The organism is Roseibium polysiphoniae, from assembly GCF_014842925.1.
Classification (GTDB): Bacteria; Pseudomonadota; Alphaproteobacteria; order Rhizobiales; family Stappiaceae; genus Roseibium; species Roseibium polysiphoniae.
Map to the genome: position 1 here is coordinate 286,979 of NZ_JACYXJ010000003.1, position 57,671 is coordinate 344,649.

A 57,671-nucleotide genomic window follows, 5' to 3' on the forward strand; every position below is an offset into this window, starting at 1 on the left:
AACTTCTCGCGCGGCAAATATGCGGAAGCGATCAGCGCGGCGCGGCGGTTCCTGACGCTCTATCCGGGCAACGAAGATGCGGCCTATGCGCTTTATATCATCGGACAGAGCTATTTCCGTCAGATGCCGGACATCACCCGGGACCAGGAAACCACGGAGAAGGCCAGAGCTGCCTTCAACGAGCTGCTGCAGCGCTATCCCGATTCGGAATATGCCTCAGATGCGGAAGCCAAGCTGCGCATCGTCCAGGATCAGCTGGGCGGCAAGGAAATGCAGGTTGGCCGCTACTACCTGGAAAAGCGCAATTACATTGCCGCCATCAACCGCTTCAAGACAGTGGTCATCCACTATCAGACCACGCGACACGTCGAAGAAGCGCTGTTTCGTCTGACCGAGGGCTATTATGCGCTTGGTGTTGTGAGCGAAGCGCAGACGGCCGCGGCCGTGCTCGGGCACAACTTCCCGGACAGCCAGTGGTACAAGGATGCCTATTCACTGTTGAACAAAGGGGGATATGAGCCCTCAGAAGACAGTGGAAGCTGGATCAGCAAGGCATTCAGGGGTATCAACGTCTTCTGATCTTAGTGCACTGCTGACCTGGATCCGGAGCTTCCTGCCCATGCTCGTGACGCTGGCCATTCGCGACATTGTCCTGATTGACCGTCTCGATCTCGATTTTTCCAACGGAATGTCCGTGCTCACCGGGGAAACCGGCGCGGGTAAATCGATCTTGCTCGACTCCCTGTCTCTGGCGATCGGCGGGCGAGGGGATGCAGATCTCGTGCGCCATGGTGAAAGCCAGGGCCAGGTAACCGCCGTTTTCGATGTTCCGGGCGATCATGCGGTCCGTCAGTTGTTGCGAGACAACGATGTCGAGGACGATGGCGACATCATCCTGCGCCGGGTTCAGACCGCCGACGGGCGCACGCGGGCCTTCGTCAATGACCAGCCGGTCAGCGTCGGCCTGATGAAGCAGGCAGGCGCGCTGCTGGTCGAAATTCATGGTCAGCATGACGACCGGGCCCTGGTCGATCCGGAAAGCCACCGCCAGCTTGTCGATAGCTTTGCAGGCCTCCAGGACGATGTGATGCGGGTCGGTGACGCCTTTTCAGCTTACCGGCAGGCGGAAAAAGCGGTCCACGACCACACGGCAAGGATAGAGACCGCGCGCCAGGAGGCGGATTACCTCAAGGCGGCCGTCGATGAATTGACGCTTCTGGCGCCGCAGGTTGGCGAAGATGAAGAGCTGGCGGCGCGACGAACCACCATGATGCAGGTGGAGAAGATTGCCGGGGATCTCAACGATGCGTTCGAGACCCTCAACGGCGGCGCATCGCCAATCCCCGAGCTGTCCAGCCTTCTGCGCCGCATGGAGCGCAAGGCGGATCAGGTGCCGCATCTGCTCAATGCGCCGGTGAGAGCGCTGGCCTCAGCGCTCGACAGCCTCGAGGATGCGCGCGGCGGGCTGGAAACGGCGCTTCGCGAGACGGATTTCGATCCAAGGGAACTGGAAACCGTCGAGGAGCGCCTCTTTGCTCTGCGGGCTGCAGGACGCAAGTTCTCGGTTCCGGTCGATGAGCTTGCAGCGCTCTGCGCCCGTATGAGTGCCGATCTTGCGGATCTGGATGCCGGTGAAGACAAGCTTGCGGCCTTGGAGGCGACGGCGGTCAAGGCAAAAGAGACTTACGACGCCAGGGCTTTGAAGCTCTCGGACAAGCGCCAGAAAGCGGCCCGTGCCCTGGAGAAGGCCGTGGGCGCAGAACTGCCGGCGCTGAAACTGGAGCGGGCTCGCTTCATCGTTGAGACAACGCGAGATCCGGAAGCGCGTGGAAAGTCTGGCATCGACCAGATGGAGTTTCACGTCCAGACCAACCCGGGAACCCGGCCCGGCCCGATGATGAAAGTGGCGTCTGGCGGGGAACTGTCGCGGTTCCTGCTGGCGCTGAAGGTGTCTCTGGCAGACAAGGGCTCTGCGCCGACGTTGGTGTTCGACGAGATCGACACCGGGGTCGGCGGTGCCGTGGCCGAAGCCATCGGCGTGCGGCTGGCGCGTCTTGCCGCCAATGTTCAGGTTCTCACCGTTACCCATGCGCCGCAGGTGGCGGCACGGGCGGCCGGGCATTTCCTGATTGCCAAGGAAGCTGCGGACAAGGAACGGGTCGCAACCCGTGTCCGCCTGATCGACGAAGATCACCGGCGCGAGGAAATCGCGCGGATGCTTGCCGGCAGCACCATCACCGAGGAAGCCCGGGCGGCGGCCAGCAAGCTGATGGCCGAAGCAGCGCAGTAAACGATCAACCGCGCCGCATACAGGTTTTTCCGGCCCGGCCGTTAGCCATCGGTGCCCGGAATTGGTGTCGTGATTGTCTTCGTGTCCAGGTTCGGCAGGTTCAGTTCGATGCTGACTTCATCGTCCGAGGCGAAATAGCCATTGGTGTAGAGAATCCCACCGATGATGAGGGCCACAGCGAGGCCGCCGGCGATGAACCAGCCTGCGCCGAGAGCTGCGGTTTCCGTCCTGGAGGTGTCGCGGTCCTGATAAGCCATTTCAAGATCTCCTGTGCTCTTGCCGGGAACCGGTTGCTCCGTCCGACTTCTTGAGGGATCAACCCTTGAGACTGGACTTTGGTTCCGTTAAGCGATCAGCTGTTCAGATTGGGACAGCCAGATTCCCAGCGGCCCCGCCCTCGATTGCGTGATGAGATCATGACCGAAACTTCTGCTGCAAAGACCGCTGTTGAGGCCCTCTCGGAAGAGGAGGCAAAGGCCGAACTGGAACGGCTCGCAGACGAAATTGCCGAGAACGACAAGCGCTACCACGGCGAAGATGCCCCGGTCATTTCCGACGCCGAATACGATGCGCTGCGCCGGCGCAACCAAGCGATCGAGGAGCGGTTTCCAGATCTTGTGCGCGAGGACAGTCCCTCGGGCCATGTGGGCGCAGAGCCTTCCGAGGGCTTTGGCAAGATCACCCACAAGGTGCCTATGCTGTCGCTGGACAACGCCTTTGACGATGATGATGTGCGCGACTTCGTTGGCCGGGTGCGGCGGTTCCTGAAATTTGATCCCTTGATGGGCGCGCTCGCGGTTACCGCAGAGCCGAAGATCGATGGCCTGTCCCTGTCGCTGCGCTACGAGAAGGGAAAGCTCGTCAGCGCGGCAACGCGCGGCGATGGCACGGTGGGAGAGAATGTCACCGCCAACGCGCGTACGATCGCCGATATTCCAAAAGAGCTTTCCGGCGACGTTCCGGACGTGGTCGAGATCCGCGGCGAGGTCTATATGGCCCATGCGGATTTCACGGCGCTCAATGCGCGCATGGAAGCCAATGGCGGCAAGACCTTCGCCAACCCTCGCAACGCGGCGGCCGGCTCACTGCGTCAGCTTAATTCCGAGATCACCGCCTCGCGGCCCCTGCGCTTCTTTGCCTATGCCTGGGGCGAGATGAGCGAGATGCCGGCCGACACGCAGATGGGCATGGTTGAAGCCTTCCGGGACTGGGGCTTTGTGATCAATGACCGCATGAAGCGGTGCGAGAGCGTCGACGAACTGGTCGAGGTCTATCACGGCATCGAGGAAGAACGGGCGACGCTTGGATATGACATCGATGGTGTAGTCTACAAGGTGGACCGTCTCGATCTGCAGACGCGGCTCGGCTTTATCTCCCGTTCCCCTCGCTGGGCAATTGCGCACAAGTTTCCCGCCGAACAGGCCTTTACGCTGCTCAACGATATCGAGATCCAGGTCGGCCGGACCGGGGCGCTGACACCTGTTGCCAAACTGGAACCGGTCACTGTTGGGGGGGTGGTGGTCTCCAATGCAACGCTGCACAACGAGGACTACATCAAGGGCATAGGGCCTAATGGCGAGGCGATCCGTGAGGGCAAGGACCTTCGCGTCGGCGACACGGTGAAGATCCAACGCGCTGGCGACGTCATCCCCCAGATCGTGGATGTAGACCTTGCCAAGCGTTCGGAAGGGGCGGAGCCCTTCGAGTTTCCGACGGTTTGTCCTGCGTGTGGGAGTCATGCGGTGCGTGATGAGAACGCCAAGACCGGTCGGCGTGACGCGATCCGGCGCTGCACGGGTGGTCTGATCTGCCCGGCCCAGGCAACGGAGAAGCTGAAGCACTTCGTGTCGCGCAATGCTTTTGACATCGAGGGTTTCGGTGACAAGCAGGTCGATGCTTTCTATGCCGACAGCCTGGTGACCACTCCGGCGGAGATTTTCACCCTGGAGGCTCGCGACCGGCAAGCGCTGACCAAACTGCGCAACCGGGAGGGATGGGGCGCGGTCTCGGCGCGCAATCTGTTCGCGGCCATCAACGAACGCCGCTCCATCGATCTGCATCGTTTCATCTTCGCGCTCGGCATCCGCCATGTGGGCGAGGGCAACGCCAAGCTGCTGGCGAGGGCCTATGGCTCCTGGGAGGCCTTTTCGCAGGCCATGGTGAAGGCTGGAGACCAGACCAGCGACGCCTGGCGCGACCTCAATGACATCGACGGCATCGGCGGTATCGTCGCCGAGGCGCTGACGGAGTTCTTCGCTGAGGAACACAATCTGGAACAGCTGAGAGCGCTTTTGGCGGAAGTTGCGCCGCTGGATGCGGAGATTGTTGATGCCGGTGACAGCCCCGTCGCCGGCAAAACGGTTGTCTTTACCGGGTCCCTGGAGCGGATGACGCGGGATGAAGCCAAAGCCATGGCCGAACGGTTCGGTGCCAAGGTTTCAGGATCGGTTTCAAAGAAAACCGACCTGATTGTGGCTGGGCCGGGTGCAGGCTCCAAGTTGAAGAAAGCTGAAGAACTTGGTTTAGAAGTTATTAGCGAGGATGACTGGTTCAGCCTTGTGGGGGCCTGACCCTGACTACCCCTGATTGGTGGAATGGCCGAATCAAGCCATTTGTCAAAGAAGTTTTTGAAATCACGTGGAAAATCAGCCTGGCGCGAACCCTTGGTTGTATTGACAGGGGTGCGAAATGGGCATTTGCCCACGCTTTTGGGTAATCTCTCATTTTTCAGGGGTTGCCCTTAACTAAATTAATTCAAATGAAATAATTCTCGACAACTCTCCTAGCGGAATAAGTTATTCCCGACTTGGAGGGGCCAAATGTTCGGAAGAATTAAAGTGCAAATAGTAGCACTGGCAATACTACCTATGATCGCTGTGTCTATATTTGCAGGGGTCTCCGTTTATGAGAAGTATGTGGAGCTTAGGCATCATGATTTCATGGTGCCTCTTTCGCGCATTGCCGAGGATGCCGGCAACGTGATCCACGAGGTCCAGAAAGAGCGCGGCAAGACCGCCAGCCTGATCAAGTCGGGCTATGACAGCAAGCTTTCGGCAGAGGTCATGGCGCAACGTTCGAACGTTGATGCGGCCATCAAGACCTTCGACGATCACATTGCAAGTGCCGACTTGCACAATGAGCATGTCGAAAAAGAGCTCGCCTATGTCTCCGATGCCATTCACGAAATAACCGAACTTCGCAAGCAGATCGATGCGAAGTCCCTGAAGGCGGGCAAAGCGGTCGCGGGCTATTCAAAAGAAATCTCGGCCATGATTCACCTGATCGGTGTCGTGGTGGAATCGAGCCCATCCTCTACCATCACCGCCGAGTTGTTGCCCTTCCTGGCTTTGACCGAAGCCATGGAGTCGGGCGGTCTCGAGCGTGCGATCGGGGCCAATTTCCTCGCTGCGTTCAGAGACACCGGTGAGATCGACAATGAGGCGTTTCTGGGCTTTATCTCCCGTTTCGGCGCCGAGCAGGCCTTCCTGAAGGAATTCGAAGCCATTGCTCTGGCTGAACAGAAGGAACTGTTCAAGAAAACGGTTACAGGTCCTGCTGTCGCTGAAGCTGTTGCCATGCGCGAGACCTTGCAGAAACTGCCGCAGACCATGGATGCAGGCGATCTGCAGCCGGCCGTCTGGTTTGCAAAGGCCACAGAGCGTTTGAACCTCATCAAACAGATGTCCGACGAATTGATCCACCGGGCAGAATACGCTGCAGATGCAGACACCGGGAGCCTGCAAACGCAGATCATAATGCTCTCCATTTTTGCCGTTACGGCATTGGTAGGCAGCGGTCTGTTCGTGTTCTGGCAGGTTCGCTCGATTTCCGGCCTGCTGGCCAGTCAGCGTGACACGATTTCCAGTCTTGCTGAAGGTGAGCTTGATGGTGAAATCCGGTTCACGGACCGTCCGGACGAGATCGGCGATATCGCGCGCGCTGCTGAAGTGCTCCGTGACAATTCGATCGCCCGTATCCAGCTGGAAGAAACCGCCCGCAAGGAACAGACCCTTGAGATCGAGCGCAAGCGCCATATGGAAGGTGTCATCGAGATCTTCCGCACGTCGGTTGGCTCGATCCAGGAAGTTCTTGGCAGTGAAACGAGCTCCGTGAGCGAGACAGCGCGTCAGCTTGTGCAGATTGCGGACGATGCAAGTGGTGCGGCTGAAGCTGCTCACTCGGCAACTGGCATAGCCTCGACCAACGTTCAGACCGTGGCCTCGGCCGCGACCGAGCTGTCGGCCTCTATCCAGGAAATCTCGCGTCAATCATCGACGGCGTTGAATATCGCTTCGGAAGCTTCCGATGTTGCCAAGGCGACGGACCGCGATGTTGCGACACTGGCAGAAACGGCAGACAAGATCGGCGAAGTCGTCGGCATGATCCGTGCGATTGCCGAGCAGACCAACCTCCTGGCTCTGAACGCCACCATCGAAGCGGCACGTGCCGGGGAAGCCGGCAAGGGCTTCGCGGTTGTTGCGGCCGAAGTGAAGGAACTGTCTGACCAGACTGCAAAGGCGACGGATGAGATCGCCACGCAGATCACGGACATCCAGTCCTCGACCAAGAATGCGGTCGGTGCGATCCAGGCGATCGTTGAGCGTATCGGTGAAGTTCAGGATGTGACGACCGCAATTGCCGCCTCTGTTGAAGAACAGGATGTGGCAACGCGCGAGATCACCAAGAGCATCAACCTGGCAGCGGAAGGCAGCTCCACGGCCGCCTCCAACGTTGACGGAGTTGCCGGTGCGATCGGTCAGACGAAGAACCAGTCTGCCGACGTGAACCAGTCTGCGGATCGTCTGGGCGCTGTCGCCACCGAGCTTTCCACTGCGGTCGACGCCTTCCTCAGCGAAGTTGCGACCGACGAAGGACCTAGCAGCCAGGCTGCCTGATCTCCTTGATCTTCACTATCTGAAACGGCGGCAGGCCCCTCTGCCGCCGTTTCTGTTTCTTCTTCCGGTCCGGGCCGCCCAGGTCTGCGCATCTTCCCCACCGAAAACTCCGTTTCGCGCCTCGCCCTTGCCGCTTTTGTTGCTATATTGTTCTTGACTGGACACTCTAGAATCGCAGCGCGGTGCATATGGCAGACCCGAACGGGTATCACGACGATATTGGCGACACATTCGTGGATGGCTTTGATGGGGACGGGTTTCCCGGTGACCGCCCGTCCCGGATGGCGTCTGTCGAGCCTGCCCCGCAGCCTGCTGGTGGTGGCATTGCGGCGCGCGCCATGGCAGCGCGGCAGTCTAAGGCGCCCGATTATCTGGAAGGCCTCAATCCGGAGCAGAGGCAGGCGGTCGAGACGCTGAATGGTCCGGTGCTGGTGCTGGCGGGTGCGGGAACCGGTAAGACCCGTGTTCTGACCACACGCATCGCTCATATCCTTGCCACCGGTTCTGCCGGACCGGCCGAGATCCTTGCGGTGACCTTCACCAACAAGGCCGCACGGGAGATGAAAGAGCGGATTGCGCGTTTCATCGGCGGCAATGTGGAAGGCATGGCCTGGCTCGGCACGTTCCACTCCATCTGCGTCAAGATCCTGCGCCGTCACGCCGAGCTGGTCGGGCTCAAGTCCGGCTTTTCGATCCTCGACACGGACGATCAGCTGCGACTGCTCAAGCAGATCATCCAGGCCGAAGGGCTCGACGACAAGCGCTGGACCCCAAAGGCCTTCGCAGCCATGCTTGATGGCTGGAAAAACCGGGCCCTGACGCCAAACGAAGTGCCCGAAGGCGAAGCGCGTGCCTTTGCCAATGGCTGGGGCCGCAAGCTCTATGAGGAGTATCAGGACCGCCTGTCGATCCTCAACGCTTGCGATTTCGGTGACCTGTTGTTGCACGTCATCACGCTGTTCAAGACCAACCCGGATATTCTCGCCGACTATCAGCGCCGGTTCCGCTATATGCTGGTGGACGAGTATCAGGACACCAACATCGCCCAGTACCTGTGGCTGCGGCTCCTGGCGCAGGGCAATCCCAACGTCTGCTGTGTGGGCGACGACGACCAGTCGATCTATGGCTGGCGCGGCGCCGAGGTGGACAACATCCTGCGGTTCGAACACGATTTCCGCGGCGCGGTGGTGATACGGCTGGAGCGCAATTATCGCTCGACCAGCCATATTCTGGCGGCCGCCTCCCATCTGATCTCCCACAATCAGGGTCGGCTGGGCAAAACGCTGTTCACGGATTTTGACGATCCGGAAAATGAACTCGTTTCGGTCGCTTCCTGCTGGGATTCGGAGGAAGAGGCGCGGTCCATCGGTGATGAGATCGAGGCGCTGCAGGCCAATGGCCATGCGCTCAACGACATTGCCATTCTGGTGCGTGCGTCTTTCCAGATGCGCTCGTTTGAAGACCGGTTCGTGACGCTGGGATTGAATTACCGGGTCATCGGCGGACCGCGCTTTTACGAGCGCATGGAGATCCGCGATGCCATGGCCTATTTCCGCTGCGTGGTGCAGCCGGCGGACGATCTTGCCTTTGAGCGCATCGTCAACACGCCCAAGCGCGGGCTTGGTGAGGCGACGCTGAAGCTGGTGCATGAACTGGCGCGGGCCGACCGCATTCCCTTGATGCAGGCTGCCAACCAGCTGTGCCAGACCGAGGAGATCCGTCCCAAGGCGCGCAATGCCCTGAAAGAGGTTCTGGCGAATTTCGAACGCTGGCGCGGGCAGGTGGACAGCCTGTCCCATACGGAGCTTGCCGAGATCATTCTGGATGAAAGCGGCTATACGGAAATGTGGCGGCTGGACCGTTCCGCCGAAGCGCCAGGACGCCTGGACAACCTGAAAGAACTCATCCGCTCCATGGAGGACTTTGAGTCCATGGCCGGGTTCCTGGAGCATGTGTCGCTGGTGATGGACCGGGACAGTGTGGAGGGGAATGACGCGGTGTCGATCATGACGCTGCACTCGGCCAAGGGGCTCGAATTCGACACGGTGTTCCTGCCGGGTTGGGAAGAGGGCCTGTTTCCGCACCAGCGGGCGCTGGACGAAAGCGGCCGGGCCGGGCTCGAAGAAGAGCGGCGTCTCGCCTATGTCGGCGTGACCCGGGCCAAGAAGCGCGCCAAGATCTGGTTTGCCTCCAACCGGCGCATCCACGGCCAATGGCAATCGTCGATCCCCTCGCGGTTCCTGGACGAGTTGCCCGAAGAGCATGTGGAGATCGTCGAGCAGTCCTCCAACTATGGCGGTTATGGCGGCGGTGGTTACGGCCGCAGCGGTGGCGGTGGCTCGCGTTTCGACAATCGCGATCCGTTCCAGAACACCTACTCGACCCCCGGTTGGCAGCGCGCCCAAAAGGCGCGGGCAGCCCAGGATGCTGTCTTCGAGCGCGGCGATTTCCGCTCGTCCCGGAGCAAGAAGCAGGGCCCCTTGACCATCGAGGGCGAGCTGGTGGCCAAATCGGTCAGTGAAGCCCCCTCAGAGTATTCCATGGGCGAGCGGGTGTTCCACATCAAGTTCGGCTATGGCGCGATCATTGCGATCGAGGGCAACAAGCTGACGATCGACTTCGAAAAGGCCGGCCAGAAAAAGGTGCTCGACAGCTTCGTCGAACGGCACTGAAGTTTCCAGGGGGCTGGGTGATACACCGGCCCGCGCGCCGCGTAGAGAGGAAAAGGCAGTCTCCAATAGGGAGAGCTTGCTGCCGTTTCTCTTGTCGGAGCGCTTTTGGTGCCTGTTCGCAATCTCATCCTCATTCTCGGTGACCAGCTGACGCCAACGATCAGCTCCCTGCGCGGAGCCGAGAAAGATCGTGACCGGATCCTGATGGCGGAGGTCGCCGAGGAAGCGACCTATGTGCGTCACCACAAGAAGAAGATCGCCTTTGTCTTTTCCGCCATGCGGCACTTCGCCGAAGAGCTGGCAGAAGCCGGTTGGACCGTCGACTATGTCCAGCTGGGAGATGCGGACAACAGCGGCAGCCTGAAAGGCGAGGTCGAGCGCGCGGTCAAGCGCCTGAAGCCCAGCAGCGTGAGCGTCACTGAGCCGGGCGAATACCGCTTGCTGGCGGATTTCAAAGGCTGGGACGCGGAGCTCGGTGTGCCGGTCGACATTCGCCCTGACGCGCGTTTCCTCTGTTCAAGATCCGAGTTCGAGGGTTGGGCCGATGGCCGCAAGCGGTTCCTGATGGAAGACTTCTGCCGGCACATGCGGGTCAAGACAGGCCTCCTGATGGACGGTGACAAACCGGCCGGCGGCAAGTGGAATTTCGACAAGGACAATCGCAAGCCGGCGGCTCAGGATCTGTTCATGCCGCGTCCGAGGCGGTTCGAACCGGATGAGATCACGCAGAATGTGCTTTCACTGGTCGAGACGCGGTTTTCGGAGCACTTTGGCGCGCTCGATCCGTTCTGGTTTGCAGTCACGCGGGATGAGGCGCGCCAGGCCTTCGATGATTTCCTCGACAGCGGCCTGCCGCGCTTCGGCGATTTCCAGGACGCGATGCTGCGCGGGGAGCCGTTTCTCTATCATGCCGTCGTGTCGCCCTATCTCAATGCCGGGCTGCTGGATCCGATGGAGTTGTGCCAGGCGGTCGATCAGGCGTATCGGGACGGCAAGGTGCCGATCAATTCTGCAGAAGGCTTCATCCGCCAGATCATCGGCTGGCGCGAGTATGTCCGTGGCATCTACTGGCTGAGAATGCCTGACATGGCCGACGAGAACTTCCTGGGCGCGACGCGGGACCTGCCGTCGTTCTACTGGAGCGGGGAGACGGACATGACGTGTCTGAAGGAGGCCATCACGCAAACTCGTGACGAAGCCTATGCCCATCACATCCAGCGGCTGATGATCACCGGCAACTTCGCCATGCTCGCAGGCATCGAGCCGAGGCAGGTGCATGAGTGGTATCTGGCGGTCTATGCGGACGCTTACGAATGGGTCGAGATGCCCAACACGCTGGGCATGAGCCAGTTCGCCGACGGGGGTTTCCTGGCCTCGAAGCCCTACGCTTCTGGCGGGAACTACATCCGGAAGATGTCCGACTACTGCGGATCCTGCCGCTACGACGTTGCGCAGAAGACCGGCGAGGACGCCTGTCCCTTCAACGCGCTTTACTGGGATTTTCTTGATCGCAACGCGGAGCGTCTCAGGGGCAATCGACGGCTTGCAACCGCCTACAGCACTTGGGAGCGCATGGGCGAGGCGAAGCAGGACAGCTACCGCGACAGCGCGCACGTTTTCCTGCAAGGGCTGTCATAACGGCGGGAAGAGCTGCCAGTTTCGAGGTGCCTGGAAGCAGCCAAAAAAGAGCCGGTCACCACGTGGGTGACCGGCTAAGCCTTGCGGGTCATCAGGGGAGATACCGGCAAGGAAGTATCAGGCGAGGTAATCAACCAGCAGGGAGGAAGTTGCGCTGGATGTGCTGTCGCCGGATTCCGAATAACTGCTGGTCGAGGACGTGAGCTCTTCGAGGAGCAATGCAACCAGATCTTCGCTGGAGCTGTCCGAGCCGGAAGCCTCGCCGCCGGGGGGAGGGGGTGGTGGCGGACCCATTTCTCCGCTTTCGAACATGGCGGACAGCTCATCTGCCTGTTCCTGGGTCAAGGTGCCGGCGTCAACCTGGTCGCTCAGCAGACCTTCCATCTTCTCCTGCATTTCTTCCTTGCTCGGAGGAGTGGACGAAGGACCGCCTTCCGGCGCCATATCGTCATGGATGGCTTCCAGAGCCGCCAGCATGGCGTCTGAATCTTCGGACGTGATTTCGCCAGCTTCGACCTGCGCGGTCAGCTGTGATTGCATGGTTTGTTGCGGTGGCGGTGGCGCCGATCCGATCGACATCATGAGTACGGTCCTCGCTCAAAGTAAAAGATGCGAGAGTCACCCTGTTTTCTTTGTGTTAACATTAAATTAACGAAACATTTCAACAAAATTTCTGATTGTTTCTTTGTTCTGTTTAGAAATGTGCAGAAACAAATTGCTACAATTTTAGAGGTGAAAAGCAAAATGAAAGCTGCATATTGGCGGTATGACCCGCGTTGAACACATCCTCGTCGTTGAAGACGATTCCGAGATCGGTGCCCTGATCGACAGGCACCTTTCGTCAAATGGCTGGAAGGTCAGCCTTGCCCGTGATGCCGCCGAAATGGATCGGGTGATCGCAAATGCGCGCATCGATCTGGTGGTTCTCGACCTGATGCTGCCCGGCGAAGACGGCTTGAGCATCTGCCGGCGGTTGCGCGGGCAGGGCAACATGCCGATCATCATTGTTTCGGCCAAGTCGGACGACTTTGACCGCGTGGTCGGTCTTGAGGTCGGGGCAGACGACTACCTGGCAAAACCTTTCAATCCGCGTGAGCTGATCGCACGTATTCGTGCCATGTTCAGGCGCATGGACATGGGCATGGCCAGCGCAGCGGTGTCCGGCAAGGTTCTGGCCTTTGAAGGCTGGCGGCTGGACTGCGCCCAGCGGGACCTGCTCAACCCTGAGCAGGCCGAGGTTTCGCTGACCCCTGCCGAATTCGACCTCCTGCAGGTCATGGCGGAACGGCCGGGACGGGTGTTGAGCCGGGACCAGCTGAGTGATCTTGCACATGGCAGCAACCCGACCGGATCTGGCCGCAACATCGACATTCTGATCAGCCGAGTACGCAGCAAGCTTGAAGCTGGTGGCGCCGCCTACCAGTTCATTCGCACTGTGCGGTCGGGCGGTTATGAATTTGTCGCTGAGGTGAAGGCTCAGTGATGCACCGGATCCGCCGGTTTGGTCCCCAGCGCATTGCGACGCAAATGCTGCTGATCATGCCGATCGGCTGCGCCGCGATGGTGATGTTTATTCTGGCTCTTTTGTGGGTGATGCGTCCTGAACCCACATCTGATACCGGGGCGACGGTGGGGCTAAAACATGCGATCGCGGTCGCCCGCCTGAATGATGCGGATGAAGGCGAGCGTGCTGACCTTCTGGAGCAGATGCTTGCTGCCGATGCGTCGCTTGATCTGACGCTGGTTGACCAGGCGCCCGCAGCGGACCCCAGTCAGGAGCGGCGATCGCCGTTCTGGCCTTTTCAAGAAGGTGTTCTTGCGCCGGGCATCAGCCTCGTGGCGTCGTGGCCGCTTCCGAATGGCGAGGGCGGCAAGCGCATTCCAAATTTGTATTTTCAGCTCGCAGATGGACAGTATGTGCTCGCCAAGATGGCCGCGCGCAAACCGCCGCCCTTTCTTGGCAATCCTTTGGTCTTGCTGTTTATCACGCTTGGCGCGAGCCTTCTGCTGCTGCTCGTTTGGGCCGCGCGCACCCTCGTCCGTCCCTTGTCCAACCTTTCGGCAGACGTGGCAAAATTCGGGAAGGATACAGCACGGCCGGTGCCGGTTGCAGAGGCCGGGCCGCGTGAGGTTCAGCAGGTGGCCCAGGCCATCAACCGGATGCAGGGACGGATCGAGGATCTGGTCGAGCGACGCACGCGCATGCTGACAGCCGTTGGCCATGACCTTCGGACGCCCCTGACCCGATTGCGGCTGCGCATCGAATTGATGAAAGACGAGGACCACAAGCAGCGAAATCTCGCCGATCTGGATCTGATGGAGGTCCAGCTCAACGGCGCCTTGTCATTTCTGAAGGAAGGGCGAACCGGAGAGGCCTGGAAGCGGATCAACTTGCCGAGCCTCCTGCAGGGGCTCGTTGATCAATACGAGGACATGGGCGTCGCGCTGGTCCTGTCGTGTCCTCAAGGCGTGGTTGTCGAAGGGCGCTCCAGCGAACTGACCCGGGCCTGCGCCAACCTGATCGACAATGCCCGTCGCTATGACGATCAATTGTCGCTGCATGTCAGCGTGGCTGGATCCGAAGTGCATCTTGATGTGGTGGACCATGGCCCCGGCATTCCCGCCGGGGATCAGGAGCGGCTGATGGAGCCCTTCGAACGGGGTGATGAGGCGCGCCAGATCGACAATGGCACCAGTTTCGGCTTGGGCCTTGCAACGACGCGGGCCATTGCAGAAGCCCACGGCGGCCGGCTTGAGCTGAGCGACACGCCCGGCGGCGGACTGACCGCGCGCATTGTGTTGAACCTCGGCTAGACTATTTTCGGTTTTGCTTTCGCCGGTCCCGGCACTCGTCTAAGAAATCAGTAGATGTTTCTTGGGGGACGGGGCTGGCATGGATGCTTTTGTAACGGGAATAGCCCTGATCGGACTGACCGGGATCGGCGCGCAATGGCTTGCCTGGCGCTTTCAGCTGCCGGCCATTGTTCTCCTGCTGGTCTTCGGTGTCCTGGCCGGGCCGGTGACAGGCGTCCTGCAGCCGGATCAGATGTTCGGCGATCTCATGCAGCCGCTGGTCGGACTTGCCGTCGCGATCATCCTGTTTGAAGGCGGGCTTACGCTCAATTTTCACGAAATTTCCGGCACGTCCAAGGCGGTGCGCCGTCTTGTCATCGTCGGTGCGACCGTTGCGTTTCTGTTGGGCGCGCTCAACGCCTATTACATCGCAGGCCTGTCGATCTGGTCTGCGGTCATTTTCGCCGGTATCCTCGTCGTGACCGGCCCAACCGTCATCATGCCGCTTCTGCGGCAGGCTTCGCTGGCGCAACGTCCGGCGTCCCTGCTGCGATGGGAAGCGATTCTGGCAGATCCGCTCGGCGCGCTGATCGCGGTGCTGTTCTACGAAATCTTTCTGGTGACCACCGGCGCGCACCATCTTGAGGAACTCGCCATTCGCGGCGTGTTCGCCCTGGTCCTCGGCCTTGGCGGAGGCTGGGCAATTGGCCAGCTGCTCGTGCGCCTGTTCATCGGTGGTCATGTCCCTGAATATCTGAAGGTCCCGGTCATTCTGGTCACGATCCTGGCGGCTTACGCCGTGTCGAACCTCGTGCTGGAAGAAAGTGGGCTTCTCACGGTTACGGTGCTTGGCGTTGCGCTCGGCAACTCCAAGCTGGCGAGCCTGACCGAGGTGAAGCGGTTCAAGGAACTGATGACGATCCTGCTGGTCTCCGGCGTGTTCGTGCTGATGACAGCCTCCCTGGACCTGGCGACGCTCGCGGCAGATCTTGATCTGAGAGCCCTGGCCTTTCTTGTCGTTCTCCTGTTTGTCGTCCGTCCCATCTCGGTTCTGGTGGCGACCATCGGCTGCGATCTGCCGCTCAAGGAACGTTTCTTCATCGGCTGGATCGCACCGCGCGGTATCGTTGCCGTGGCCGTGTCCGGCTATTTTGCAGGACTTCTCATGTCGAGGGGCGTTGAGGATGGCGGCCGGTTGACGGCTCTTGCCTTCGCTGTCGTGGTGGTGACGGTGGTTGCGCACGGGTTTTCCATCGGGCCGCTAGCGCGCGCCCTTGGGCTCAGCGCTGGTGGTGGTACGGGATTGCTGATCGTGGGATCAACACCCTTTTCCGTCGCTCTCGCGGAACGCTTGAAGAGCCTCGAGATTCCCGTGCTCATTGCCGACAGAAACTGGCATCGCCTGCGACGCGCAAGGGCCGCGGGGATCGACACCCACTATGGTGAAGTCCTGTCGGAAGTTGCTGAACACTCCTTGCCGCTCTCATCCTACAGCTACATGCTCGCAGCGTCAGACAATGACGCCTACAACACATTGGTCTGCACCAACTATGGCCCGGAAATCGGCCGCGCGAATGTGCTGCAGATCAGGCGAGATGTCACGGAGCAGGGTGAAACAGAGTTCGCTGTTACGCTCGGCGGCCGCTCCTTCCTGTCCTCCGTCGGCGGTTATGGGGCACTGAATAGCCGTTTGCAGGAGGGGTGGAAATTCAGGGCAACACGTTTGAGCGACGACTATGGCCCGGAGGACTTTGAACGGGATCGTCCCGAAGACACGGCCAATGTCCTCGTACGCACAGCGTCCGGACGATTGCTGGCCGGGCCTTCGTTGAAGGCCCATAGCCTCAAGTCGGGTGATCTGCTCTTGAGTTTTGGCGCGCCAGGGACGAGCAAACAGCCCGAAAGCGAGCCGGCACAGGGCTGAGCGGGCCTGAATTGCGGTTGCCGCCAAAGCGGTCTATACGCCTTGCACCTATCCCCCAGCTTGAGGACATCATGCAGACCGTCAGGGTTCGGATTACCGCAGAAGAACTGGAAGCCAAGCGCATTGCCGATGTGCTGGAGCGCGCGTTCGAGGACGACGGCAATCCGGTGACCATCTATGAGGCGTCTCCGGATGGAAAGATCTGGGCCGCAGAAATCCTGCTTTTCGAGATGGAGCCGGAGGAGGCTGCCGAGACGGTTCGCGACCGGGTCGGTTCGGATGCCTTCGCCGCACCGATTGAGGCAGAGATCCTTCCGGACATCAACTGGGTCGAAAAGAGCCTCGAGGGCCTGAAGCCTGTCAGTGCCGGACGTTTCTTTGTTCACGGATCGCACGATCGCGACAAGGTGCCCGGCGGCGGCATCGGCCTTGAAATCGAGGCTGCTCTTGCTTTTGGCACAGGACATCACGGAACGACCGCAGGATGTCTGGAAGAGATCGACCGTCTCTTTTCGATGCGCGAATATTACCGTGTCCTGGACCTTGGAACGGGAACCGGCGTTCTGGGAATCGCGATTGCCCGCATGAACCGGCAACACGTGCTGGCGACCGACATTGACCCGGTCGCGACCGAAACGGCGGCGAAGAATGCCCGGTTGAATGGCGTCGCGCCGCTGATCAGCACATTTACAGCCAACGGCATGGAAGACCGGCGCTTTGGCGAGTTCGGACCGTTCGACCTTATCGTCGCCAATATTCTGGCAAGGCCGCTGATGAAGATGGCGAAGTCCATCGCGGCGCGCATGACACCGACGGCGACCCTGGTGCTGTCAGGCCTAAGGATCGAGGATGGCCCGCGAATCCTTTTTGCCTATGGCTGTCAGGGGTTTCATCTTGCCCGGCGGCAAGAGAAGGAGGGTTGGCTGACCCTGACGCTCGTGCGCGGCCGCAAGCACGCCTAGTCCCGGTATTTCGTCCGTTTCACCATTGAAGTAGACAAAAAAAGAGCGCGGAGGAGTTTCCATCGCGCTTCTTTTCTCAAGATTTTCGGCGGTGATCTTCTTAGAAGATCATGCCTGCAGTACCTTCGCGTTCCAGTTCGCTGCGCTCAAAGCCGTGTGCGGCAAGAGTGGCATCGTCCAGGGACAGAAGGTAGCCGTTGACGTAACGACGGGCCTGCTTTTCGCGGGCTTCAACCATACGGCCGAATGCGCGACGTACGAAGCTGTCGGAAGAGCGGTTGGTGCCGCCGATGGTGGTGGTTGCAGTTGCCATGGTCTTAAAACTCCAAGCAAGGGGTTGATGGGGGCGCGTCCTCGAGAGCTGCTGCCTCTTTATTTGTCACGATCAATATGAGGTCATTCGCATTTTTTGAGTAGAGACGATCTTGCATGACAGGCCTGCGTTTCTCGCATGTGCGAAATAGATGGTGCGTCGCAAAATTGTAAAACTCATCCTGTCTATTGGCGGTCTGCGGAATAGTTTTCCGTCTTGAACGATTCGCCTGATCAACCTAGCTTCGGGCCATGTTTCAGACCTTCGATGATCTCAGTGATCCTTCCTGCGGGGCGCCGCATGCAGCGCTGCTCAGGGCCGAACTCAAGCAGCTGTCCCTGGATGGGTTCCTTGTGCCGCGTGCAGACGCTCACCAGGGTGAATATGTTCCGCCCCATGACTGCCGGCTTCAGTGGCTGACAGGCTTTTCCGGTTCCGCCGGGACCGCTGCCGTGCTGATGGACGACGCTGCGATTTTCGTCGATGGCCGCTACACGATCCAGGTTCGCGAACAGGTGAATATGGATGTCTTTCCAGCTCAACACCTGATCAATGAACCGGTCACGGACTGGTTGGCTGCGCGGCTCAAACCGGGCCAGCGTATCGGCTATGACGCGATGCTTCACCCGGTTCGCGAGGTGCGCCGTCTCCAGAGTGTCTGCGACAAGGCGGGAGCTGAACTGGTCGCGCTTGATCAGAATCCGATCGATGCGGTCTGGAAAGACCGCCCGGAAGCGCCGGTTGGCGCTGTGGCACTGCACAGCGAAAAGCTTGCGGGACGTTCGGCCAGCGACAAGATTTCTGAAATTCAGACCGCCATCGCTGCGAAGGATGCTGGTGCCTGCGTGCTGACGCAGCCTGATTCCATTGCCTGGCTGTTCAATATTCGCGGGTCCGACGTGACGCATAATCCGGTCCCGCTTTCCTTCGCCGTCGTTCCGGCGAGTGGCAAGCCGAGCCTTTTCATCGATGGCCGAAAGCTGTCGAATTCGGTTCGAGAAACTCTTCATGCGCTCGTTGATGTCGAGGGGCCGCAGGGCTTCAAGGCGAAACTCGCCGATCTGGGGAAGGATGGCGCGTCCGTCATGATCGACCCGTCGCTTGCAGGGCAGGGGATTGCCGACGCGATCGTCAACGCCGGCGGCAAACTGGTCGAAGCGGCCGATCCGGTGCTGTTGCCGAAAGCGATCAAGAATGATGCGGAAATCGAGGGTGCCCGCGCAGCGCATCTGCGTGACGCGGTCGCCTATGCGAAATTCCTGTGCTGGTTCGATGATATTGCCCCGTCCGGTGAGCTGGACGAGATTGGTGCGGCGGAAAAGCTGGAACAGTTTCGCCGCGAAACCGGGGTTCTGAAGGATATTTCCTTCGACACGATTTCAGGTGCCGGTCCCAATGGCGCCATTTGTCATTATCGTGTGAGCCGCAAGAGCAATCTCATGATTCCGGTCGGGCGGCCCTTCCTGATCGACAGCGGCGCCCAATATGAAGACGGCACCACGGACATCACGCGTACCTTGGCGGTGGGGGAGCAGAGCGCCGAGATGAAACGGCACTTCACCCTGGTGCTGAAGGGGCATATCGCCATCTCATCCGCGCGCTTTCCGCTTGGAACGTCAGGTGCTCAGCTCGATACCCTGGCGCGCATCGACCTCTGGAAGGCCGGTCTCGACTTTGATCACGGCACGGGCCATGGCGTCGGCGCCTACCTGTCGGTTCACGAAGGCCCGCAGCGGATTGCCAAAACCGGCACGGTTCCCTTGAAGCCCGGTATGATCCTGTCGAATGAGCCGGGATATTATCCGGCAGGTGAATATGGCATCCGTCTGGAAAACCTCGAACTCGTGACAGAGCCTTCGGGGATCGAAGGCGGCGAGCGGCCAATGCTCGGGTTCGAGACCCTGACGCTTGCGCCCTTCGACCTTCGACTTGTGGACAGGGACCTCCTGAGCGATGCTGAGCGCGATTGGCTCAATGCCTATCATGATAAGGTTCTTTCCCAGCTTTCGCCTCTGCTGGATGACAAGACATTGACCTGGCTGGAAGAGGCTACGGCCGCTATTTGATTGGGGCCTGTTGCGACAGGTCCATTGTTTCAAGGCAGTTTTTATGCGCGCGATTGATATTTTGAAGACACCTTTCTGGGCGGCGGAATTGGCCAGTGGCGCCAAATCCTTTGCCGACAATCCGATCATCGGCAGCCGCCGGTTGAACGAGAAGGGCCTTCATGTTGCGCGTATGCGCCTTGCGGAGCGCATGAGCGACTGGCGCCGGGAACGGCTCGCCAAACTGGTGAGCGAGGAGGACCGCCGGCAATATGCAGAGCAGGGCTATATTTGCCGTAAGGATGTGCTCGGCCCCGAAGAGCTGGCAGGTTTGCGGCAAGAAGTGGAAGCCAACACTTTTGACGCCTATGACATGCGGCAGGGCAATGCGATCACGCGTTTCGTGCCGCTGCCGCCGGAAGTCCTGAAGGACAAGCCCTGCTTAAAGCGGTTTGTGAACGGCTCCTTGTTTCAGAACACGTTGCGCTACGTGGGGTCTGTCAACGCGGATTCGATTGTCTATCTGCACATCGTCATGACCGAGCCGACAAAGGGCAAGGTGGATCCTCAGACGAGCTTCCATTCAGATACATTTCAGCCGACTGCGAAGTCCTGGTTCTTTCTATATGACGTGGCTTTGGAAGACGGGCCGTTCAACTATATCGCCGGGTCGCATCGGCTGACGCCAGAGCGGGCTGCCTGGGAGCAGGAGCAGAGTGTTCAAGCTGCGGACGCCCGAAACAAGCTTCATGCCCGTGGATCCTTCCGTCTTACAGCCGAAGAGGCGAAGCAGATGGGGTTCTCTGATCCGGTTGCTTTCAATGTTCCGGGCAACTCCCTGGTCGTCGCAGATACGCATGGGTTTCATGCCCGCGGCAAGAGTGAGCGTCCTTCGGTGCGTGTGGGCATCTATGGTTCCCTGCGCCGCAACCCCTTCCTGCCGGTAACGGGTCTCGATCCGTTCTCGCTGCCCGGTATCAAGGGCCGCCAGGCTCAGATCCACATGAAGGAACTGCAGTTGAAGGCAAGATGGCGCGGCATTAAAGGCTCGCACAGATATGCCGGCAAGATTTCGATCACGGAGCCGTCGCCGTTCTGAGCCTGCACTCTCAGACCTCAACGGTGGGCTTCTTCGCTTTCCTTGATCAGCGCCGAGTTGAAGTAGCGCAGGGCGCGGACATGGCGGGCGATGCCGACAATCCTGGTGGCATCACCGCTCTCGACCACCGGCAAGCTGATCTTGCCGCTTTCGTCAAAGGTCTTCAGGGCGTTTTCAAGTGAATTGCCGGCATGCAGGTAGGCACCGTCGGTGCCGGGGTTGAAGGTTCTTTCTTCTTCATTCTCCGGCGGAGCGTCCATGAAGTCGCGGACTTTCACGCTTTCACCCAGATAGGTGTGGCTGCCCTCGTGCAGGCAGACACCGCGCATGCCCAATTGCCAGTGGAAATAGGACTTGCCGTGAATGGCCTGGGTCAGGCCTGCGGAGATGGAGACCACGATCAGAAGGGCGATGGACAGGCCATAGCCGCCCGTCAATTCGAAAACGATCATGGTGGTGGACACCGGAGCGCCAAGAACGGCGGCGGCAACGCCTCCCATGCCCAGGATCGCGTAAAGGCCATGGCTGGAGGCCATCTCCGGGAAGGCAGACGCAGCGATCAGGCCGAAGGCGCCGCCGGTCATGGCGCCCAGATAGAGCGACGGCGAGAAGATCCCGCCGCCGAAGCGTGAGGCCAGTGTGATCGCGGTCGCTGCGGTTTTTGCGACCAGAAGCGCCAGCAGCATGGTGATCGGCAGCTGATGCTTCAACGCCATATCCGTGGCTTCATAGCCAACGCCGAGCACCTGGGGGAAGGCGATCGCGATGGCTCCGACCGCAAGGCCACCGGCGACGGGACGCAACCAGAGAGGCATGGTGATGTTGCGTGCTGTCCAGTCGCTTCCGATCAGAGCAAACTGGAACAGGATCGCAACAGCGGCACAGGTCAGACCAAGCAGCGCAAAGGCGGGGATCTCGAGATACGAGGTGATGTCGTAGGTCGGAATGATGAAGGAGGCCGATTCCCCGAACCACAGACGGGAAAGGACGGCTCCGACGGCCGAGGCCAGCACAATCGGAACAAAGGCGGACACGGCATAGTGGCCGAGCACTACCTCATGAGCGAATAGAACGCCGGCAATCGGCGCGTTGAAGGATGCCGAGACGGCGCTGGCGACACCGCAGGCCAGCAACATGCGCCTGGCCGAATCAGGCAGTGAAAACGCCCGGCAGACAGCTGTGCCCAGAGTGGCGCCCAGGTGGACAACAGGCCCTTCGCGGCCCGCGCTTGCCCCGAACCCGAGTGAAATTACCGTGATCAGCGCCGACGTCAGGCCAGCGCGAAGGGGCAGGCCGCGGCCGCCCAGGGCCCGCGCCTCGATCACATCGGCAACCCCGCCCGCGCGTTGCTTTGGTTGATAGGTCTGAAGCAGCCAGCCCACGATCAGGCCGCCAAGCGCGGGTGTTAGCAGGATGACCCACCACGGCTGGCTGGCGGCGGCATCGATGATCCGCTCGGAGGTTGTGCCGAGCCATGGCCATTGCAACAGGCCGATGGCCGAGCGGAAGGCAATGGCTGCTGCGGCAACGAGTGCGCCGATGCCGAGAGCGAGCAACCAAACGATCGGAAGCCGGCTGGTTTTAAACAGGCGAAGATTGGGCGTGATCCAGCTGGAAAGGATCTCGGGGAGATGACGGACAGTGTCGAATATGACGCGCATCGGTCGATACCGCTGGAAACTGCTCAAATGAACGAGACGGCGGACCGTCCCGGATCGGGCTGTTCTGGCAAGTGGCTGCCTGATTCAGCCGTGTGACTGAACTCAATATGCCAGAAAAAACATGATCTTTGCCGACAATCTTGGAGTTTTTTCCATTTTCCGCGATCGATCTGCCGTGGGGCTTGCGATCAAATGGCGCGACAAGGTCGATTGCCTTTGACCTTTACAAAACTGCCTAACATATTTGGACCTTCAAGAGATTGCCCAACACAGAAGAAGAACAGGATCTGGACCATGTCCCTGAGTGCCCTCCAGGCGCCCGTCGCGCGCGACGAAGAGAAGTCCTCGCTCGTCGTCGATATTTTGACCCAGCGCTTTGGCGAGCGATGCTCTCGCTCTCAAGCGGTGCGGGAGCAACACGGGCATACGACGACCTGGCTGCCGAATCAGGCGCCGGACGCTGTTGTCTTTGTCGAGAGCACTGAAGAAACGGCGGAAGTTGTCCGCATCTGTGCCGAACACAAGGTGCCGGTGATCCCATTCGGCACAGGCTCGTCGCTGGAAGGTCATCTCAACGCGCCCGGTGGGGGGATCTCGCTGGACCTGTCCCGCATGGATGCCATTCTCCAGGTCAATGCGGATGACCTTGATTGCCGGGTCCAGGCAGGCGTGACCCGCAAGCAGCTCAACAGCTATCTGCGCGACACCGGTCTGTTCTTCCCGATTGATCCGGGGGCGGACGCCAGCCTTGGCGGCATGGCGGCAACCCGTGCATCGGGCACCAATGCCGTGCGCTATGGCACCATGAAGGATGCCGTTCTGGGGCTCACCGTCGTCACGCCGACCGGTGAGATCATTCACACGGGTGGCAGGGCGCGCAAGTCAGCGGCCGGCTATGATCTGACCCGGCTTTATGTCGGCTCCGAAGGAACACTTGGCGTGATCACCGAACTGACCGTTCGGCTCTATGGCCAGCCGGAGGCGATTTCGGGCGGGGTTTGCCCGTTTCCGGATATCGATTCTGCCTGCAAGGCGGTGATTGCCACGATCCAGTGCGGAATCCCCGTGGCGCGTATCGAGTTTCTGGACACGCTTCAGGTCAAGGCCTGTAACGCCTATTCGAAGCTCGAGCTGGACGAACAGCCAACCTTGTTCCTCGAATTCCACGGATCGGACGCGGGCGTGCGCGAACAGGCAGAGCTTTTTGGTGCGATCGCCGAGGATCTGGGCGGTGGCGATTTCAAATGGGCGACCCAGGCCGAGGAACGGACGAAGCTCTGGTCGGCCCGCCACGATGCCTATTGGGCGTCCTTCGTCCTCAGACCGGGGGCGAAAGGCGTCGCGACTGATGTGTGTGTCCCGATCTCACGGTTGGCAGAGTGCGTGACCGAAACGTCCAAAGATCTTGAAGACGCAGGGTTGCTTGCGCCCATCGTCGGTCACGTCGGTGACGGCAATTTCCACGTTCTGGTGTTGGTCGACGAGGACAATCCGGAGGAAATCGCCAAGACCGAAGCTTTTGTTGAACGTTTGAATTGGCGTGCGATTGAGCTGGAAGGCACCTGCACCGGAGAACATGGTGTGGGCCAGGGCAAGATGAAATATCTTGAACGCGAGCATGGTGGCGGACTGGATGTCATGCGGTCGATCAAACAGGCACTGGACCCGGACAACATCATGAACCCGGGCAAGATTGTTACCATGTCCTGAATTTTGCCGTGAGACTTTTGGGGCGGACCTGTTGTATCGGTAACGGGTCCGATTTTCCTCGTGTCATGATATCGTTTCGAATCGTGACAATACCCACATGAAGGTTGGTCCGGTGGCAGTATGTCGATCGGACGCATTTGGAGAGTTGATCTGAATTCGGTCTACATCACAGTTGGGGTTGCGGTTATTCTGGTGCTGATCACGGCACTGGTCGGGCCCTTCTTTGTCGACTGGACTGTCTATCGCTCGACCTTCGAGACCTACGCGGAACGTGCTCTTGGCCACAAGGTCACGGTGCTGGGCGAAGCCGACATGAGGCTGCTGCCCTCGCCAACGCTGACCTTTTCCGATGTGCGGGTGGGCGAGGCCGAAGATCCGCTGCTGGTGGTCTCCAGGTTTCAGATGCGGGTCGAGTTGCCGCCCTTGCTCAAGGGTGAAGTCCGGGTGCTCGAGATGGAGCTCGAACGGCCGCATCTCAGCCTGTCTCTGGACGAGGATGGGCGCCTTGATTGGCTGACCGGCATGAGGGGCGGCGGCGCCCTTGCAGAACTCTCCGATGACAACATTGCCTTTGACAGCATCACGGTCGTTGATGGCGCCGTGTCCCTGGTCGATGCCCGTTCTGGCGAGACCCATATGGTCGACCACGGCAACCTTCAGGTTAGCGCCAGAACACTTGCCGGTCCGTTCAAGGTGGACGGCAGCCTCGACTATGGCGGGGAGGCTTATTCGCTTCGCGTGGCCACGGGCAAGCAACAGGAAGATGGTGCGATCCGTCTTAAGGGATCAATCACGCCGACGATGGTTCCGGTCGAGCTGTCAGTCGACGGCACGCTGAACCACGTCGAAGAGTCGCCGGTTTACGACGGCAATTTCGATCTTGTCTCGATTGTTCCCGAGGAGGAGGCTGATCGAGGCTGGCGGGCGACCGGTGAATTCAATGCCGCGGCGAGCGGGGTGGACATTCCTGCCTTTCAGTATCGCTTCGGCCCTGAAGACCGACTGCTTGGCCTCGATGGCCAAGGTAATGTGGTCATAAATGGCGAGCGCAGGTTCGAAGTGCGCGCCAGGGCCAAACAGCTGGATCTCGATCGGCTCTACGGCGGTGGGCCTCAGGCTCCCGTTGGCCTGACGGAGGCGGGCAACGCGTTGATCGGGGCCCTGAGGTCTTTGCCCGTGCCGGATATGGACGGCGTGATTGCGCTTGATGTGCCGGCGGTGGTTGTTGGCGGTGGTCTGGCGCAGGACGTGCGCCTCGATCTTGAGACCATGACCGGCGGTTGGCGTATTGCGCGCTTGTCAGGGCGTGCACCCGGCCGCACCACCATAACGACCCAGGGCGATCTGGTTGTCTCCGATACGCCGACCTATCGCGGCAATCTTGCGATCAGCTCGGATCAGCCTGGCGCTTTTGCAGCCTGGTGGCAGCAGAACGACAGCGGCAGCAGCTCGATCCAGCCAATGACGATCGAGGGGCATCTGAATGTGGTGCCAAGTGGCGCCGCGCTCGACAATTTGCGGCTGACGCTCGCCGGATCTGAAGCGACGGGCGGGTTGTCCTATCGCAAGCCGCGCCAGGGCAACGCCATCTTTTCGCTCAGCCTCGATGCGGACACCCTTGACCTTGATGAGCTTGAGAAACTGGCTGGGCTGTTCGACCGGCCAGAGGCAGGTCTGTCGGATCTCGACGTGACGCTCCGTATGCGCGCCAAACAGGTCAGTGTGCGCGATGTCGCGGGCAAGGGACTATCGCTGGAAGCAGAATATTCCGGCTCAGGACTGCGGGTCGACCGGCTGTATGCCGAAGACCTTGCCGGTGCCGAGATCGATGTTTCCGGCCGGATTGACGATCTTCTTACTGCCCCTGTCGGTGGTCTTTCAGGAACGCTGGATGCGCGCGACCTGACCGGAGTGGTTGCGCTGCTGCGCGGTGTTCTTCCGGGCAACCCGGTTGTCGAACGCTTGGAAGAGGCTTCCGATTATCTTGTACCCGCCAGATTTCAGGCAGACCTGAAAGCCGCCGCTGCCGGTGATGCCAGCGATCTGACGTTTGTTCTGGACGGGATCGCGGGCGGCGTGGATGCCCGGCTAAGCAGCCGTTTCAAGGGCCGTGTGGACAATTGGCGCAGTGCAGATGTTGATCTTGGTCTTGAACTGGCAGGCCCGGACGGCGGCCAGATCCTCCGGCAACTGGGCTTCGAGATCCTGCCGGTAGATGACCTCGGGCTTGGCTACATCGAGCTTTCGGCCAAGGGCCGTCCTGAGGATGGTCTGGAGGTCGGCGTCGAAGCGAAAGCGGGCGCTGCGGCTCTGACAGCGGACGGGGAGTTGCGTCTGGAAGCTGATGAGAAGCCGAATTATCGTCTGGATGTGGCGACAAGCGTGCCTGATCTTGCTCCATTCGCCTTGCTTGGCGGCCGGATCATGCCGATTATGGCAGGGGATATCGAGGTCGATCTTCGCTTCAATCTGTCCGGCACCGGCACTGAAATCACGGTTTCCGATCTTGGTGGGACCGTTGCTGGTGTGCCGATCGACGGCACGCTCCAGGGAGACCTGATGCCGACGACGGGTGAAACCAATCGGCGTCTGAAAGGCTCGCTCTATGTGGGCAGTCTCGATCTCAGATTCCTGTCCGAAGCTGTCCTTGGTCCCGACCAGTGGTTTTCAGCTGGCGACGGGTCCAGCATCTGGCCAACCGCGTCCTTTGGCAGCCCGATGTTCACCGAAACGGATCTGACGCTCGATCTGCGCACGGATGCGCTTGCGGTCGGTGGTGAGCAGGTGATTGAGGGCGCGCGCAGCGAATTGCGCGTGACGCCCACGATGTTGCGCCTGGATGGGCTGTCCGGCAGCTATGGCGGCGGGTCTCTTTCGGGCGCTTTGGCGTTTCGCAGGTCAGGGGCCGAAGGGTCGGTGTCCGGACGTCTCAAACTCGACGAAGCAGTGCTGCAGTCACTTGTCTGGGAGCGAGAGGGCCGCGCGGTTGCGACCGGCAGTCTGGATCTCGTTCTGGACTTCGAAGGCGCAGGCCGATCCATCGCTGCGATGGTTTCTGGCCTGACAGGCGGCGGCACGTTTTCGGTCGCCCAGGGAGAGCTGCGCGGGATCAATCCCCAGGCGTTTGGCCTTGTGATCCGCGCCGCGGATGCAGGCCTTGATCTACGCGACGAGAAAATCCGCGAGGTCTTCGTCAGTCATATGGCTGCCGGCAACCTCGATTTTGACGAGATGGAGGGCGCGATCACGCTCATCGGCGGGCGGGCGACAGCACGCAATGTTGTGGTCGACAGCGCGACGGCGGAGGTCTTCGGGTCTGCGGAAGTTGATTTCAACACCTGGGAACTCGACAGCGATTTTTCCCTGACCGTGGATGCGGGAGAGAACGCAGTGACCGGGGCTGAACCTCAGGTTGGTATGCTTTTCTCTGGGCCGCTGGAAGCGCCGGAGCGCAGCGTCGACATAACGCCTTTCACCGCCTATCTCACGCTTCGGGCCTTCGAGCAGGAGGTCGAGCGGGTCGAAAAACTGCAGGCTGAAATTCTGGAGCGCGACCGGCTTTTGCGCGAGTTGAAGCGCCAGAAGGAGCAGGCTGCGCGGCGTCAGCGAGAAGCCGAGGAAGCGGCAGCTCGTGCTGCTGCAGAAGCGGAAGAAGCGGCCCTGCGCGAGGCAGAGCGCCTGAAACAGGAAGCAGAGGCGGCGGCTGAAGCCTCTCGCGTGGAGACGGCGCCCGTACCTGCTGCGCCCGGGCCAGCTACCAATGACAATTCAGCTGCAGATGCTCCCGCCAACGACAATGCGGCGGCAACGCCCGAGGGTGACCGGAGCTCTGTTGCGCCCTTGAATCCTGCCGACTTTGCCAACCAGATACGCTCTGTCATCAACGCGCCTGGTTCTGATATCGGTGTGTCTCAGGATCCGAGTTCGGAGAGCACCGGCTCCCTGCCACCTCTTGAGGCGCCGCAGTCGGTTGAAGATCTTCTGGCCCGGGAAATCGGACTGCCGCCAAGCGCGCTCGAAGATGGGCCTCTGGAGCTTGCGCCAGAACCGGCACCACCGTCGACAAGCCGGGTTCAGCCGCAGCGACAGCAACCCGCAGCACCGGCGCAGCCACGCTATCGCACATTGCCGAACGGGCTGGTGGTCGAAATCCCGTCGAACTGAGGGCTTTCTGGCGGCTTTCTGACGGCTCTAGTGGTTTTGAACGTAGGCGAGGGCGTAGATGCGAACGGATGACGAGAGCGCATCGTCCGGATCCCGGTTGTCATCAATCTCTGCAATGAGGGACGCGAGGGAAAGTTCTCGATCTCGGGCGGCCTGATCAATCACGGCCCAGAATTCGGGCTCAAGAGCGAGGCTTGTGCGGTGGCCATGAAGAGCGAGTGAGCGCTTGGTCAGGGCCATGCTCAGTCGCCGTCTTCCGGATCTTTGGTGCTGCCCGGACGCGTCTCGCCGCTGCGTTGATGTCCGTCAAGCCGGGCAGAGGTCAAGGTTTCGGTCTTTTGGGAAAGCTGCTTTTCCGCCTTCGAACGACCAAAGGTCGTCCGGTTCTCGGCAGCTTGTTTTTCCCGATCAGATCTGGCTTTTTTCTTGCGCGCCTGCCGCAGATTGACGATGTCGGCGCTCATGACCGGCGTCCCTGATTGGTCTTCAGGTCTTCTTGCGGAAGGCGTCGAGGGAAACAACGTCTCCGCCGCCGTCTGCTGCAGGGGTCTTGTCGCCGCTGTCTTGCTTGTCCGCAGAGGCTGCTTCGGCGCCATCTTGCACGGGCGATACGCCCTCCGAAGTCACATCTTCGGCAAGCTTTTCAGCCTTCGCGAGTTCCTCGACTGCCTCGAGAAGCTCTTCCGGCAGTTCTTCAGCGGTCTTGCCCGGATCGAACTCGAGCGCGAACTGGACGGACGGATCAAAGAAACCCTTGATGGCGCTGTAGGGCACCAGCAGTTTTTCTGCGACACCGCCGAAGGATAGGCCGACCTCAAAGGCATGTTCGCCGATCGCCAGGTCCCAGAACTGGTGCTGCATGACGATGGTCATTTCCTGCGGATAGCGCTCTTTGAGGCGGCTGGAAATGCGCACACCAGGTGCTGTCGTGTCGAAGGCGATGTAGAAATGATGCTCTCCGGGAAGACCCGTGCGGCCGACTTCGGCGAGGATCTTCTTGACCGCGCCACGCAGCGCGTCCTGGATGAGGATATCGTATCGGAGGAGGTCTTCGGCCATCTTCTCTTCGTCAAAACTTGTCGGAATCGCGGATTTGCTGCCAAGCACCTTGACGGCTGGAGCGGCAAAAGGAAAGTACCCAAATGGCCGAGCCGGAAAGATTTCCCGAGTTTGTCCTTGTATGGACAACAGAAATCCGGTGCTGAACTGACGTCTGTGAGCGGTTCCTGTACCTGGGCAAGTGGGGGAATGAAGTGGAGGCTTCTGTTGCCAGGTGCCTCCGAACCCCGCCTTACGGTGCTAACCACAAGGACTTAAATGGACTACCGGTACTGCGTTACGCAGCAACAGCCATGTCCGAAGCAGTGTTGTCATTTGCAACTACTGATATGGTCCGATATCGGTGGTACCATGCCGAGCAAAAGCGCAGTCTTTACACCCTCGTCGATCCTATTTCGCCCCCGCCGAAACGCACCAAGTGACTGACTTGCCGCGGTGCGCTTGGGTGGAGGCGCCGGGTACCGCCCCCGGGTCCGATAGGCTTATTGCACTGTCCATTTATCGCCATAGCCGGAAAACCAGCATCCTTGATATAGTCCTATGTGGCCGTAATTAAAAGGGGTATGGCCCTAAAAGCCGGGTATTGCGGCGTTTGCCCAGGTGCCTGAAGCGTGCTTCAGACGCTTGGAAGAGCAGGGGACAGAGACGCTGAAACCGGGCCATGGGCCTTGCAAATCGTTGTGCTTGACTGCGACATAGACCCAAGATCAAAAGGCTGCAGACGTGCGGCAAGAAAACCTCGGGACGGACGACGTGGACCAATATCTCACCCTCATGCGGACCATTTTGGAGACCGGCGTTGATCGGGGAGATCGCACGGGAACCGGGACACGTTCGATCTTTGGCCACCAGATGCGGTTTGACCTGTCCGAAGGGTTCCCATTGGTCACGACCAAGAAGCTGCATCTGCGGTCGATCATTCACGAGCTGCTCTGGTTTCTCGCCGGCGACACCAACATCGGCTATCTGAAGGACAATGGCGTCAAGATCTGGGACGATTGGGCCGACGAGAATGGCGAACTTGGACCGGTCTACGGCTACCAGTGGCGCTCATGGCCTGCGCCGGACGGCCAGTCGATCGACCAGATCAGCAACCTGCTTCGGATGATCCGGGAAACGCCGGAAAGCCGCCGTCTGATCGTGTCGGCCTGGAACCCGGCTCTGGTGGACGAGATGGCGCTGCCGCCCTGTCATGCGCTGTTTCAGTTCTATGTGGCCGACGGGAAACTTTCCTGTCAGCTCTATCAGCGCTCGGCGGATGTCTTTCTGGGCGTGCCCTTCAACATCGCGTCCTACGCGCTTCTGACCATGATGGTAGCACAAGTGACGGGGCTGAAACCGGGCGACTTCGTGCATACGCTTGGAGATGCGCATCTTTACGCCAATCACTTCGATCAAGCCCGCGAACAGCTGACGCGCACGCCACGGGCCCTGCCGGTCATGACGTTGAACCCGGATGTGAGCGATCTCTTCGCGTTCAAATATGACGACTTCACGCTCTCGGATTACGACCCGCATCCGCATATTGCCGCGCCGATTGCTGTTTGACGCCGGTGTCTGATCCTTCGACGGGACATTCGGTGAGCCTTCCCGACACCATCCACACCGACCGGCGCGGGAACCTGCTCGGCAGCCTGTGGATGGTTGGCGCGATGGCGGCGTTCGCGCTGGAGGATGCCTTTCTGAAGGGCGCTGCCGCCGAGCTGCCAGTCGCCGAAATCCTGCTCCTGATGGGAGGCTGCGGAGCCTTTGTCTTCGCTGTGCTTGCGCGCCTGAGGGGCGAGAGACTGGCCAATCGCGACGTCACATCGCCGCCAATGCTGATCCGCTTCGTGTTCGAGTTCATCGGCCGGCTTTTCTATGTTGTCGCGCTGGCTCTGACGCCCCTGTCTTCGGCCACGGCCATCCTGCAGGCAACGCCGATCGTGGTCATCCTGGGTGCTGCCCTGATATTCGGTGAGACCGTGGGCTGGCGCCGCTGGACAGCCATCATCGTCGGCCTGATCGGTGTGATGATTGTCTTGCGTCCGGGCGCCGAGGCGTTCTCTGCCTTGTCGATCCTGGCAGTTGTCGGAATGCTGGGCTTTGCCGGACGCGACCTTTCCAGCCGGGCTGCGCCTGCGTCCATCAGTACAAATGTGCTGGGATTCTATGGCTTCGTGACCATTGCGGTGGCGGGAGGTGTTTTCCATCTGTGGGAGGGGCGGGCGCTTGTGATGCCGAGCCCTGCGGCCAGTCTGTCGCTGCTGGCGGTCGTGACGGCTGGTGTTCTGGCGTACAGTGCCCTGATGAAAGCGATGCGCACCGGACAGGTTTCTGCCGTCACGCCCTTCCGCTATTTCCGGCTTCTGTTCGGCGTCGGACTGGGTGTTTTCGTCTTTGACGAAAGGCTTGATGCCTGGATGGTGGCGGGCTGCGTCCTGATCGTTGCATCGGGATTGTTTATTCTTTGGCGCGGCACCCGCAAGGCGGCGTAACTTGGACAAGACTGGAGGCCGAATGCCTGACATCATGATGATCGCGGCCGTGGCGCGCAACGGGATCATCGGGGCAGACAATGACATGCCCTGGAAGATCTCTTCGGACCTCAAGCACTTCAAGGCGCTGACGCTTGGCAAGCCGATGATCATGGGCAGGCGGACGTTCCAGTCCCTGCCGGGCTTGCTGCCGGGCCGTCCGCACATCGTAATCACGCGGGATGAGGGCTTTGAAGCGGAGGGCGTCGAGGTCGTGTCATCGCTGGACGCTGCCGTTGAATTGGCCGAGACGAAGGCGCTTGAACTGGGCGTCGATCAGGTCGCCATCATCGGCGGCGGTCAGATCTACAAGCTGGCGATGGATCTGGCCGAGCAGCTCGAAATCACAGAGGTGCAGGCTGAACCCGATGGCGACACGCATTTCCCGCCAATCGATCCCTCAGTTTGGGAAGAGGTGTCACGGGTCCCGGGCGAGAGAACCGAACGGGACAGCGCCGATTTCGATTTCGTCTCTTACCGTCGCAAGACTTCCTAGGAATTGGTCCCTCGGGGCAGGCTCGTGTGCGTCGTTGCTTGAGGCGGTTTGAGATAGAACAAGCGTCGGCTTTTCCCACGATGCTAGGGTCTGCGTCCTGGCATATCCGTGCCAGCTGCTGGCATTTTTTGTTGAACGGGAGTCTCACATGTCCTTCAAAACGATATTGGCCGTTGCCGAGTTCACCGAGGACGTGAAAAGCCGGCTCAAAAGCGCTGTCGACCTGGCAAGGACGCAAGACGCGCATCTTGCCGTGCTGCTCGTTGGCGAAGTGCCGAGCCTTCCCTTCTATGGTTATGGCGGCGCGGGCTACACCAAGGTCTGGATGGAAGAAGGCGAGGAGTGGGCTGCAGCGTTGAAGGCGGTGCAGGAAGACGTTGAGGCGGCATTGGCGAAGGAAGGGATTTCCTTCGACGTTCGGGCCCATCAGGCCATCGTTGCGCGTGAAGACAATCTGGTCGCGCGCCACACGATCTATTCGGATCTGGCAGTGATCCTCCGCTCGGGCGAGGGCGAACTGAACACGGTGGAGCGCCAGGCCATTGATGGCGCCCTGTTCGACAGCGGCCGTCCCCTGCTTTTCCTGCCGAAACCTGACGTTCCGCAAACGGTCGGGCAGAACATTCTTGTGGCCTGGAACTCGAGGGCGGAAGCCGCTGAAGCGTTGTCGGATGCCATGCCGTTTCTGGTCGGCGCGGGCAAGGTAACGCTTTTGCTTGTGGATCCGGTGTCAGGGCCGGATGATCACGGTGAAAGCCCGGGCGCGGACATGGCGCTTGTTCTCGCCCGTCATGATGTCGAGGTCGAAGTCCGGCAGGTCTCTTCCAATGGCAGTACGATCGCCGAGGTTCTGAACCGGGAAGCAAAGACGCTGGGCGCCGATCTGATCGTCATGGGGGCCTATGGTCATTCGCGAATGCGCCAGACGATACTTGGCGGTACAACACGGGAAATGCTTGAAGAGACCGCGTGCCCGCTGTTTCTTGCCCATTGACGAGCATACACTTGAAACACGCTGATCCAGGATCTTGAATGACCATCACAAACGCTGCTGCAAACGCCCCGGCGAACCTCGAAGGGGACTGGCTTCTATTTGATGACCTGAGCGGCCGTGACGTGCATGACCTTCTGAAGTTGCGTCAGGATGTCTTCGTGGTCGAGCAGGACTGCGCCTTTCCGGAAATCGACGGTCAGGATCCAGATGCCCTGCATTATGTTCTGAGGGATCAGGCAACTGGAGCCCTGGCCGGTGCGCTACGGGTGTTTCTGGCGGACGCCGACAGCGCTGGCGGCAATCAGGCAAGCCGGATCGGCCGCGTCGTGATCGCGCCCTCTCACAGGGGGCTGGGTCTTGGGCGAAGCCTGATGCAGGTGGCCCTTGATAAGTGCCGCTCCGCTGTGCCCTCCGCCCCGGTGAACCTGTCGGCTCAGGCGCATCTGGAGGAGTTTTACGCCAGCTTTGGTTTTGCACGCATTTCGGAGAATTACCTCGAGGACGGCATCTGGCATCTGGATATGAGGTGTGCAGCTGGCTCGCAGAGCGAAACAGCTGTGTAAATGCGCCACATCAGCCCTTGAAAGCTTGGTTGGCCCGTCCCACCTGCCATGTGAGAAAATCTGCAGTTTTTCGGGAGGTTGATTGCAGGCTCGGCGTTGAAAGCCTTCGGTAACCTCCCTATAACCTGCGGTGAGTCAGAACAGGCAAACTGTAACCCCGGCGGATTCTGGGCAGCGATCACTCGTCTGCGGAAAAGAGCCGGGACCTTGGAAAAAGGAAGTCTTGATGCCTTGGAGCAATCAGTCAGGCGGCGGCGGTCCCTGGAAGGGCGGCGGCAATAACGGCGGCCCATGGGGCGGCGGTGGCGGCGGAAACAACGGCGGTCCGTGGGGCGGTGGTCCCAACAGGAGTGGTGGCAATCAGCCGCCGGACCTGGAAGAGCTGCTGAAGCGTACGCAGGACCGCATGAAAAACGTCCTGCCGGGCGGTGGCGGCGGCGGCCTTGGTATCCTTGGCGTCATGCTGGTGATTGCCGTGGTTGTCGTTGTCTGGATGTTCACCGGTCTTTACCGGGTGGATCAGGGCGAAGTCGGCGTCGAGCTTGTGCTCGGCAAGGTCACCGATCAGACCGCTCCTGGCCTGAACTACAACTGGCCTTATCCGATCGGCGAAGTTTACAAGCCGCAGGTCGAGCGCCAGCGCGAGCTTACAGTTGGCGTGGAAGAAATCGTCCGCGGCAGCTCGGTTTCGACGCGTGATGTGCCTCAGGAAAGTCTGATGCTGACCGGTGATGAAAACATCGTCGATGTTGGCTTCAAGGTTCAGTGGCGTATCAAGAACACCCGAGAAGGCATCGCAAACTATCTGTTCAACATCCAGAACCCTGAGGGGACGGTGAAAGCCGTTGCCGAGAGCGCCATGCGCGAGGTTGTCGGGGAATCGAACATCGATGCGATTCTGACCGAAAACCGGGTGTCGATCCAGAACAGCGTTGATGAGCTGATGCAGACGACCCTCGACATGTATTTGGCAGGTATTGAGATCACCGAAGTGCAGATGCAGAAGGTGGATCCGCCGCAGCAGGTCATCGACTCGTTCCGCGACGTTCAGGCGGCCCGTGCCGACCAGGAGCGTATTCAGAACGAGGCCCAGTCCTACGCCAACCGGGTTGTCCCGGAAGCTCGTGGTGAAGCTGCCCGGGTCACGGAAGCAGCCAACGCCTACCGTGATCAGACAGTTGCCGAGGCAACCGGTCAGTCGCAGCGCTTCACGCAGGTCTATGAGCAGTACAAGAATGCTCCTGATGTGACTCGCGAACGCCTTTATCTGGAAACTCTGGAAAAGGTTCTCGGGGCGAACAACAAGATCATCATCGACAGCAAGGCTGCGGGTGATGGCGTTGTGCCATACCTGCCGCTGAATGAGCTGACGTCACGTGGTGCCGCACAGTCCGGCCGTACCGGAGGGACCCAGTAATGCGTAGTGGTATTCTTGCCGTATTCCTCGCCATCGTGGCCATCGGCCTCTATGCGTGCGTGTTCATCGTCAATCCGACCCAGCAGGCTCTCGTCCTGACATTCGGTAAGATCGACAAGGTCGTGACCGAACCGGGCCTGAACTTCAAGCTGCCGGCTCCGTTCCAGAATGTGGTCTATCTCGACAAGCGCATTCTTGATTTGAACATGCCGCCTGTGGAAGCAATTGCTTCCGACAAGAAGCGCCTCGTGGTCGATGCATTTGCACGTTACAAGATCTCTGATCCGGTGCTGTTCTTCCAGCGTGTGAACAACATTCGTGAAGCCAATCAGCGTCTGTCGACGTTCCTGCAGTCTTCGCTTCGGTCGGAGCTTGCAAAGGCGTCCTTCACGGCTGTCGTGCGCGACAATCGTTCGGGCCTGATGGAAAACATCCGCCGCGATGTCAGCAACAGCGCATCTGAGCTGGGCATTGAAGTGGTCGACGTCAAAATTCGCCGTGCGGATTTGCCGGAAGCCAACTCTCAGGCGATTTACGCCCGGATGCAGACCGAACGTCAGCGTGAAGCGACTGAGCTGCGTGCGCAGGGTGAAGAACAGGCCCGCCGCATTCGCTCACGTGCTGATCGCAACGCGACGGTTCTGGTTGCTGAAGCCAAGCGTGATGCTGAAATCATGCGCGGTGTCGGTGACGCGGAGCGGAACAAGATCTTCGCTGACGCCTATGGCGTTGATCCGGATTTCTTCGCTTTCTATCGGTCCATGCAGGCCTATGAAGCTGGTCTTCGTCAGGGAGACACCAGCCTGGTTCTGTCGCCGGATTCCAGCTTCTTCCGGTACTTCAACGACCCGATGGGTGCCGATGGAAATGCAGAAGGTAGCTCTGGTGCGCGTTTGCAGGCTCCTGCCGCGCAATGAACGACCTGATCGTGGCCCTTGGCCTGGTGCTGGCGATGGAGGGAACCCTCTATGCGCTGGCACCGGGCGGAATGAAGTCCATGATGCGGTCTGCCCTGCAGACATCTGACCAGACCCTCCGGATTGCCGGCCTCGTAGCGCTGGCACTTGGTGTGGTTCTGGTGTGGGTCGTGCGGGGATAAGCTCTGCGGATAACGCAAATGTGGCGCAGAGGGGCCTTCCAGGGCTCGTCTGCGCCATTAAAATGTATAAGCTCAGGTTTGAGATTAAGGGCGGCGTCCGCTGCCCACACCGATCCGTCAGGGATGGAGGATATAGGCCAATGGCTTTCCAGTTCTTTCGCCGCAATGTGAGATCCATGGCCGTTGCGGCCATGCTCGGCAGTGCCGTTTCCTTGCAACCGGCTGCGGTTGCAAATGCACAAGGTCCGGTTTCCGTCGCCGATCTGGCGGAGAGCCTTGGCGATGCCGTGGTGAACATTTCCACCTCGCAGACCGTGCAGGCGCAGCGCTCCGTGCCGATGCCGCAGGTTCCGGACGGCTCGCCTTTCCAGGAATTCTTCGAAGAGTTCTTCAACAAGCAGAACAAGGGTGAAGACCGCGCCCGGCGCGTTCAGTCGCTCGGCTCCGGCTTTGTGATCGACGGTACGGCCGGCATCATCATCACCAACAACCATGTCATTGAAGGTGCGGACGAGATCACCGCCAACTTCAATGACGGCACGAAGCTCAAGGCCGAGCTGATCGGCACCGACGAAAAGACCGACATTGCGGTTCTCAAGGTCACGCCGGAAACGCCTCTGAAGGATGTCAGCTTCGGCGACAGCGACGCCATTCGCGTTGGCGACTGGGTTATGGCCATCGGCAATCCCTTCGGCCTTGGCGGCACCGTGACCGTCGGGATCGTGTCGGCGCAGAACCGGGACATCAACTCCGGCCCTTACGACAATTTCATCCAGACGGATGCCTCCATCAACCGGGGCAACTCGGGTGGTCCGCTGTTCGACATGGACGGCAATGTGATCGGCATCAACACGGCGATCATTTCTCCTTCGGGCGGGTCCATCGGTATCGGCTTTGCCATTCCGGCGAAGACCGCAACTCGCGTGATCGCGCAGCTGCGCGAGTTCGGCGAGACGCGCCGCGGGTGGCTGGGCGTGCGTATTCAGGAAGTCACCGACGAGATTGCCGAAAGCCTTGGCATGGATGAAGCCTATGGCGCGCTGGTGGCAGGCGTGTCCGACGATGGCCCGGCCGCTGCTGCGGAAATCGAGCCGGGTGACGTGATCCTCGAGTTCGACGGACAGGAAGTCGAAACCATGCGCGAGTTACCGCGTATGGTCGCTGAAACGGCAATCGGCAAGGCCGTTGATGTGCTGGTTCTGCGCAAGGGAGAGGAAGTCACGCTGCAGGTCACCCTTGGACGTCTGGAAGAGGTCGCTGCTGCCGAAACCGACGAGGAAGAGGGCGAAGCTGGCGAGACGGATGCGCCTGAACAGAAAGAAGTGCTGGGGATGATCCTGGCCGAAATCGATGACGCGGCGCGCGAAGAATTCGGCATCGAGGAAGATGTTACCGGGGTTGTCGTCAAGCAGGTCGCGCCGGGCAGTTCCGCTGAAGAAAAGCGTGTTCAGGCTGGCGATGTGATCAAGGAAGTGGCGCAGGAGCCGGTGGCAACGCCGGAGGACGTCATTGAGCAGGTCGAGAAGCTGAAGGAAGACGGACGCCGCTCCGCTCTGCTGCTGCTGTCCAACCAGACAGGCGAACTTCGCTTCGTACCGGTGCGCATCGAAGAGTGATCTTCGCGCACGCTTGAACAAACAGAAAAGGGCGGTCCGATCGGGCCGCCCTTTTTCGTTTAAATGAAGTGCTTGGTTCAGCTCAGCGAGAAATCGGCCTGGGCATAGCCTTGCAAGTAGAGCAGGGCGGTCAGGTCGCCATGGTCGACGCGGGCGTCGGCAGCGGCTGCAACGGCTGGCTTGGCGCGATAGGCAATGCCAAGGCCGGCCTTTTCGATCATCGCCAGGTCGTTGGCCCCATCACCGACCGCTAGCGTCTGGCTGAAGTCCAGGTTCTTCTCGGCCACGAGTTCCTCGAGCCGCTGGCGCTTGGCATCGCGGCCCAGGATCGGCTCCTGCACCCGTCCGCTCAGCAGGCCGTTTTCTTCAAGAAGCAGATTGGCCTGGTTTTCGTCAAAGCCGATCAGCGCGGCGATGGCACGGGTGAAATGAGTGAAGCCGCCGGAAACAAGCGCGCAATAGGCGCCGTTGGCTTTCATGGTCTGGATCAGTGTGCGCCCGCCGGGCATCAGCTGGATCCGTTCGCGCAGGACCTTTTCGATGGCATCGACCGGCAGCCCCTTGAGCAGGGCGACCCGTTCACGCAAGGCCGGCTCGAATTCGATCTCGCCGCGCATGGCCCGTTCCGTGATCTCGGAGATCTTGTCCTTCAGACCAAGTTCGGCAGCCAGTTCGTCGATGCATTCCTGGCGGATCATGGTGGAATCCATGTCCGCGATCAGGAGATGCTTGCGCCTGCCTTCGATGGGTTGCACAAAGACGTCGACGGGAGCCTCGCCGAGGGCCTGGCGCAAGCTGGTCTCGGCTGCGACGGGATCAGGCCCGGCAAAGGTGACCTCGGCGGCAACGCCGGCGCTGAGCGTTGACGGGTTGCCGGCGCCTTCGAGACAGGAGCCGACGCGCGCCATCAGGGCGTCGTCGACAGCCGGGCGCGTCGGATTGGAAACGAATGTGGCGACAAAGGACATGAGCGCGACCTTGAGTGAGAAGGATGTGTCGCCCGCAAACGGGCACCGCGCGGTTCTGATAGCCGGAGCGACCGCCAGCGGCAAGTCGGCTTTGGCCATTGAATTGGCTCGCCGATGGAATGGTGTCGTGATCAACGCCGATTCCATGCAGCTTTATCGCGAGCTGTCGATCATCACGGCCCGCCCGCCGGCCGAAGATCTCGCCCTTGCTCCGCACCGGCTTTACGGGGTTCTTGGCGCCGAAATCGCCTTTTCGACGGGCGAATGGCTGCGCATGATGGCCGTGGAACTGGATGCAGTGCGCGCCGTAGGCAAATTGCCCATTCTCGTTGGCGGCACCGGGCTTTATTTCAAGGCGTTGACCGAGGGCTTTGCGGAAATTCCCGAGATTGATCCGGAGATTCGCAGCAGCTGTCGACAGCTGGCGGACGACGGCGGCGTCGAAGCTGTGGTTGCTGCGCTGACACCACTCGATCCAGTTGGCGCCGAGACACTCCAGGATCTGCAAAGGCTGACAAGGGCGCTGGAGGTTGTGCGTTCGACCGGCAAGAGCGTTTCGGATTGGCAGGCAGAGGCGCAAAGCGCGCCCCTGATCCGGCCGGATGAGGCTCTTCGCATTGTTCTGGCACCGCCCCGCTCCTGGCTTCATGCGCGGATTGAAAAGCGGGCAGGGATGATGTTGTCGGACGCGGGCATCGCAGAAGTTCGAGCGCTGTTGGAGCTTGGCCTGCCGAACAGCGTGCCTGCCATGCGGGCCATTGGCGTCAAGGAGGTGGCGGAGTTTTTGTCTGGCGCGTGTGACCTGGAAGAGGCGGCGCAGCGCCTGACCATCGCGACCCGCCAGTATGCCAAGCGGCAGGAAACCTGGTTCCGCAATCAGATGGCAGACTGGAGGCGACTGGATCCGGCCGCTTCAAATACCGGGGATCTGGCGAGCCAACTACAACATACCTGACAGGACTACCTATGATGCAGTGCCAATCAGGGATTGTGCATCGCACTGTGGATTTCCCGCGCTAAATGTCCGTATAAGCACGGATTTTCCAAGTTCAGGCGTGAAATTAGACCTTGTTGCCTTGGTCCCTTCACAATCTTGAGTTAGGGCTTCCCGTAATTGATCTGGAACGGATCAGCGCTTCAGGGAGGCTCATTTGCAGCATATCGTCATTGATACGGAAGGGGTCAGGCTCACGCCTTTGTCCGCCACCGATCTGTCGTTGCTGGCGGATCTCCATGCGGACCCCGCGGTTCACCGCTATCTTTCCTCTGTCCATGGTGCCTGGTCGCTCGACAAGGTGTCGACCTTTCTTGACGACACTTTGGCAGACCAGGAACGCCACGGTCTCAGTGCGTTCAAGGTAACGGATGAAAACAACACGTTCCTGGGCTGGGCCGGCTTTTCGCCCCTCGAGGAAACCTCGGAAATCGCCATGCGCTGGTGTTTTTCCAAGGACGCTTGCGCCAAGCACGGCGATCTGACGCTGAAGGTGAGCCGGGAGCTGATCGACTGGTTCTTCGAGAACACCTATTTCTCCCATATCGTCGTGCCTGTTCGCACGGACGACCGCAATGCCCGCAGCACGGTTCAGGATCTCGGTTTCGTCTACCGCGAAAGCCGACGGATCGAGGACATGCCCTGCGACGTCTTCCAGCTTCTCAGCCCGTCCCTGCGCTCCTATCTGGTGAGCGCCTGAGGGCCAAGCCAGTTTTCGGGCGTTCCGTCTCACGATTGCGGGCACCGGAAGCTGTGTACGCTGAAAAACCCGTATAGGCTTATGTCGATGAAGGCGAACTTTGTTTCAGGTTCGGAACCCTGGCGACGGACGGCCATGAGCGAGACCGATTCTTCACCGCCGATTACGGGCCGTTGTTATTGCGGAGCCTCGACAATCTCTGCCAATGCGCAGCCCAGTGCGATTGCCTATTGCCATTGCACGGACTGCCGCCGTGTGACGGGGGCACCTGTCTCGGCGTTTGCGGCCTTTGATGCCAGTGCAGTGACGATTTCATCCGATGTCCTGCAAAAGGTCACGGCGAACCCTGGCGTGACAAGGACATTTTGCGGAAGCTGCGGATCTCCCATAGCAGGCAGCTATGATTACCTGCCGGGCCAGACCTACATCTCACTTGGTTTGCTGGATCAGATCGATGCGTTGTCGCCGCAGATGCATGCCCACGATGAGGCGCGGCCGGATTGGCTTTGTATCAAGGACGACCTGCCCAGGTTCTCGAGCAGTTCACGTGACAAGCTCAAGCAAAGCTCCTAGGCGATGCAGAAAAGACTGCTGGTCCCGACCCGCAGTGCACGGCCTTAGAGGTCTTGGAGGGCCGTGGTGGCCGCATAGGCCACCGCGGATTTAGCTCAGCTCGCCTTCAGTGCGCCCGGGTTTCCGGTCTGCTGGCGCATGGCGAGCTTGTTCATGGCAGAGACATAGGCTCTGGCGGAAGCGACCAGCGTATCCGTGTCGGCACCCTTGCCGGTTGCGATCCGGCCGTCGGCTTCCAGACGAACGGAGACTTCCGCCTGGGCGTCGGTGCCTTCGGTGACGGCATGCACCTGATAGAGCTGCAGGGTCGCCTCATGGGGCACGATCGCCTTGATGGCGTTGAAGGTGGCATCGACCGGGCCGTCGCCCGTGGCTTCGCGGGTCTCGTGCCTGCCGTCGATATCCATGGTCAGGATCGCCTTCTGCGGACCACCTGTCCCGGCAATGACGGTCAGGGCGATGACCTTGGTGTTCTCGCCGGCGATGGAGATCTCGTCCTCGACCAAGGCCTCAATGTCCTCGTCATAAACGTGCTTCTTGCGGTCGGCGAGATCCTTGAAGCGCCGGAACGCATCCTGCAAGGCGTTGTCGCCCAACTCGTAACCCAATTCCTTCAGCTTGTCCTTGAACGCATGGCGGCCGGAGTGCTTGCCCATGACCAGAGACGTGGCCTTCACGCCAACATCTTCGGGACGCATGATCTCATAGGTCTCGGCGTTCTTCAGCATGCCGTCCTGGTGAATGCCGCTCTCATGGGCGAAGGCATTCTTGCCGACGATGGCCTTGTTGTGCTGAACGGCAAAGCCTGACGCCCCGGCGACCAGTTTGGACGCGCGGGTCAGGAATTTCGGATCCACATTGGAGGCATAGGGCAAGGCGTCTGAACGGGTGCGGATGGCCATGACAATGGCTTCCAGCGCTGCGTTGCCAGCCCGCTCTCCCAGGCCGTTGATGGTGCATTCGATCTGGCGCGCGCCGCCGGCCACACCGGCCAGGGAGTTGGCGACTGCCAGGCCGAGGTCATCGTGGCAATGGACCGAGAAGATTGCCTTGTCGGAATTCGGCACCCGCTCGATGATGTCGGCGAACATCTTCTTGTATTCGTCGGGGGTCGCATAGCCGACCGTGTCCGGCAGGTTGATGGTGGTCGCACCGCATTTGATCGCCGCTTCCACACAGCGGCAGAGGTAGTCGATCGGTGTGCGGGTTGCGTCCATCGCCGACCATTCCACATCGCCGATCAGGTTGCGCGCGCGGGTCACCGTGTCGGTGATGATGTCGAGCACCTGTTCCTCGGTCTTGTTCATCTGGAACTGCAGATGGATCGGCGAGGTGGAGACAAAGGTGTGAATGCGGCCCTTTTCGGCGTGTTTCACAGCTTCGGCGCAGCGGTCGATGTCGGCGTGAATGGCACGTGCGAGACCTGCGATCACAGAGGTCTTGGCCTGTTTGGCGATTTCGCTGACGGCCTCAAAGTCACCATTTGAGGCAATCGGGAAGCCCGCCTCGATGATGTCAACGCCCATTTCGTCGAGGATATCGGCGATCTGGAGCTTTTCGTCCAGGGTCATGGAGGCGCCGGGCGACTGCTCGCCGTCGCGCAAGGTGGTGTCGAAAATGAAGACCTGGTCTTTGTCTGCGGTCTGAGAGGCGGTCATCGGTCTGGTCCTTCCTTGAAGATCCGCTGCCGGTGAGGGGCTTGTTCAGCTCTGTCCTCGGGCACGGCGCGCGATCATGAGTTCTTGATCTGGTAAATGCGCTTCATCCCCCAAGTGTCCGTTCCGTCAAATACGGATCAGCCGACGCTCAGGGGCATCTAAGTAGAAGGAGGTCGCCAATTAGGATAAGGCCGCCGCGCGGGGAGTGCGCGTCGCTGGAGATGCCGGTCATGTCGCACGATGCGATCATCGGGGGTCTCTGGCCTTGTCTGTTGCCACAGTGTCTTTGGCGCTAACTGGTCAATTCAGAATCGTGCCGCAGAAATGTGACTTGAGCGTTAATGACGAGGTTTTAGGGGATCGGGCAAAAGGATGCAAGAGGATTGACGCAAGGTTGATTCCGCCCGCCTTCATCGCTGGTCTGGATGTGTCGAGACCAGTTGAGCGCACGGATGCGGGCGTGATGGGAGAGGTCGTTATGCAAGGAGGCCTGGTTCTCCATCCTGACCTGCACAGAAAAGCGACCCAGCACCAATCTCGCCGCAGGATGTCTCCCCGGCGTTTTGGCTGTTTGGTTCTCCCGTTCAACGGGATGGCAGGCGCTCCGGACTTGCCGGGCGTTGGTTGGGAAGTTGGGATATGACAAGGCCGTTACGCCTGCCCAGATTTCGTGTCCCAAATGACTGAACTTGCGTCTTTCTCTTTTCTGCGCGCCGGAAGTAGAGCGTCCTCCGGTTTGCCAGACACGAAACGCGCCTGAGATCTACCGCGTCACTCCCCGCTGCAGGTCCAAGCTGCCAGTCACCGGATAGGGGCTGGTCCGTTCCACCAGACCTCATCCTCGAAACCCGGTCCCCACCACCGCGAACGCACGGTCTGCACTCGGCCCCGTGATGGCAGGAACGGGAGCGATGATACGACAGGTCCGGCCAGGGAGGATAAGTTTCGGCTATTCATAGGCTGTGGGTGTTTTTTCAATGCCTTGCGAGGGGTCTATCCCTGCCCGAATGGGGGATAAGCTCGGTTTCCCGCTCTCTTTGCCTTCCCTGCGCAGGCAGGGATCCTGTGTGTTGGAAGTGTGTTTTGAAGCGGGCGGGGGCTGGGCCAGTAAGCGGTCTTAAAGACCAGGATCCCTACAGCCTCCCGCCCGCAAGCATCTAAACACACTTCCAACACACAGGATCCCGGATCTCCGCGTTGCTGCGTCCGGGAAGGCGAGGAGCGGGAGGCAAGGCCTTGCCACATCCACCGGCGTCATCCTCGGGCTTGTCCCGAGGATCCACCCTTCCTGTATCTTCTGAGAGGTCCTTTGGATTGCCGGGACAAGCCCGACAATGACGAACGAGAGGTGTGTCTTCAGCGGTATGGGTGATTGTCTTTCGCAACACCTCTGCCGTCATCCCCGCCTTGTGCGGGGATCTATTGGTTCCCGAAGTCTCAAGATCCACGCAGAGTACGCGGCAGTTTCTCGCCCTCTCACAAACGCCCGGCTGGCAGCAATGTGAATTGGATCCCCGCACAAGGCGGGGATGACCGTCGGTGGTCAAATAGAGAGGTGGCGCTTTCAGGCCGATCCCGGTGAGGGGCCGCCACGTAGCCAATGGTGCACAAAATCAAGCTTTCGGCGGGATGGCTCCGCGAGCACGAAGGGATAAAGATCCTGCAACCCCATGGACCTGTTCACGTGGTTGATGCCAACGGCAATCGTTGCGGCCACGCTCGTCGTTTTCGACGGATCGGGCTCCTGGTAGGGGTCCCAAGTGGGCCCTGGTAGATCCGGCCCGGACAGTCCGGCTGCCAGGAAACTGTCGGTGAGGTCGACCAGGTGTAGCAAATGCGCCGTGGTCTCAGCCCAGTCCTCGTGCGGATGAGCGGAGGCATAGGGTGTCAGGTAGTGATCCTGCCAGTCGCCCGGTGGTCCATCGTTGTAGTGCCTTGCCAGTGCATCGGCGTAGTCAGAGCGTTCGTCGCCGAACAGGGCGCGAAAGGCCTCGAGAAAGTCGGGCAGGATACTGAGCCGCCACCACAACATGTGCGCGATTTCGTGGCGCATGTGACCGATCATCGTTCGGTAGCGTTCGTCCAGTGCTTCGCGTCTTTGGGTGCGGAGCACATGATCTGTCTCCTCAATGCTTATGGTGACGACGCCCTGTGCATGGCCCATGACGACCGGTCTCGCGCCCTCGGCAAGCATGTGGAACACAGGGCGCGGGCCGGTGTCATCGGGGCAGAACCAGTTCCATTGCCGCAGATTGGTCAGCACCCACCGCTTGGCGGCCTCTGCGCCTGCCCAGTTCTCAAACACGCCTGGCATGGATGGGTCCGGCGAAAGCGTGGTCATGGCGCAGGCGGTGCAAATTGCCCCAGGCGCTGACGAGACCCAATTGCAGCCGATAAGATCCCGGTTGGCGCAGAAGGGAGTATCGCAGACAAACGACTGTGTGCCCGGATCGTAGGCGACAGCTGCGCCTTCGGGCGATGTCAGATTGTCAAAGAAGAGTGTGCCGTTGCCGGCGGGGTTCGGAAACAGGCGCATGGGGCATCCTACTGCCGAAACGGTCGAGGGTCGAGCGGGCAGCCCGCTTTGGCGTGAGATTCCATCTGCTGCATATTCGTGTCTGGACTATGTGCGTGGCCAACGCTCAAGCAATGTCCTGAATGCCGCCTATGCGCAGGCAGGACGCCATTGGTCGCAGGCGCTTCGGTATGAGCCATGAGATTCCGGCGTACTGGATCCCGGATCTTCGCGGCGCTTTTTCGGGAAGGCGAGGGGCTAGGTTCGGGCCCGTCGCACCCACTGGCGTCATCCTCGGGCGTGTCCCGAGGATCCATTGCTCCATGCTTCGTGGCCAGTTTTCTTGGATTGCCGGGACAAGCCCGACAATGACGACGGAGAGTGTGTTTTCAGCAGCATGGGCGAGGCCCCGCAACATCCTCTGCCGTCATCCCCGCCTTGTGCGGGGATCCCCAGACTTCGTACGTCTCCCCGCTCAGGAAAACGTCAGCACTGCGAGGGCGATGGTTGTGAGGCCGGTGAGGGAGGCGGCGAGGGCGAGTTTTGGCATGTGGGGCGCAAGCGGGGCAGGCTTGCCAGCCTTGATCTTGCGGATGGTCAAGCGGCTGGCAATGACAATGAGCGTCAAAAGCACGGCGCCGAGCATCTTGGCGTGAAACAGCGGGCTGAGGTGCGCGCCGCCATTATAGGCCAGCCAGAGTAGAAGCGGTCCGGTGACCCACAGCAGACCAAGGGAATGGACGCTGAGCATACCGATGCGCGGGGTGATGCCGCGCAGGGCCTTTGCAGCTTCCGGATCTGCGGAGCCAGCGGCGCGGATAACCACCAGATTGGCCAGGCCTCCTCCAATTCCCGCGGTGAAGGCAAAGACATGCAGGATTTTCAAAAGCTCGATCATGATGGGGTCCGCGTTGGCTCTTGGCTGTGGCTACGGGTTTTTACGTGGCGCGACTGTATGGGCGGGGATGCTGCGGCGCAATCCGGGCTTTTGATAATCTGCAGATTCGTCAAGGAAAACCGGTGGAGGTGACGCTCATCGGCCGATCCATAGGGAACGACTGAATACTGCTTTGGAAAATGCACCCGAAATTAGGTCTGAAAGCGGCTTGCATCACGACGGAAGGAACAATCGATGCGCCTTCCGCCGTATGCTGTGCTCAATTCCCCAGAGCGATGCCTTCGCGGCGTGGATCGGCACCGCCTTCAAGGCCGTCTGAGGTGATGGCGATGGCGTGGAGGCCGGAGGTGAGGGCGCGGGGATTGACCTTGTAGCCAAGAGCTTCGAGCGGTGCGGCAAGCTCCGTTGCTGCGGTGTTTTCCTCGACATCAAAGGTGCCGAAACGGTTGACCAGGTGCGGGTAGGCGAGGGCCGCCTGGATATTCATGTCCCAGTCGAGATGGGCGATGATGGCACTTGCCACGTAACCGATGATGCGGCTGCCGCCAGGGCTGCCGACCACAAGTTCGGGCTTGCCGTCCTTCATGACGATGGTGGGTGCCATCGACGAGCGGGGACGTTTGCCAGGCTCCAGCCGGTTGGCGATGGGCAGGCCGTCTTTCTGGGTGCGGAAGGAGAAGTCGGTCAGCTCGTTGTTGAGCAGGAAGCCACGGACGAAAAGCCGCGCGCCGAAGCCGTTCTCGATAGTGGTGGTCATGGACAGCGCGTTGCCATCGGCGTCGACGATGGAGATGTGCGAGGTGGAGGGCAGTTCAATGCTCTCATCGTCTGCCATCAGGCGTGCGTGGTCCCAGGGCGGCGTGCCGGGTGCAACTTCGGGCAGAGCGTCGTCGCCTTTCAGAAGGTCGGACCGGGTCTTTAGGTAGGCCGGGTCAACCAGCCCCTTGGTGGGCATGGGGACGAAATCGCTGTCGGCCATGTAGCGGCCGCGATCGGCAAAGGCGAGACGGGACGCATCGCCGATCAGGCGCCAGGCTTCGGCGCTCTTGGGGCCCAGCTTGGCGAGATCGTAGGCGTCCAGGGTTCCCAAGATCTGCCCGACCGTGAGGGCGCCGGACGAGGGCGGGCCCATGCCGCAGACCTTGCGGTCACGATAGTCCGCGCAGACGGCCTTGCGCTCCTTGATGTCGTAGATCTTCAAGTCAGTGGCGGACAGAAGGCCCGGATTGCCGGGCGCGCCGCGGACGGTGTCGACGATGTCCGTTGCGATCAAGCCGTCATAGAAGTCCTTGGTGCCATTGTCGGCGATGGAGTTGAGGGTTGCAGCATAGTCCTGGTTCTTCAGGGTGTCGCCTGCCTTGATGGGCTCGCCGCCGGGGAAGAAATAGGCCTTGGTGGCGTCGAAGCGGCCGAGCCGGTCCGCGTCACCTGCAACCAGGGAGGCAAGGCGCGGCGAAACGGTAAAGCCACCTTCGGCGAGTGCGATCGCGTCCTTGAAGAGCGGTGCCCATTCGAGCTTGCCCCAGCGTTGGTGGGCAGCTTCCATGAGTTTCGGCGTGCCCGGCGTGCCGACGGACCGGCCGCCGACGACAGCATCCCAGAATTTCAGAGGCTCGCCTGCCTCGTCCTGGAAATAGGTCGGGTCGGCTTCCAGTGGCGCGGTCTCACGGCCGTCGAGGGTGGTCAGCTCGCCGGTCTGCGCATCATACCAGACCAGAAATGCACCGCCGCCGAGACCCGAGGATTGGGGCTCCACGAGACCGAGGACGGTCTGAACGGCGACCATGGCGTCTGCGGCGCTGCCGCCCGCCTTGAGGATTTTCGCGCCGGCTTCGACGGCAAGTGGATTGGCCGCGGCAATCATCCAGTCCTTTGCCTTGACCGGTTCGCCTGCTGTCTTGGCGGCGAGCGCGGCTGCGGCTTCGGGCGAGAGGTTTTTGAAGGCGGCGGGCATCGCACTGGCGCTTTCCGGGGAGACCGTATCGGCCGCCTGTTGCGCCATCGCGGAAGACGCCATGAGACCTGCCAGGAGCGCGCCGGCGACGCGCACGGGAAGGCGGCGCGACATGGTGAGGCTGAAAACCGATGATCTGGACATGGTGATGACTTTCCCCTGGGACCGGCTGCCTGGAGAGGCGAGCTCTTGGTAAAATCTGCGGTTAGGTGGGAGCGTAACGTGCTTCGGTGGCGTGAGAAAGCAGCTTTGCAGGCGCCTGGATCAACTATTTCTGATATGTTTCTGTCATTCTTGCAAACTAAGGTGGTGGTTATTTGCAGGCTTGATCAGGGGAGGCGGGATCATGCGGATTGCAGCATTCAACGTGGAAAACCTTTTTGACCGGGCACGGGTGTTCAACGGCCCGGAGAAAGACGCGCACAAGGATGTGCTCGATGCACATGCCGAGCTGAACAAGCTTTTCGAGCATGAGGTCTACACGGACGCGGACAAGGCGCGCATGCTGGAGCTGATCGATCAGCTCGGCATGCTCAAGCGTGACGAGGGACGCTACACCCGCATCCGCAAAATCCGCGGCTTGCTGATTTCCCGGCCGCGCGCGCCGAAAGTTCCCTACATCAAGGCGAAGGGGCGTTCCGACTGGGTGGGCTGGTGTGAGCTTCGGACCGAGGCGGTCGATGAAGTCGCCATCGCCAATACGGCGCGCATGATCCGTGACCTCAAGGCCGATATCCTCGCAGTGGTCGAGGCGGAAAGCCGGCCTGTGCTGCTGTCGTTTCAGGATCTGATGGTGGACCGGCTGGGGCTCGATGAAGCCTATCGGCATGTCATGCTGATTGACGGCAATGACGGCCGCGGCATCGACGTTGGCCTTGCGACCCGCAACGGCTATCCGATTGGAAATATGCGTAGCCACGTGGATGATCTCAAGCCGGACGGTCATCGGATCTTCAGCCGTGATTGTCCCGAATTCGAGGTGACAACGCCGGGTGGTGAAACGATTGTGGTTCTGCCCAATCACTTCAAAAGCAAATACGGTGGCAATGATCCGGTGAGCAAAGCCAAGCGCCTGGCGCAGGCAAATGCTGTCGCGAGCTACTACAATCGCCTGATCGCAGACGGTTTCGAGAATGTTGTTGTGCTGGGCGATTTGAACGATACGCCAGACAGCCCGGAACTTGCACCTCTCCTGGCGGATACGGACCTGAAGGATGTCTGCGAGCATCCGAATTTTACCGAGTTCGAGTTCAACGTCGACAACGGCAACCGGGGGATCGGCACCCATGGGCTGGGCAATGACGACGACAAGATCGACTATCTGCTCCTGTCACCGGCGCTGTTCGACAAGGTGACCCTCGGCGGGCTGGAGCGCAGGGGCGTTTGGCCCGGGTCGCGGCCGCCGCGCTGGGAAATCTACCCTGAGCTCGAGGAAAAGCATCACGCGGCTTCGGATCACCACGCGATCTGGGCCGAGATTGATATTTAAGCCTGCGTCCGGCGGGCGGGTGCTTGTCCCGCCCGCCGGCGATGCTGAATTGCCTTAAAGGTTCTGACCGCCGGAGACTTCGATGCGCTGGGCGGTCATCCAGCCCAGGTCTCCTGCGAGCAGGCTGGAAATGGCGCCGCCGATGTCGTCGGGAAGTCCGACACGGCCCATTGCGGTGGTGCTGGCGATCATCTTGTTCATGTCCGGATTGTCTCGCACCGCACCGCCGTTGAAATCCGTCTCGATGGCGCCCGGCGCAACGACGTTGACGGCAATCTGGCGGCTGCCGAGCTCTTTCGCCATATACCGCGACATCACCTCGACCGCGCCTTTCATGGTGGCATAGGCGGAGGAGCCAGGCAGGGTGAAGCGCGCAAGGCCAGAGGAAATGTTGACGATCCGCCCGCCGTCGGCGATGAGCGGCAGCAGGCGCTGGGTCAGAAAGTAGACGCCCTTCACGTGGACATTCATCAGCTGGTCGAACTCTTCCTCGCTCGTCTCGGCAAAGGGTTTGGCAAGGCCGGTTCCTGCATTGTTGACGAGAAAGTCGAATGTGTGGCGATCCCAATGGCCCTTCAAGACGGCCTGCAGATCGTGAACAAAGTCGCCAAACTCGGATGTGTCGGAGGTGTCCAGCTTCATCGCGACGGCGGTGCCGCCAATGGCTTCGATTTCGGCAACGACCTTGTCAGCTTCCGCTTCGCCGGATCGATAGGTCACGATGCTGTCGATGCCCTTTTGCGCAAGCTGAAGGGCGGTGTTGCAGCCAAGGCCCCGGCTGGCGCCGGTGACAAGGGCGATTTTGCGTTGAGTGGTCATTACAGGTCTCCTGATTGGCTGTGACAGGAACCTAATGCGCGGGGGAGCTCCGCACTTGCTTCATTCTCGCTGGTACTTGCCTGATTCTCCAGATCTTCCGCGGGTGGGGATTGCGGAAGATATGTATGCGGCGTAGGGATGAGGTCTCAGGGAGCTGAACTCATGCCGATTGAAGATCTTGTCCGCGATGTTCAAGACTATGGCGATCGACGGTGCATAGGCGAAGATCCTCTAGCAACCGAAGTCGCGGGTTTGAGCGTCGCCATGCGGCGCCGGGCGACCGATATCTATCCTGTGCTCTATCAGCCGATCTTTTGCCTTGTTCTCCAGGGTGTCAAGCAAACCTGGCTTGGTGATCAGGCCGTGGACTTTGGACCACAGCAGTCCCTGGTGGTCGGTCTGGACCTGCCGACCCATGCAAGAGTTCTGAAAGCCGACGCGTCGCGGCCTTATATTGCCCTGGCGCTTGAGGTGGATATGGCGCTGGTTCACGAGCTGCTGACGGAGATCGAGCCGCATGGACGCGCGGGTCAACCCAGTGGGGCCATCGGGGTGGCTGAGGCGGATGCGGAAGTGGTCGATGCCATGGGCCGGCTGTTCCGCCTGACCGGCAAACCGGATGCGGCGCCGGTGCTGTCGCCCTTGATCCGCAAGGAGATTCATTTCTGGCTGCTGAAGGCCCGTCATGGCCAGATCCTGCGGCAACTGGCGGAGCGCGACAGTCATGCGTCGCGGATTGCGCTGGCGGCGAGGCTGATCCGTCGCAGCTATGCGTCGTCCCTGAGTATTGAAGACCTGGCCGGTGAGGCAGGGATGAGCGTGTCCGCATTTCATGCCCACTTCAAGGCTGTGACGGGATCGACGCCGCTCAACTATCAAAAGCAGTTGCGGTTGATGGAGGCCCGGCGGTTGATCGCCGCCGAGCGTCTTTCGGTGGCCAGCGCTGCGTTCCAGGTCGGATACGAGAGCGCTAGCCAGTTCAGCCGCGAGTATTCCAGATATTTCGGCCACTCGCCCCGGCAAGACATGGGGGCAGGCGTGTTGTCCGTGGCCGGTTGAGGCGAAGGGCGTCGGTCAGCCGTCCTTGTAGTAGTAGCTGTAGCCGTTGAGCGCCGGTGCGCCACCAAGGTGGGCATAAAGGATCTTGGATCCTTCAGGGAAGAAGCCTTTCTTGATGAGATCAACCATGCCCTGCATGGATTTCCCCTCATAGACAGGGTCGGTCATCATGGCTTCGGTGCGCGCGGCAAGGCGAATGGCGTCGTTGGTCTCATCGCTGGGAACGCCATAGGCGGGGTAGGCGTAATCCGGGTTGATGACGATCTCGTCGTCACTGACCTTGCGACCAAGTTTTACCAGCTCGGCGGTGTTGTCGACGATGCGGCGAACCTGTGCCCTGGTCTGGTCTGGCGTGCCGGAGGCATCGATGCCGATGACCTTGTCGGCGCGGCCGTCCTTTGCAAAGCCGACGATCATGCCGCCCTGGGTCGAACCGGTGACGACGCAAACAACGATATAGTCGAATTTGAAACCAAGCTCGGCTTCCTGCTCGCGCACTTCTTCGGCGAATGCGACATAGCCGAGGCCGCCGAACTTGTGCTCCGAGGCGCCTGCGGGAATGCCGTAGGGCTTGCCGCCTTCGTCCCGAACGGACTGCATGGCGTCTTCCCAGCTGCTGCGAATGCCGATGTCAAAGCCGTCCTCGACAAGCCGGCTGTCGGCACCCATCAGGCGTGTCAGAAGGATGTTGCCGACCCGGTCGTAAACCGCATCATAGTGAGGTACCCACTTCTCCTGCACGAGACGGCACTTCATGCCGATCTTGGCGGCGGTGGCCGCGACCATGCGGGTGTGGTTGGACTGAACGCCGCCAATGGAAACGAGCGTGTCCGCGCCTGAGGCGATGGCGTCGGGCACGATGTATTCCAGCTTGCGCAGCTTGTTGCCGCCAAAGGCAAGGCCGGAGTTGCAGTCCTCTCTCTTGGCGTAGATTTCAACTGAACCGCCAAGTTCCGCGGTCAGGCGGGGCAGGTGTTCGATCGGGGTCGGGCCAAAGGTGAGGGGGTAGCGGTCAAAGTCGTCTAGCATGCGTTTCTCCGGTGTCTGATCTGTCGAAATGCTAGCAAGACGTGCGCCGAAGGTGCTTTCAAAGATGGATGAAATTTCGCGTTACTTGATGTAAATAGCGTTTAAAAGATTTTATTACTCTCGGAATGGATCTGAAAAATGGAAGAATCTTTCACAGCGGAACTCGATCGCACGGACCGCAAGATCCTGCGTCTGCTGCAAGATGATGGCCGGTTGACCAACGCGGAATTGGCGACGCGGGTGAATGTCAGCGCTGCGACTTGCCACCGACGCACCCAGCGTCTGTTTCAGGAGGGCTTCATCAAGTCGGTGCGGGCGCAGGTCGAGCCGCAAAGCGTTGGTCTTGGCGCGCTGGTGATGGTGGGCGTGGTTCTCGACCGGTCCACGCCCGAGAGCTTTGCGGCGTTTGAAGCAGCCGTTGTGAAGATGCCGTCGCTGCTCGACTGCAATCTGGTTGCCGGTGACTTCGATTATCTTTTGAAAATCCGCGTGAAAGACATGCCGGATTTCAATCGTCTTCACGCCCGGGAGCTGATCACGCTGCCTGGCGTGCGCCAGACACGCACCTTCTTCGTCATGAAGGAAGTGACGGACAATGCGCCGCTGGTCTTTTGACCGCGCGGCGCATTGAGATCATGGGTCTGGATCAGATGAACAGTTCGCCGCGGGCGACGATGGTTGCCTGACCGCCAACGCGAACTGCGTGGAGCTGCTTGTCCTCGACGTCGATCTCCAGGTCGATCAGAGACGGACGGCCCATGACGAAGCCCTGCTCGATGCGAAAGACGTGGCTGCCACCGGGTAGGCGGTCGAAGTAATGAATGGCGCCGGCGAAGGCCGAGGCCGCAGATCCTGTTGCCGGGTCTTCCGGAATGCCCATCTCGGGCGCGAACAGCCTTGCCTGAAAGGCGCTGTCGTGGGAGCGGGTTTCGCGGCAATAAACGTAAGCGTCGTTGTGCTCGTCCTGGTCGAAGGCCGCGCTCCAGCGCTGGAGATTGGGCTTTGCGCGGGCGAGCGCATCAAGGTCCCGGACCGGGATGAAGTTGAAGGCAGGGCCGACCTTGAAGCGGGACGGCTTGTGGTTTTCAAAGCCGATGTCGGTCGGGTCGAGGCCGAGGGCTTCCGCGATCAGCTCGTTGTCCTGGGTCGGGCCGGCATGCTCGGGAAGCTTGGGAACGTCGAATTCGGCGAAACCGGCTGCGTTTTCGCGCAGGATCACCGCGCAGCGCACGGCGCCGATCTTTTCCTTCAGGACAACCACGGCATCCTGTTCGCCTGAAATCTCGCCGAAGCGCTCGGTCGCCAGCAAGATGGCAGTGCCGACGGTCGGGTGACCGGCAAAGGGAAGCTCGGTGCCCGGTGTAAAGATCCGGAGCGTTGCGGAATGGCCGGGGTTTTCCGGCTGCAGGACAAAGACGGTTTCCGACAGGTTGAATTCACCTGCGATCGACTGCATCTGCGCGTCGCTCAGGCCTTCGCTATCGAGCACGACCGCAAGGGGATTTCCGGAAAGTGCAGTGTTGGTGAAGACGTCGAGGATGGCGTAGCGGCGTCCCATATTGGCAGTCTCCTGAGAGGTGTCAGTGGTCAGTGCAAGAACGGTCGGCGGACTGTTGCACGGAAAGCCGGTGGTCCGCCAGTCCGGAAGCGGTGTGCATGGTTAAGGAAGTGTAAGCGACGGTTTGTCCAGTCAAATTGGCAACAGGTGCCGGGCCAGGGTCCGGGCATAGGAAACAAGGTCGGGACTGCAGAGATCGCCTTGGTTTCTCAGGATCCGCATGTCCGCCAGTTCCTGTTCCTCACTGACAAGAGAGAATGCGACAACGTCGCGGGCCAGATCTTCAGCGGGTTTGTCCACATCGAGGACCTGGGCAATTGAAATGCGTGGGCCATCGAAAACAGCGAACCGTTCGCCGGGGGACACATCGGACCGGCTGAGGCCTGTTTCTTCTTCCAGCTCGCGGAAGATGGCACCATCCACGTCAACTGTGCCGTCGGCAAGGAAATCGGACGGATCCAGGTTTCCGCCCGGTGGATAGACCTTGCCCGCGTTGGCGGTCTTGTCCGACATGACGCCATAAAGAAGCGCGCCGTCGCTGGACCTGAGGATCGCCGAGCCGAAGAGGTTGAAGGCGGTCAAGTCGGGGGCGCCCCAGTCCCTCCAGGTGAGAAAGGCGGCGAATGAGCATTCGAGGCACGAGCCCTCAAAGACGCCGTCCTTGAAGGAGTGCCCGGAGAGCTTGAGCGTCCGGCCGTTCCAAAGGTGCGGATTGTGGCGCAGGGCGTCCTGCCAGTGGCTTTCAATGGCCGCGTGATTTTCGGTTTCAAAGCACCAGGATGTGCCGCGATCCAGTTTCAGCTTGATGTCCTGGAGGGGCACGATGCCGGTGGGAATGGCTTTTTCCAGTACCGGAATTTTTCCGGTTGGGGCCATTTTGCTGGGGCGGGTGCCGACGGGTTGAAAACCGTTTTGTTCGTAAAAACCGACAGCGAAATGGTCGCTCTCCAGCCGCAGCAGGGTTGCGCCTCCCGCGCGGGCCAGATCGCTCAAGCGCGTGAGCAAGAGCTGGCCGAGACCCTGTTTCATGCCCTCGGGTGCGATGAAGAGATAGATAATCTGGTAGACTTGGGGCTCCTCGGCAGAACCCAGTCGGCCGCCGGCAAAGCCAACCGGTTTGCCGTTCCGTTCGGCAATCAGCATGTCGCAGGCGGAAATATCAGGCTGGCAGATGCGGAAGGCACTTCGGAACCCGCTCATCTTGTCATCGTCATAGCCCCAGGAGGCCTTGCTGCGATGCATTATGTCGGTCAGTGACGTCGTGTCGCCCGGATGGGCCTGGCGAATCTTGATTGTCATGAGCCCTCGGGAAATGGCAGGCGAGGCTCAACGGTTAGCTTGGTTGTTTGACGAGGGCAAGTCCGGCCGGACGCCCGTTCTGTTAGACGCTCCGAGCCAGTCGCCGGCTCGGAGCGTTGCGTGTCAGGTCGTCAGCGGATGAATGTGCCGGCGCGCAATTCGCTGATGGCCTGCCGCAATTCGTCCTTGGTGTTCATGACGATCGGGCCATGCCAGGCAACCGGCTCCTTGATCGGCGCGCCGGAGACAAGCAGGAAGCGGATGCCCTGATCGCCCGCCTGCACCACGATTTCGTCGCCGGTGCCGAAGATCACCAGCGTCCGGTCTCCGGTCTGGTCGCGGAACTTCAGTTCCTCGCCGCCGAATTCCTTTTCGGTCAGAACGCCGAAGGGATCGGATGCACCCTCGAAGGAGCCGGAGCCTTCGAAGATATAGGCAAAGGCCTGCTTGTAGGTGTCGACCTTGAAGCGTTTCTGCCGTCCCGGCGGAACCGAGATGTCGAGATACTGCGGTTCGGCTGCAATGCCGTCGACCGGGCCGGACTTGCCCCAGAAATTGCCGCAGATGATCCGCGCAGCGGTGCCGTCGTCATCGACCACGACGGGAATGTCGTTGGAGGTGACGTCCTGATAGCGCGGCTCCGTCATCTTTTCCGAGGCCGGCAGGTTGGCCCAGAGCTGAAAGCCGTGCATCCGGCCGTTGGCGTCTCCCTTCGGCATTTCCTGGTGCATGATGCCGCGGCCTGCGGTCATCCATTGCACATCGCCGGCGCCAAGGTTGCCGGTGTTGCCGAGGCTGTCGCCGTGTTCGACCGTCCCGGCCAGAACATAGGTGATCGTCTCGATGCCGCGATGGGGGTGCCATGGGAACCCTGCCAGATAGTCCTCCGGTCGTTCATTGCGGAAATCATCGAGCAGCAGAAACGGGTCCAGCATTTCCGGATCCTGGAAGCCGAAAACGCGGTCAAGCTTTACCCCGGCGCCTTCGAGCGTCGGCTGGGTTGCTCCAATATGGGTGACTGGGCGAATGGACATGGGAAATCTCCACGAGTGGCCTTTGTTGCCTTTAAAGATAGCAACCTTGCCCAGAATACCCATATGGATCGGCGCGACGCACTGTTCAGTCTGCGGAAACAACCGTTCAGGCCGTCGAAGGTGTCAGGAGAGGGGCTCTGCCCTCTTTTCAAGCAATGTCTGCTCTGTCAGTGTGCGGACAACTTTCGGTGCGTTGGCGCGTTGCCCTCGTCCAGATGCAGTGTTTTCAGTGCATCGCTTCCCTTTTCTGTTCTCAATTGTGGGATCCCATGGCTCCGATCATTTCCGTTCGTGACCTTCAAAAGACCTATTCTGGAGGTTTTGAGGCACTGAAGTCCGTGTCGCTGGAGATCGAGGAGGGCGAGGTGTTTGCTCTTCTTGGTCCCAATGGTGCGGGCAAGACAACACTGATCAGCACGATCTGCGGACTGATCATTCCGACATCCGGTTCCATCTCCATCGGCGGCTTCGACACCCAGGCAGACTTCCGGGCCGCGCGCCGTCTCGTTGGGCTGGTGCCCCAGGAAATGCCGACGGCGCCGTTCGAGGTCGTCAAGGATCAGTTGAAGTTCAGCCGGGGTCTCTTTGGCTTGCCGCGCAACGATGCTCTCGTGGAACAGATCCTCAAGGACCTGACCCTGTGGGACAAGAAGGACAGTCCGATCATGGCGCTGTCTGGCGGCATGAAAAGGCGGCTTCTGGTGGCCAAGGCGCTCGCCCATGAGCCGAAGGTCCTGTTCCTCGACGAGCCGACGGCAGGCGTTGACGTGGAGCTGCGGCACGACATGTGGCGGGTCGTCGAGGGGTTGAAGGAGAAGGGCGTCACCATCATCCTCACGACGCACTATATCGAGGAAGCCGAGGAGATGGCCGACCGGGTCGGCGTGATCAACAAGGGCGAGATCATCCTGGTCGAGAACAAGGACGCCCTGATGCGGCAGCTTGGCCGCAAGCAGCTGACGCTAGACCTTGCCGAGCCTTTGAACGAAATTCCCGAGCCGCTTCTCACACACGGTCTGTCGCTGGAGGACGAGGGTCGGCGACTGGTCTATATCTATGACACCCAGGGCGAGCGGACCGGTATCGCCTCCCTGATCAGCGCTCTTTCGGACGCAGGCATCCGCTTCCAGGACCTGCACACGACCCAAAGCTCGCTCGAAGACATCTTTGTTGATCTGGTGAAAGTGAAATCATGAAT

The 57,671-nt window shown here is 60.3% G+C and carries 49 protein-coding genes and 1 other RNA gene (2 of these 50 running past the window's edge); 32 read left to right on the top strand and 18 right to left on the bottom strand.

The genetic code is table 11. From position 1 onward, the window contains the following. Together IG617_RS08295 and recN are read left to right on the top strand one after the other, a co-directional pair. On the top strand, positions 1-579 hold the 3' portion of the coding sequence (locus IG617_RS08295; RefSeq protein WP_192109133.1) for an outer membrane protein assembly factor BamD. It extends 294 nt beyond the left edge of the window; the window shows 579 of its 873 coding nt (coding positions 295-873); the start codon falls outside the window, past its left edge; its stop codon occupies positions 577-579. A gap of 40 nt (positions 580-619) precedes the next feature. Then, positions 620-2,290, top strand: a complete 1,671-nt coding sequence (gene recN / locus IG617_RS08300; RefSeq protein ID WP_192108760.1) for a DNA repair protein RecN — start codon at positions 620-622, stop codon at positions 2,288-2,290. A gap of 41 nt (positions 2,291-2,331) precedes the next feature. Here the strand turns inward: recN and IG617_RS08305 are convergent, their stop codons facing one another. Then, positions 2,332-2,547, bottom strand: coding sequence for a hypothetical protein (locus tag IG617_RS08305; RefSeq protein ID WP_192108761.1), 216 nt, complete (start codon positions 2,545-2,547; stop codon positions 2,332-2,334). 159 nt (positions 2,548-2,706) lie between these two features. Between IG617_RS08305 and ligA the strand changes: the two genes are divergently transcribed. The 4 genes from ligA to IG617_RS08325 all read left to right on the top strand — a co-directional run bounded on the left by ligA (position 2,707) and on the right by IG617_RS08325 (position 11,495). After that, complete coding sequence (ligA, locus tag IG617_RS08310) at positions 2,707-4,860, top strand: NAD-dependent DNA ligase LigA (RefSeq protein ID WP_192108762.1); 2,154 nt, start codon at positions 2,707-2,709, stop codon at positions 4,858-4,860. A gap of 297 nt (positions 4,861-5,157) precedes the next feature. Further along, positions 5,158-7,185, top strand: a complete 2,028-nt coding sequence (locus tag IG617_RS08315) for a methyl-accepting chemotaxis protein (RefSeq protein WP_209008359.1) — start codon at positions 5,158-5,160, stop codon at positions 7,183-7,185. A 188-nt stretch (positions 7,186-7,373) separates the two neighbouring features. Further along, on the top strand, positions 7,374-9,857 hold the full coding sequence (locus IG617_RS08320; protein WP_476705546.1) for an ATP-dependent helicase: 2,484 nt from the start codon (positions 7,374-7,376) through the stop codon (positions 9,855-9,857). Between the two features lie 108 nt (positions 9,858-9,965). Continuing rightward, positions 9,966-11,495, top strand: coding sequence for a cryptochrome/photolyase family protein (locus tag IG617_RS08325; protein WP_192108764.1), 1,530 nt, complete (start codon positions 9,966-9,968; stop codon positions 11,493-11,495). Positions 11,496-11,612: 117 nt separating this feature from the next. On the opposite strand, the gene IG617_RS08330 is transcribed toward IG617_RS08325, so the two are convergent. Then, positions 11,613-12,077, bottom strand: a complete 465-nt coding sequence (locus IG617_RS08330) for a hypothetical protein (protein ID WP_192108765.1) — start codon at positions 12,075-12,077, stop codon at positions 11,613-11,615. 184 nt (positions 12,078-12,261) lie between these two features. Between IG617_RS08330 and IG617_RS08335 the strand changes: the two genes are divergently transcribed. The 4 genes from IG617_RS08335 to IG617_RS08350 all read left to right on the top strand — a co-directional run bounded on the left by IG617_RS08335 (position 12,262) and on the right by IG617_RS08350 (position 17,174). Continuing rightward, positions 12,262-12,978 carry a response regulator gene (locus IG617_RS08335; RefSeq protein ID WP_192108766.1) on the top strand — a complete coding sequence of 239 codons (717 nt, stop codon included), beginning with the start codon at positions 12,262-12,264 and terminating at the stop codon, positions 12,976-12,978. Next, entirely contained in the window at positions 12,978-14,309 is a 1,332-nt protein-coding gene (locus IG617_RS08340; RefSeq protein ID WP_254170499.1) for a sensor histidine kinase, read from the top strand. Before IG617_RS08335 ends, IG617_RS08340 begins: the two co-directional genes overlap by 1 nt. Before the next feature lie 79 nt (positions 14,310-14,388). Next, positions 14,389-16,212, top strand: a complete 1,824-nt coding sequence (locus IG617_RS08345) for a cation:proton antiporter (protein WP_192108768.1) — start codon at positions 14,389-14,391, stop codon at positions 16,210-16,212. Between the two features lie 71 nt (positions 16,213-16,283). Further along, complete coding sequence (locus IG617_RS08350; RefSeq protein ID WP_192108769.1) at positions 16,284-17,174, top strand: 50S ribosomal protein L11 methyltransferase; 891 nt, start codon at positions 16,284-16,286, stop codon at positions 17,172-17,174. Between the two features lie 100 nt (positions 17,175-17,274). Here the strand turns inward: IG617_RS08350 and IG617_RS08355 are convergent, their stop codons facing one another. Beyond that, on the bottom strand, positions 17,275-17,487 hold the full coding sequence (locus IG617_RS08355) for a hypothetical protein (protein WP_192108770.1): 213 nt from the start codon (positions 17,485-17,487) through the stop codon (positions 17,275-17,277). A gap of 251 nt (positions 17,488-17,738) precedes the next feature. On the opposite strand from IG617_RS08355, the gene IG617_RS08360 reads away from it, so the two are divergent. Further along, positions 17,739-19,553 carry an aminopeptidase P family protein gene (locus IG617_RS08360; RefSeq protein ID WP_192108771.1) on the top strand — a complete coding sequence of 605 codons (1,815 nt, stop codon included), beginning with the start codon at positions 17,739-17,741 and terminating at the stop codon, positions 19,551-19,553. Between the two features lie 43 nt (positions 19,554-19,596). After that, positions 19,597-20,631, top strand: coding sequence for a phytanoyl-CoA dioxygenase family protein (locus tag IG617_RS08365; protein WP_192108772.1), 1,035 nt, complete (start codon positions 19,597-19,599; stop codon positions 20,629-20,631). A gap of 17 nt (positions 20,632-20,648) precedes the next feature. On the opposite strand, the gene IG617_RS08370 is transcribed toward IG617_RS08365, so the two are convergent. Further along, positions 20,649-22,292, bottom strand: coding sequence for a chloride channel protein (locus IG617_RS08370; RefSeq protein WP_192108773.1), 1,644 nt, complete (start codon positions 22,290-22,292; stop codon positions 20,649-20,651). Between the two features lie 294 nt (positions 22,293-22,586). Between IG617_RS08370 and IG617_RS08375 the strand changes: the two genes are divergently transcribed. Both IG617_RS08375 and IG617_RS08380 read left to right on the top strand, forming a co-directional pair. Beyond that, the gene (locus IG617_RS08375; protein WP_192108774.1) at positions 22,587-24,002 is read left to right on the top strand and encodes an FAD-binding oxidoreductase; all 1,416 of its coding nucleotides are present in this window, start codon (positions 22,587-22,589) and stop codon (positions 24,000-24,002) included. A gap of 120 nt (positions 24,003-24,122) precedes the next feature. Beyond that, positions 24,123-28,166 (top strand): AsmA family protein, encoded by a 4,044-nt coding sequence (locus IG617_RS08380; protein WP_192108775.1) that lies wholly within the window; start codon positions 24,123-24,125, stop codon positions 28,164-28,166. A gap of 27 nt (positions 28,167-28,193) precedes the next feature. On the opposite strand, the gene IG617_RS08385 is transcribed toward IG617_RS08380, so the two are convergent. The 4 genes from IG617_RS08385 to ssrA form a co-directional block, all read right to left on the bottom strand. Next, the gene (locus IG617_RS08385; RefSeq protein ID WP_192108776.1) at positions 28,194-28,406 is read right to left on the bottom strand and encodes a ribbon-helix-helix domain-containing protein; all 213 of its coding nucleotides are present in this window, start codon (positions 28,404-28,406) and stop codon (positions 28,194-28,196) included. 2 nt (positions 28,407-28,408) lie between these two features. Next, positions 28,409-28,630 (bottom strand): DUF4169 family protein, encoded by a 222-nt coding sequence (locus tag IG617_RS08390; protein WP_192108777.1) that lies wholly within the window; start codon positions 28,628-28,630, stop codon positions 28,409-28,411. A gap of 22 nt (positions 28,631-28,652) precedes the next feature. Beyond that, entirely contained in the window at positions 28,653-29,225 is a 573-nt protein-coding gene (locus IG617_RS08395) for an SspB family protein (protein WP_192108778.1), read from the bottom strand. A 193-nt stretch (positions 29,226-29,418) separates the two neighbouring features. After that, positions 29,419-29,787: a transfer-messenger RNA gene (ssrA, locus tag IG617_RS08400) on the bottom strand. 191 nt (positions 29,788-29,978) lie between these two features. On the opposite strand from ssrA, the gene IG617_RS08405 reads away from it, so the two are divergent. From IG617_RS08405 to IG617_RS08445, 9 genes are all read left to right on the top strand, one after another. After that, complete coding sequence (locus IG617_RS08405) at positions 29,979-30,773, top strand: thymidylate synthase (RefSeq protein ID WP_192109135.1); 795 nt, start codon at positions 29,979-29,981, stop codon at positions 30,771-30,773. A gap of 32 nt (positions 30,774-30,805) precedes the next feature. Next, positions 30,806-31,702, top strand: a complete 897-nt coding sequence (locus tag IG617_RS08410) for a DMT family transporter (protein ID WP_338109957.1) — start codon at positions 30,806-30,808, stop codon at positions 31,700-31,702. Between the two features lie 22 nt (positions 31,703-31,724). After that, positions 31,725-32,237, top strand: a complete 513-nt coding sequence (locus tag IG617_RS08415) for a dihydrofolate reductase (protein ID WP_192108779.1) — start codon at positions 31,725-31,727, stop codon at positions 32,235-32,237. 148 nt (positions 32,238-32,385) lie between these two features. Then, the gene (locus IG617_RS08420) at positions 32,386-33,231 is read left to right on the top strand and encodes a universal stress protein (protein WP_192108780.1); all 846 of its coding nucleotides are present in this window, start codon (positions 32,386-32,388) and stop codon (positions 33,229-33,231) included. 38 nt (positions 33,232-33,269) lie between these two features. Continuing rightward, positions 33,270-33,794, top strand: coding sequence for a GNAT family N-acetyltransferase (locus IG617_RS08425; RefSeq protein ID WP_192108781.1), 525 nt, complete (start codon positions 33,270-33,272; stop codon positions 33,792-33,794). Positions 33,795-34,020: 226 nt separating this feature from the next. After that, on the top strand, positions 34,021-35,211 hold the full coding sequence (hflK, locus tag IG617_RS08430; protein WP_192108782.1) for an FtsH protease activity modulator HflK: 1,191 nt from the start codon (positions 34,021-34,023) through the stop codon (positions 35,209-35,211). After that, positions 35,211-36,128: a protease modulator HflC gene (hflC, locus tag IG617_RS08435; RefSeq protein ID WP_192108783.1), complete on the top strand. Its 918-nt coding sequence runs from the start codon at positions 35,211-35,213 to the stop codon at positions 36,126-36,128. Before hflK ends, hflC begins: the two co-directional genes overlap by 1 nt. After that, complete coding sequence (locus IG617_RS08440) at positions 36,125-36,310, top strand: DUF2065 domain-containing protein (RefSeq protein WP_192108784.1); 186 nt, start codon at positions 36,125-36,127, stop codon at positions 36,308-36,310. Before hflC ends, IG617_RS08440 begins: the two co-directional genes overlap by 4 nt. A gap of 140 nt (positions 36,311-36,450) precedes the next feature. Further along, positions 36,451-37,926 (top strand): Do family serine endopeptidase, encoded by a 1,476-nt coding sequence (locus IG617_RS08445; protein WP_192108785.1) that lies wholly within the window; start codon positions 36,451-36,453, stop codon positions 37,924-37,926. 77 nt (positions 37,927-38,003) lie between these two features. Here the strand turns inward: IG617_RS08445 and serB are convergent, their stop codons facing one another. Further along, positions 38,004-38,894 carry a phosphoserine phosphatase SerB gene (serB, locus tag IG617_RS08450; protein WP_192108786.1) on the bottom strand — a complete coding sequence of 297 codons (891 nt, stop codon included), beginning with the start codon at positions 38,892-38,894 and terminating at the stop codon, positions 38,004-38,006. On the opposite strand from serB, the gene miaA reads away from it, so the two are divergent. The 3 genes from miaA to IG617_RS08465 all read left to right on the top strand — a co-directional run bounded on the left by miaA (position 38,878) and on the right by IG617_RS08465 (position 41,161). Continuing rightward, positions 38,878-39,849, top strand: coding sequence for a tRNA (adenosine(37)-N6)-dimethylallyltransferase MiaA (gene miaA, locus IG617_RS08455; protein ID WP_338109958.1), 972 nt, complete (start codon positions 38,878-38,880; stop codon positions 39,847-39,849). The genes serB and miaA overlap by 17 nt on opposite strands. A 196-nt stretch (positions 39,850-40,045) precedes the next feature. Then, positions 40,046-40,588 carry a GNAT family N-acetyltransferase gene (locus tag IG617_RS08460; RefSeq protein ID WP_192108787.1) on the top strand — a complete coding sequence of 181 codons (543 nt, stop codon included), beginning with the start codon at positions 40,046-40,048 and terminating at the stop codon, positions 40,586-40,588. Between the two features lie 135 nt (positions 40,589-40,723). Continuing rightward, positions 40,724-41,161 (top strand): GFA family protein, encoded by a 438-nt coding sequence (locus tag IG617_RS08465; protein ID WP_192108788.1) that lies wholly within the window; start codon positions 40,724-40,726, stop codon positions 41,159-41,161. 95 nt (positions 41,162-41,256) lie between these two features. Here the strand turns inward: IG617_RS08465 and IG617_RS08470 are convergent, their stop codons facing one another. Both IG617_RS08470 and IG617_RS08475 read right to left on the bottom strand, forming a co-directional pair. Continuing rightward, the gene (locus IG617_RS08470; RefSeq protein WP_192108789.1) at positions 41,257-42,819 is read right to left on the bottom strand and encodes a 2-isopropylmalate synthase; all 1,563 of its coding nucleotides are present in this window, start codon (positions 42,817-42,819) and stop codon (positions 41,257-41,259) included. Positions 42,820-44,383: 1,564 nt separating this feature from the next. Continuing rightward, on the bottom strand, positions 44,384-45,355 hold the full coding sequence (locus IG617_RS08475) for a zinc-binding metallopeptidase family protein (RefSeq protein ID WP_192108790.1): 972 nt from the start codon (positions 45,353-45,355) through the stop codon (positions 44,384-44,386). On the opposite strand from IG617_RS08475, the gene IG617_RS08480 reads away from it, so the two are divergent. Continuing rightward, positions 45,354-45,536: a hypothetical protein gene (locus tag IG617_RS08480; protein ID WP_192108791.1), complete on the top strand. Its 183-nt coding sequence runs from the start codon at positions 45,354-45,356 to the stop codon at positions 45,534-45,536. The genes IG617_RS08475 and IG617_RS08480 overlap by 2 nt on opposite strands. A 273-nt stretch (positions 45,537-45,809) precedes the next feature. Here IG617_RS08480 and IG617_RS08485 read toward each other — a convergent pair whose 3' ends face one another. Next, positions 45,810-46,232, bottom strand: a complete 423-nt coding sequence (locus tag IG617_RS08485; RefSeq protein ID WP_192108792.1) for a hypothetical protein — start codon at positions 46,230-46,232, stop codon at positions 45,810-45,812. Between the two features lie 259 nt (positions 46,233-46,491). Continuing rightward, positions 46,492-48,300: a gamma-glutamyltransferase gene (gene ggt / locus IG617_RS08490; RefSeq protein ID WP_192109138.1), complete on the bottom strand. Its 1,809-nt coding sequence runs from the start codon at positions 48,298-48,300 to the stop codon at positions 46,492-46,494. Between the two features lie 232 nt (positions 48,301-48,532). On the opposite strand from ggt, the gene IG617_RS08495 reads away from it, so the two are divergent. Then, entirely contained in the window at positions 48,533-49,675 is a 1,143-nt protein-coding gene (locus tag IG617_RS08495) for an endonuclease/exonuclease/phosphatase family protein (RefSeq protein ID WP_192108793.1), read from the top strand. A gap of 54 nt (positions 49,676-49,729) precedes the next feature. On the opposite strand, the gene IG617_RS08500 is transcribed toward IG617_RS08495, so the two are convergent. Then, positions 49,730-50,494 (bottom strand): SDR family NAD(P)-dependent oxidoreductase, encoded by a 765-nt coding sequence (locus tag IG617_RS08500; protein WP_192108794.1) that lies wholly within the window; start codon positions 50,492-50,494, stop codon positions 49,730-49,732. 162 nt (positions 50,495-50,656) lie between these two features. On the opposite strand from IG617_RS08500, the gene IG617_RS08505 reads away from it, so the two are divergent. Continuing rightward, complete coding sequence (locus IG617_RS08505; protein ID WP_192108795.1) at positions 50,657-51,553, top strand: AraC family transcriptional regulator; 897 nt, start codon at positions 50,657-50,659, stop codon at positions 51,551-51,553. Positions 51,554-51,568: 15 nt separating this feature from the next. Here the strand turns inward: IG617_RS08505 and IG617_RS08510 are convergent, their stop codons facing one another. After that, positions 51,569-52,582 carry a 1-aminocyclopropane-1-carboxylate deaminase gene (locus IG617_RS08510; RefSeq protein ID WP_153768293.1) on the bottom strand — a complete coding sequence of 338 codons (1,014 nt, stop codon included), beginning with the start codon at positions 52,580-52,582 and terminating at the stop codon, positions 51,569-51,571. A 138-nt stretch (positions 52,583-52,720) separates the two neighbouring features. Between IG617_RS08510 and IG617_RS08515 the strand changes: the two genes are divergently transcribed. Next, complete coding sequence (locus IG617_RS08515; RefSeq protein WP_192108796.1) at positions 52,721-53,197, top strand: Lrp/AsnC family transcriptional regulator; 477 nt, start codon at positions 52,721-52,723, stop codon at positions 53,195-53,197. Between the two features lie 31 nt (positions 53,198-53,228). Here IG617_RS08515 and IG617_RS08520 read toward each other — a convergent pair whose 3' ends face one another. The 3 genes from IG617_RS08520 to IG617_RS08530 form a co-directional block, all read right to left on the bottom strand. Next, positions 53,229-54,140: a PhzF family phenazine biosynthesis protein gene (locus tag IG617_RS08520; RefSeq protein WP_192108797.1), complete on the bottom strand. Its 912-nt coding sequence runs from the start codon at positions 54,138-54,140 to the stop codon at positions 53,229-53,231. Between the two features lie 132 nt (positions 54,141-54,272). After that, complete coding sequence (locus tag IG617_RS08525; protein ID WP_192108798.1) at positions 54,273-55,439, bottom strand: GNAT family N-acetyltransferase; 1,167 nt, start codon at positions 55,437-55,439, stop codon at positions 54,273-54,275. 131 nt (positions 55,440-55,570) lie between these two features. Further along, a complete protein-coding gene (locus tag IG617_RS08530; RefSeq protein ID WP_192108799.1) occupies positions 55,571-56,473 on the bottom strand; it encodes a pirin family protein in 903 nt (300 codons plus the stop codon). A gap of 269 nt (positions 56,474-56,742) precedes the next feature. On the opposite strand from IG617_RS08530, the gene IG617_RS08535 reads away from it, so the two are divergent. Next, a complete protein-coding gene (locus IG617_RS08535; protein WP_192108800.1) occupies positions 56,743-57,669 on the top strand; it encodes an ABC transporter ATP-binding protein in 927 nt (308 codons plus the stop codon). Further along, positions 57,666-57,671, top strand: the 5' portion of a protein-coding gene (locus IG617_RS08540; RefSeq protein WP_192108801.1) for an ABC transporter permease. Its footprint extends 756 nt past the window's final position; the window shows 6 of its 762 coding nt (coding positions 1-6); its start codon is at positions 57,666-57,668; the stop codon falls past the right edge of the window. Before IG617_RS08535 ends, IG617_RS08540 begins: the two co-directional genes overlap by 4 nt.

Excerpts from the sequence above, each read along its gene's own strand:
- IG617_RS08375 (WP_192108774.1), top strand. The coding sequence starts at position 22,587 with ATGTCCCTGAGTGCCCTCCAGGCGCCCGTCGCGCGCGACGAAGAGAAG.
- IG617_RS08440 (WP_192108784.1), top strand. The coding sequence starts at position 36,125 with ATGAACGACCTGATCGTGGCCCTTGGCCTGGTGCTGGCGATGGAGGGA.
- IG617_RS08365 (WP_192108772.1), top strand. The coding sequence starts at position 19,597 with ATGCGCGCGATTGATATTTTGAAGACACCTTTCTGGGCGGCGGAATTG.
- IG617_RS08425 (WP_192108781.1), top strand. The coding sequence starts at position 33,270 with ATGACCATCACAAACGCTGCTGCAAACGCCCCGGCGAACCTCGAAGGG.
- IG617_RS08495 (WP_192108793.1), top strand. The coding sequence starts at position 48,533 with ATGCGGATTGCAGCATTCAACGTGGAAAACCTTTTTGACCGGGCACGG.
- IG617_RS08415 (WP_192108779.1), top strand. The coding sequence starts at position 31,725 with ATGCCTGACATCATGATGATCGCGGCCGTGGCGCGCAACGGGATCATC.
- serB (WP_192108786.1), bottom strand. The coding sequence starts at position 38,894 with ATGTCCTTTGTCGCCACATTCGTTTCCAATCCGACGCGCCCGGCTGTC.
- IG617_RS08535 (WP_192108800.1), top strand. The coding sequence starts at position 56,743 with ATGGCTCCGATCATTTCCGTTCGTGACCTTCAAAAGACCTATTCTGGA.
- IG617_RS08475 (WP_192108790.1), bottom strand. The coding sequence starts at position 45,355 with ATGCGCCTGTTTCCGAACCCCGCCGGCAACGGCACACTCTTCTTTGAC.
- IG617_RS08305 (WP_192108761.1), bottom strand. The coding sequence starts at position 2,547 with ATGGCTTATCAGGACCGCGACACCTCCAGGACGGAAACCGCAGCTCTC.
- IG617_RS08525 (WP_192108798.1), bottom strand. The coding sequence starts at position 55,439 with ATGACAATCAAGATTCGCCAGGCCCATCCGGGCGACACGACGTCACTG.
- IG617_RS08390 (WP_192108777.1), bottom strand. The coding sequence starts at position 28,630 with ATGAGCGCCGACATCGTCAATCTGCGGCAGGCGCGCAAGAAAAAAGCC.
- IG617_RS08355 (WP_192108770.1), bottom strand. The coding sequence starts at position 17,487 with ATGGCAACTGCAACCACCACCATCGGCGGCACCAACCGCTCTTCCGAC.
- IG617_RS08320 (WP_476705546.1), top strand. The coding sequence starts at position 7,374 with ATGGCAGACCCGAACGGGTATCACGACGATATTGGCGACACATTCGTG.
- IG617_RS08505 (WP_192108795.1), top strand. The coding sequence starts at position 50,657 with ATGCCGATTGAAGATCTTGTCCGCGATGTTCAAGACTATGGCGATCGA.
- IG617_RS08370 (WP_192108773.1), bottom strand. The coding sequence starts at position 22,292 with ATGCGCGTCATATTCGACACTGTCCGTCATCTCCCCGAGATCCTTTCC.
- IG617_RS08350 (WP_192108769.1), top strand. The coding sequence starts at position 16,284 with ATGCAGACCGTCAGGGTTCGGATTACCGCAGAAGAACTGGAAGCCAAG.
- hflK (WP_192108782.1), top strand. The coding sequence starts at position 34,021 with ATGCCTTGGAGCAATCAGTCAGGCGGCGGCGGTCCCTGGAAGGGCGGC.
- IG617_RS08345 (WP_192108768.1), top strand. The coding sequence starts at position 14,389 with ATGGATGCTTTTGTAACGGGAATAGCCCTGATCGGACTGACCGGGATC.
- IG617_RS08385 (WP_192108776.1), bottom strand. The coding sequence starts at position 28,406 with ATGGCCCTGACCAAGCGCTCACTCGCTCTTCATGGCCACCGCACAAGC.
- IG617_RS08510 (WP_153768293.1), bottom strand. The coding sequence starts at position 52,582 with ATGCTAGACGACTTTGACCGCTACCCCCTCACCTTTGGCCCGACCCCG.
- IG617_RS08315 (WP_209008359.1), top strand. The coding sequence starts at position 5,158 with ATGATCGCTGTGTCTATATTTGCAGGGGTCTCCGTTTATGAGAAGTAT.
- recN (WP_192108760.1), top strand. The coding sequence starts at position 620 with ATGCTCGTGACGCTGGCCATTCGCGACATTGTCCTGATTGACCGTCTC.
- IG617_RS08340 (WP_254170499.1), top strand. The coding sequence starts at position 12,978 with ATGCACCGGATCCGCCGGTTTGGTCCCCAGCGCATTGCGACGCAAATG.
- IG617_RS08420 (WP_192108780.1), top strand. The coding sequence starts at position 32,386 with ATGTCCTTCAAAACGATATTGGCCGTTGCCGAGTTCACCGAGGACGTG.
- ggt (WP_192109138.1), bottom strand. The coding sequence starts at position 48,300 with ATGTCGCGCCGCCTTCCCGTGCGCGTCGCCGGCGCGCTCCTGGCAGGT.
- IG617_RS08480 (WP_192108791.1), top strand. The coding sequence starts at position 45,354 with ATGGGGCATCCTACTGCCGAAACGGTCGAGGGTCGAGCGGGCAGCCCG.
- IG617_RS08360 (WP_192108771.1), top strand. The coding sequence starts at position 17,739 with ATGTTTCAGACCTTCGATGATCTCAGTGATCCTTCCTGCGGGGCGCCG.
- IG617_RS08470 (WP_192108789.1), bottom strand. The coding sequence starts at position 42,819 with ATGACCGCCTCTCAGACCGCAGACAAAGACCAGGTCTTCATTTTCGAC.
- IG617_RS08500 (WP_192108794.1), bottom strand. The coding sequence starts at position 50,494 with ATGACCACTCAACGCAAAATCGCCCTTGTCACCGGCGCCAGCCGGGGC.
- IG617_RS08520 (WP_192108797.1), bottom strand. The coding sequence starts at position 54,140 with ATGGGACGCCGCTACGCCATCCTCGACGTCTTCACCAACACTGCACTT.
- IG617_RS08395 (WP_192108778.1), bottom strand. The coding sequence starts at position 29,225 with ATGGCCGAAGACCTCCTCCGATACGATATCCTCATCCAGGACGCGCTG.
- hflC (WP_192108783.1), top strand. The coding sequence starts at position 35,211 with ATGCGTAGTGGTATTCTTGCCGTATTCCTCGCCATCGTGGCCATCGGC.
- IG617_RS08330 (WP_192108765.1), bottom strand. The coding sequence starts at position 12,077 with ATGATGTCGATCGGATCGGCGCCACCGCCACCGCAACAAACCATGCAA.
- IG617_RS08515 (WP_192108796.1), top strand. The coding sequence starts at position 52,721 with ATGGAAGAATCTTTCACAGCGGAACTCGATCGCACGGACCGCAAGATC.
- IG617_RS08380 (WP_192108775.1), top strand. The coding sequence starts at position 24,123 with ATGTCGATCGGACGCATTTGGAGAGTTGATCTGAATTCGGTCTACATC.
- ligA (WP_192108762.1), top strand. The coding sequence starts at position 2,707 with ATGACCGAAACTTCTGCTGCAAAGACCGCTGTTGAGGCCCTCTCGGAA.
- IG617_RS08530 (WP_192108799.1), bottom strand. The coding sequence starts at position 56,473 with ATGTCCATTCGCCCAGTCACCCATATTGGAGCAACCCAGCCGACGCTC.
- IG617_RS08485 (WP_192108792.1), bottom strand. The coding sequence starts at position 46,232 with ATGATCGAGCTTTTGAAAATCCTGCATGTCTTTGCCTTCACCGCGGGA.
- IG617_RS08465 (WP_192108788.1), top strand. The coding sequence starts at position 40,724 with ATGAGCGAGACCGATTCTTCACCGCCGATTACGGGCCGTTGTTATTGC.
- IG617_RS08445 (WP_192108785.1), top strand. The coding sequence starts at position 36,451 with ATGGCTTTCCAGTTCTTTCGCCGCAATGTGAGATCCATGGCCGTTGCG.
- IG617_RS08335 (WP_192108766.1), top strand. The coding sequence starts at position 12,262 with ATGACCCGCGTTGAACACATCCTCGTCGTTGAAGACGATTCCGAGATC.